Origin of the sequence: Treponema peruense (assembly GCF_016117655.1) — a bacterium.
Lineage (GTDB): Bacteria > Spirochaetota > Spirochaetia > Treponematales > Treponemataceae > Treponema_D > Treponema_D peruense.
Genome location: NZ_CP064936.1, coordinates 228,580 through 286,250 on the forward strand (window position 1 = coordinate 228,580; position 57,671 = coordinate 286,250).

General features: G+C 41.8%; 49 protein-coding genes, 5 tRNA genes and 1 other RNA gene (2 of these 55 only partly in view). 30 read left to right on the forward strand and 25 right to left on the reverse strand.

What is annotated here, in order from left to right; genetic code table 11:
- Positions 1-299: the 3' end of an NADPH-dependent glutamate synthase gene (gene gltA / locus IWA51_RS01120; RefSeq protein ID WP_198442839.1), read on the forward strand. 1,201 nt of this gene lie to the left of the window's left edge; 299 of the gene's 1,500 nt are visible here — the last part of the coding sequence; its start codon lies beyond the left edge, outside the window; it ends in the stop codon at positions 297-299.
- 28 nt (positions 300-327) lie between these two features.
- Here gltA and IWA51_RS01125 read toward each other — a convergent pair whose 3' ends face one another.
- Together IWA51_RS01125 and IWA51_RS01130 are read right to left on the reverse strand one after the other, a co-directional pair.
- Positions 328-1,665: an ATP-grasp domain-containing protein gene (locus IWA51_RS01125; protein WP_198442840.1), complete on the reverse strand. Its 1,338-nt coding sequence runs from the start codon at positions 1,663-1,665 to the stop codon at positions 328-330.
- A 32-nt stretch (positions 1,666-1,697) separates the two neighbouring features.
- A complete protein-coding gene (locus IWA51_RS01130; RefSeq protein ID WP_198442841.1) occupies positions 1,698-2,264 on the reverse strand; it encodes a hypothetical protein in 567 nt (188 codons plus the stop codon).
- Between the two features lie 434 nt (positions 2,265-2,698).
- Between IWA51_RS01130 and asnB the strand changes: the two genes are divergently transcribed.
- The 6 genes from asnB to IWA51_RS01160 all read left to right on the forward strand — a co-directional run bounded on the left by asnB (position 2,699) and on the right by IWA51_RS01160 (position 8,350).
- The gene (gene asnB / locus IWA51_RS01135; protein WP_177528129.1) at positions 2,699-4,438 is read left to right on the forward strand and encodes an asparagine synthase B; all 1,740 of its coding nucleotides are present in this window, start codon (positions 2,699-2,701) and stop codon (positions 4,436-4,438) included.
- 104 nt (positions 4,439-4,542) lie between these two features.
- Entirely contained in the window at positions 4,543-5,304 is a 762-nt protein-coding gene (locus IWA51_RS01140) for a putative ABC transporter permease (RefSeq protein WP_198442842.1), read from the forward strand.
- 97 nt (positions 5,305-5,401) lie between these two features.
- The gene (locus tag IWA51_RS01145) at positions 5,402-6,415 is read left to right on the forward strand and encodes a M23 family metallopeptidase (protein WP_198442843.1); all 1,014 of its coding nucleotides are present in this window, start codon (positions 5,402-5,404) and stop codon (positions 6,413-6,415) included.
- 3 nt (positions 6,416-6,418) lie between these two features.
- On the forward strand, positions 6,419-6,835 hold the full coding sequence (locus tag IWA51_RS01150; protein WP_198442844.1) for a bactofilin family protein: 417 nt from the start codon (positions 6,419-6,421) through the stop codon (positions 6,833-6,835).
- Positions 6,835-7,374, forward strand: a complete 540-nt coding sequence (locus IWA51_RS01155) for a YaaR family protein (RefSeq protein WP_177528133.1) — start codon at positions 6,835-6,837, stop codon at positions 7,372-7,374. The genes IWA51_RS01150 and IWA51_RS01155 overlap by 1 nt, the downstream gene beginning before the upstream one ends.
- Positions 7,375-7,423: 49 nt before the next feature.
- Complete coding sequence (locus IWA51_RS01160; RefSeq protein ID WP_177528134.1) at positions 7,424-8,350, forward strand: PSP1 domain-containing protein; 927 nt, start codon at positions 7,424-7,426, stop codon at positions 8,348-8,350.
- A 42-nt stretch (positions 8,351-8,392) separates the two neighbouring features.
- Here the strand turns inward: IWA51_RS01160 and IWA51_RS01165 are convergent, their stop codons facing one another.
- Positions 8,393-9,316, reverse strand: coding sequence for an RluA family pseudouridine synthase (locus IWA51_RS01165; protein WP_198442845.1), 924 nt, complete (start codon positions 9,314-9,316; stop codon positions 8,393-8,395).
- Between the two features lie 98 nt (positions 9,317-9,414).
- On the opposite strand from IWA51_RS01165, the gene IWA51_RS01170 reads away from it, so the two are divergent.
- The gene (locus IWA51_RS01170) at positions 9,415-10,152 is read left to right on the forward strand and encodes a class I SAM-dependent methyltransferase (RefSeq protein ID WP_198442846.1); all 738 of its coding nucleotides are present in this window, start codon (positions 9,415-9,417) and stop codon (positions 10,150-10,152) included.
- 23 nt (positions 10,153-10,175) lie between these two features.
- On the opposite strand, the gene IWA51_RS01175 is transcribed toward IWA51_RS01170, so the two are convergent.
- The 5 genes from IWA51_RS01175 to IWA51_RS01195 form a co-directional block, all read right to left on the reverse strand.
- Positions 10,176-11,369: an ABC transporter permease gene (locus IWA51_RS01175; protein WP_177528137.1), complete on the reverse strand. Its 1,194-nt coding sequence runs from the start codon at positions 11,367-11,369 to the stop codon at positions 10,176-10,178.
- Positions 11,362-12,039, reverse strand: a complete 678-nt coding sequence (locus IWA51_RS01180; protein ID WP_177528138.1) for an ABC transporter ATP-binding protein — start codon at positions 12,037-12,039, stop codon at positions 11,362-11,364. The genes IWA51_RS01175 and IWA51_RS01180 overlap by 8 nt, the downstream gene beginning before the upstream one ends.
- Positions 12,039-13,031: an efflux RND transporter periplasmic adaptor subunit gene (locus IWA51_RS01185; protein ID WP_198442847.1), complete on the reverse strand. Its 993-nt coding sequence runs from the start codon at positions 13,029-13,031 to the stop codon at positions 12,039-12,041. Before IWA51_RS01185 ends, IWA51_RS01180 begins: the two co-directional genes overlap by 1 nt.
- A gap of 159 nt (positions 13,032-13,190) precedes the next feature.
- Positions 13,191-14,507 (reverse strand): hypothetical protein, encoded by a 1,317-nt coding sequence (locus IWA51_RS01190; protein ID WP_198442848.1) that lies wholly within the window; start codon positions 14,505-14,507, stop codon positions 13,191-13,193.
- A gap of 7 nt (positions 14,508-14,514) precedes the next feature.
- Positions 14,515-14,748: a hypothetical protein gene (locus tag IWA51_RS01195; RefSeq protein ID WP_198442849.1), complete on the reverse strand. Its 234-nt coding sequence runs from the start codon at positions 14,746-14,748 to the stop codon at positions 14,515-14,517.
- Between the two features lie 39 nt (positions 14,749-14,787).
- Between IWA51_RS01195 and IWA51_RS01200 the strand changes: the two genes are divergently transcribed.
- From IWA51_RS01200 to IWA51_RS12880, 5 genes are all read left to right on the forward strand, one after another.
- A complete protein-coding gene (locus IWA51_RS01200) occupies positions 14,788-16,416 on the forward strand; it encodes an N-6 DNA methylase (protein ID WP_177528142.1) in 1,629 nt (542 codons plus the stop codon).
- Positions 16,403-17,893: an RNA-binding domain-containing protein gene (locus IWA51_RS01205; RefSeq protein ID WP_198442850.1), complete on the forward strand. Its 1,491-nt coding sequence runs from the start codon at positions 16,403-16,405 to the stop codon at positions 17,891-17,893. The genes IWA51_RS01200 and IWA51_RS01205 overlap by 14 nt, the downstream gene beginning before the upstream one ends.
- On the forward strand, positions 17,890-19,035 hold the full coding sequence (locus IWA51_RS01210; RefSeq protein WP_198442851.1) for a restriction endonuclease subunit S: 1,146 nt from the start codon (positions 17,890-17,892) through the stop codon (positions 19,033-19,035). The genes IWA51_RS01205 and IWA51_RS01210 overlap by 4 nt, the downstream gene beginning before the upstream one ends.
- Before the next feature lie 11 nt (positions 19,036-19,046).
- Positions 19,047-22,385 (forward strand): type I restriction endonuclease subunit R, encoded by a 3,339-nt coding sequence (locus IWA51_RS01215; RefSeq protein ID WP_198442852.1) that lies wholly within the window; start codon positions 19,047-19,049, stop codon positions 22,383-22,385.
- A gap of 84 nt (positions 22,386-22,469) precedes the next feature.
- On the forward strand, positions 22,470-22,598 hold the full coding sequence (locus IWA51_RS12880; protein WP_268969396.1) for a hypothetical protein: 129 nt from the start codon (positions 22,470-22,472) through the stop codon (positions 22,596-22,598).
- Here IWA51_RS12880 and IWA51_RS01225 read toward each other — a convergent pair.
- Positions 22,583-24,328, reverse strand: coding sequence for an ABC transporter ATP-binding protein (locus IWA51_RS01225; protein WP_198442853.1), 1,746 nt, complete (start codon positions 24,326-24,328; stop codon positions 22,583-22,585). The genes IWA51_RS12880 and IWA51_RS01225 overlap by 16 nt on opposite strands.
- A gap of 225 nt (positions 24,329-24,553) precedes the next feature.
- Between IWA51_RS01225 and IWA51_RS01230 the strand changes: the two genes are divergently transcribed.
- From IWA51_RS01230 to ffs, 7 genes are all read left to right on the forward strand, one after another.
- Positions 24,554-24,691: a hypothetical protein gene (locus tag IWA51_RS01230; RefSeq protein WP_177528147.1), complete on the forward strand. Its 138-nt coding sequence runs from the start codon at positions 24,554-24,556 to the stop codon at positions 24,689-24,691.
- A gap of 159 nt (positions 24,692-24,850) precedes the next feature.
- Positions 24,851-24,935, forward strand: a tRNA-Ser gene (locus IWA51_RS01235).
- A gap of 28 nt (positions 24,936-24,963) precedes the next feature.
- A tRNA-Ser gene (locus IWA51_RS01240) sits at positions 24,964-25,048 on the forward strand.
- Positions 25,049-25,095: 47 nt separating this feature from the next.
- Positions 25,096-25,170, forward strand: a tRNA-Arg gene (locus IWA51_RS01245).
- 34 nt (positions 25,171-25,204) lie between these two features.
- Positions 25,205-25,293: transfer RNA gene (locus tag IWA51_RS01250), tRNA-Ser, on the forward strand.
- Between the two features lie 105 nt (positions 25,294-25,398).
- Positions 25,399-25,484: transfer RNA gene (locus tag IWA51_RS01255), tRNA-Ser, on the forward strand.
- 4 nt (positions 25,485-25,488) lie between these two features.
- Positions 25,489-25,587: signal recognition particle sRNA small type (gene ffs / locus IWA51_RS01260), an RNA gene on the forward strand.
- Between the two features lie 20 nt (positions 25,588-25,607).
- On the opposite strand, the gene IWA51_RS01265 is transcribed toward ffs, so the two are convergent.
- From IWA51_RS01265 to IWA51_RS01325, 13 genes are all read right to left on the reverse strand, one after another.
- Positions 25,608-26,912: a M48 family metallopeptidase gene (locus IWA51_RS01265; protein WP_198442854.1), complete on the reverse strand. Its 1,305-nt coding sequence runs from the start codon at positions 26,910-26,912 to the stop codon at positions 25,608-25,610.
- 2 nt (positions 26,913-26,914) lie between these two features.
- Positions 26,915-28,219: a dihydroorotase gene (locus IWA51_RS01270; RefSeq protein ID WP_198442855.1), complete on the reverse strand. Its 1,305-nt coding sequence runs from the start codon at positions 28,217-28,219 to the stop codon at positions 26,915-26,917.
- Positions 28,219-28,668, reverse strand: a complete 450-nt coding sequence (locus tag IWA51_RS01275) for an aspartate carbamoyltransferase regulatory subunit (protein WP_177528150.1) — start codon at positions 28,666-28,668, stop codon at positions 28,219-28,221. Before IWA51_RS01275 ends, IWA51_RS01270 begins: the two co-directional genes overlap by 1 nt.
- A 16-nt stretch (positions 28,669-28,684) precedes the next feature.
- Entirely contained in the window at positions 28,685-29,608 is a 924-nt protein-coding gene (gene pyrB / locus IWA51_RS01280) for an aspartate carbamoyltransferase (RefSeq protein WP_177528151.1), read from the reverse strand.
- Between the two features lie 67 nt (positions 29,609-29,675).
- Positions 29,676-31,790, reverse strand: coding sequence for a glycoside hydrolase family 95 protein (locus tag IWA51_RS01285; RefSeq protein ID WP_198442856.1), 2,115 nt, complete (start codon positions 31,788-31,790; stop codon positions 29,676-29,678).
- 83 nt (positions 31,791-31,873) lie between these two features.
- Positions 31,874-33,433, reverse strand: coding sequence for a phenylalanine--tRNA ligase subunit alpha (gene pheS, locus IWA51_RS01290; RefSeq protein ID WP_177528153.1), 1,560 nt, complete (start codon positions 33,431-33,433; stop codon positions 31,874-31,876).
- 21 nt (positions 33,434-33,454) lie between these two features.
- Positions 33,455-33,874, reverse strand: a complete 420-nt coding sequence (locus IWA51_RS01295; RefSeq protein WP_177528154.1) for a hypothetical protein — start codon at positions 33,872-33,874, stop codon at positions 33,455-33,457.
- Between the two features lie 19 nt (positions 33,875-33,893).
- On the reverse strand, positions 33,894-34,667 hold the full coding sequence (locus IWA51_RS01300; protein ID WP_198442857.1) for a hypothetical protein: 774 nt from the start codon (positions 34,665-34,667) through the stop codon (positions 33,894-33,896).
- On the reverse strand, positions 34,643-35,269 hold the full coding sequence (locus IWA51_RS01305; RefSeq protein ID WP_198442858.1) for a rhomboid family intramembrane serine protease: 627 nt from the start codon (positions 35,267-35,269) through the stop codon (positions 34,643-34,645). The genes IWA51_RS01300 and IWA51_RS01305 overlap by 25 nt, the downstream gene beginning before the upstream one ends.
- Entirely contained in the window at positions 35,266-36,387 is a 1,122-nt protein-coding gene (dgcA, locus tag IWA51_RS01310; protein WP_198442859.1) for a diguanylate cyclase DgcA, read from the reverse strand. Before dgcA ends, IWA51_RS01305 begins: the two co-directional genes overlap by 4 nt.
- The gene (locus IWA51_RS01315) at positions 36,387-37,964 is read right to left on the reverse strand and encodes a DUF5312 family protein (protein WP_198442860.1); all 1,578 of its coding nucleotides are present in this window, start codon (positions 37,962-37,964) and stop codon (positions 36,387-36,389) included. Before IWA51_RS01315 ends, dgcA begins: the two co-directional genes overlap by 1 nt.
- A 27-nt stretch (positions 37,965-37,991) precedes the next feature.
- The gene (gene dusB / locus IWA51_RS01320) at positions 37,992-39,005 is read right to left on the reverse strand and encodes a tRNA dihydrouridine synthase DusB (protein ID WP_198442861.1); all 1,014 of its coding nucleotides are present in this window, start codon (positions 39,003-39,005) and stop codon (positions 37,992-37,994) included.
- Between the two features lie 12 nt (positions 39,006-39,017).
- Entirely contained in the window at positions 39,018-39,800 is a 783-nt protein-coding gene (locus tag IWA51_RS01325; RefSeq protein ID WP_198442862.1) for a TatD family hydrolase, read from the reverse strand.
- Positions 39,801-40,418: 618 nt separating this feature from the next.
- On the opposite strand from IWA51_RS01325, the gene IWA51_RS01330 reads away from it, so the two are divergent.
- The 3 genes from IWA51_RS01330 to ppdK all read left to right on the forward strand — a co-directional run bounded on the left by IWA51_RS01330 (position 40,419) and on the right by ppdK (position 46,055).
- Positions 40,419-41,204, forward strand: a complete 786-nt coding sequence (locus IWA51_RS01330) for a MetQ/NlpA family ABC transporter substrate-binding protein (RefSeq protein WP_177528161.1) — start codon at positions 40,419-40,421, stop codon at positions 41,202-41,204.
- 184 nt (positions 41,205-41,388) lie between these two features.
- The gene (putP, locus tag IWA51_RS01335; RefSeq protein WP_198442863.1) at positions 41,389-42,957 is read left to right on the forward strand and encodes a sodium/proline symporter PutP; all 1,569 of its coding nucleotides are present in this window, start codon (positions 41,389-41,391) and stop codon (positions 42,955-42,957) included.
- 161 nt (positions 42,958-43,118) lie between these two features.
- Positions 43,119-46,055, forward strand: coding sequence for a pyruvate, phosphate dikinase (ppdK, locus tag IWA51_RS01340; protein WP_198442864.1), 2,937 nt, complete (start codon positions 43,119-43,121; stop codon positions 46,053-46,055).
- 128 nt (positions 46,056-46,183) lie between these two features.
- On the opposite strand, the gene IWA51_RS01345 is transcribed toward ppdK, so the two are convergent.
- From IWA51_RS01345 to glmS, 3 genes are read right to left on the reverse strand one after another with little or no spacing between them, the layout of a single operon-like run.
- A complete protein-coding gene (locus tag IWA51_RS01345; RefSeq protein ID WP_177528164.1) occupies positions 46,184-46,753 on the reverse strand; it encodes an ANTAR domain-containing response regulator in 570 nt (189 codons plus the stop codon).
- Between the two features lie 6 nt (positions 46,754-46,759).
- On the reverse strand, positions 46,760-48,025 hold the full coding sequence (locus IWA51_RS01350; RefSeq protein WP_198442865.1) for a glutamine synthetase family protein: 1,266 nt from the start codon (positions 48,023-48,025) through the stop codon (positions 46,760-46,762).
- Between the two features lie 18 nt (positions 48,026-48,043).
- On the reverse strand, positions 48,044-49,885 hold the full coding sequence (gene glmS / locus IWA51_RS01355; RefSeq protein WP_198442866.1) for a glutamine--fructose-6-phosphate transaminase (isomerizing): 1,842 nt from the start codon (positions 49,883-49,885) through the stop codon (positions 48,044-48,046).
- Between the two features lie 89 nt (positions 49,886-49,974).
- Here glmS and IWA51_RS01360 point away from each other — a divergent pair, with 89 nt between their 5' ends.
- The 7 genes from IWA51_RS01360 to IWA51_RS01390 all read left to right on the forward strand — a co-directional run.
- Positions 49,975-51,246 (forward strand): hypothetical protein, encoded by a 1,272-nt coding sequence (locus IWA51_RS01360; protein ID WP_198442867.1) that lies wholly within the window; start codon positions 49,975-49,977, stop codon positions 51,244-51,246.
- Between the two features lie 168 nt (positions 51,247-51,414).
- The gene (locus IWA51_RS01365; RefSeq protein WP_198442868.1) at positions 51,415-52,275 is read left to right on the forward strand and encodes a flagellin N-terminal helical domain-containing protein; all 861 of its coding nucleotides are present in this window, start codon (positions 51,415-51,417) and stop codon (positions 52,273-52,275) included.
- 152 nt (positions 52,276-52,427) lie between these two features.
- The gene (locus IWA51_RS01370) at positions 52,428-53,135 is read left to right on the forward strand and encodes a tRNA 2-thiocytidine biosynthesis TtcA family protein (RefSeq protein ID WP_198442869.1); all 708 of its coding nucleotides are present in this window, start codon (positions 52,428-52,430) and stop codon (positions 53,133-53,135) included.
- A 174-nt stretch (positions 53,136-53,309) separates the two neighbouring features.
- A complete protein-coding gene (locus IWA51_RS01375) occupies positions 53,310-54,176 on the forward strand; it encodes an aminotransferase class IV (protein ID WP_198442870.1) in 867 nt (288 codons plus the stop codon).
- 11 nt (positions 54,177-54,187) lie between these two features.
- Complete coding sequence (locus IWA51_RS01380; protein ID WP_198442871.1) at positions 54,188-55,243, forward strand: DUF4392 domain-containing protein; 1,056 nt, start codon at positions 54,188-54,190, stop codon at positions 55,241-55,243.
- Entirely contained in the window at positions 55,230-56,906 is a 1,677-nt protein-coding gene (pxpB, locus tag IWA51_RS01385) for a 5-oxoprolinase subunit PxpB (protein WP_198442872.1), read from the forward strand. Before IWA51_RS01380 ends, pxpB begins: the two co-directional genes overlap by 14 nt.
- Positions 56,899-57,671, forward strand: partial view of a putative hydro-lyase gene (locus IWA51_RS01390; RefSeq protein WP_198442873.1) — the 5' portion only. 25 nt of this gene lie beyond the right edge of the window; 773 of the gene's 798 nt are visible here — the first part of the coding sequence; it begins with the start codon at positions 56,899-56,901; its stop codon lies off the right edge, out of view. Before pxpB ends, IWA51_RS01390 begins: the two co-directional genes overlap by 8 nt.

The following is a 57,671-nucleotide window of genomic DNA, read 5'->3' on the forward strand; positions in this document are numbered from 1 at the left end:
GCGAACCTGACGCAAGTGGCCGCCGTAAGCCTGTGGAAATAAAGGGAAGTGAACATGACATTCCGTGTGATGCAGTAATCGTTGCTCTCGGAAACAATTCAAATCCTCTTATTCCAAAGACAACAAGCGAAATAAATGTTGACGCAAAGGGACACATCACTGTAGACGAAAACCAGACTACAAGTATGACAAAGGTTTGGGCCGGCGGAGACATTGTTCTTGGTGCAGCAACGGTAATTCTTGCCATGGGCGAAGGTCGCAAGGCTGCCGCAAGCATTAACGAATATCTGGCAAAATAAGTTGAATAAGCTCTGAAAACTTAGGCGTTCAGGGCTTGATTAAAGAAAGCATTTCTTTTGCTTTTTCATAGAAGACGTCTTCCATTACTTCAGGGAAGGCGTCTTTTATTTTTTCAAGACATTCAGAAAGTTCAACAATAGAATCTGTTCCGCCGGTGACAACTTCACAAAAACCGCATTCCCTCTGTTGTTTTGCCGCATCATTTACGGTCTGGCTTACACTCAAAATTCCGGGAAAGCCGCAAAGCTGAACCAGTGTCTTTTCGTCAAGAATGGGAAACTTAAAGGTAAGAACAAATTTTTTATTCAGTCTGCAGAAAGCGGTATTTTTGTCATACAAAGCAGCCAGAAAATTAAAGCCGTTTGCCGCCGCAACAGATTTTGTCATACCAGAAAGCCGCGGGTTTATTTCTATTATATACCACTTTTTTTGTTCCGGGTTGAATATCAAATCGACCTGCGCTATTCCGTCTATGCAAAGAACATCTGCCAGTCTTTTGAGTTCACGCTTCATGTCTGCGGTACAAAAGCACTCTGCCGTAACCGGGCCCAATTTTACGCTCTGCTTTGGACTTGTAAGGCCGTATTTGTTTACAGAAAACATAAACGGATCCATAACTTCATAGTCGCCGTTTCTTCCGTAAATTTCTGTGCCAAAACTTATGCCTTCTATAAATTCCTGTACAATTTTGTCGCAGCTGCAGTTTTTTGAACAGAGAAAACCCCGCGCCGCTTTGGAACTTTTTACAACTTCCATGCCGTAAGAGCTGAGCCCCGATGTGTCTTTGATTACAACCGGGTAATTCAACTTGTCCAGTTCTGAAAAAATATATTCCCTGTAAGCATTCGTGTGGATTTCTGCTCGCCCGCGTTCTGCAATAAACCGTTCCCTGTGTACAAATATTGAGCGCGGTGTACAGAAATTGTTTGCGGTTAAAAAATCGTGAGTGACGTTTTTGTCAAAGCAAGTGTACTGTGTTTTGGATGTATTGCATATTGTTCTTATTCCGGCCTGTTCAAGATATTCTGCCACAAGAGCGTCCGAAAGTCCAAGCCAGTCAAACGGTGTTACCCAAAAACTTGCCGCTACCGCAGTGTCTGGATTTAAAGAAACGATTCTTTGTGCAAAGGTCCGGGCATCTTCGTTGTCTGCAACAATGTATTTTATTCCGGGGCATTCAATAATGTTTCCGTTTTGGTCAATGTCGGCCAGAAACATTCCGGGGCGCTGTGTGACAACATAAAACTGCGTGCCGGGAAAAGCCGCCATTAGTTCCGACAGAAAGTCGCGCGCAGACGGCTTGTTGAAAAAGTGCATGCGGCCGTCATAAATATTCGTGTTTGTGCTGAAAAAGACGACCGTCATGGTTTGTGTAAATTTATTCTGCAGCTGCTGTATCAAGCTTCTGTTTCTTCTGCTGCAACAGATTCTGCGTCTGTAGGCTCGCTTACTTCTTCAGCAACATCAGCTTCTTCTTCGCTCTGTTCGGGAGCCGCAACTTCTTCTGTGTAGCCCGGAGCCGTCTTTTTGATAAGAATCTGTGCAGCCTTGAGTGCTTCCTGCATAGCCTTAATCATGTCAGTGCTGCCGCTCGCTCCGAGAGTCTTTGTACCGTAGCAGGCGGCGACCGGTTTTAATGTAAGTGCATCAATGAAAGTAACAACCGCCGTAGCTTCCCCCGCCGACTGGATAAATCCGTACTTTACCAGAAGAAGTTCGTTTGTTGCAAATTCTGCAGACGTCATTGTTTCTGCGGAGCCAAGAACATTAAGGCGTGTATTTTCCAGCGCACCAAGAACAATTACGTCCATTGCCGCAGAATAATCTGTCGGGTCTGCAAGAGTTACCATTGTGTAGCCGCTTAGATCTACATCAGAAGCCTTGCTGCTTTTGGGGGCACTGGCACATGAAACCAAAGCAAATGCCGCAACCGCAGCAACCATTGAACAAATAATTTTTTTCATTTAATACACCTCTTCGTTTAGCGGGAAAATATCAACACAGAAACTATAACACATTTTTTACAAAAAATAAATCCGTGCCATCTGATTTTCAGATTTTTTACAGTATCGGTATCTGACCGCCGTTTAAAATTGACAGTTACACTTGGTTGTGGTATATTGAATAAAAGGAAATGCCCGAACATTTGGTCATCTCCACAATTTACGGTAATAAGCCGCCCATAGTGTAGTAGACTAAAGGGCGGCTATTTTTTACTCTTTACTTTTTTAGTTGCAGGGATACTCTTTCCCGCCACCCCCTCAACCGCGTTGACATTTTCTGTTAAATTCTTTATAGTAAATAAAGACGATGACGTCCGTTTGGTAAAACTGTCTGTTTTTTTCAGAAAGGCGGTTGTACCAAACGGACGTCTTTTTTTATATGTAAGGGGTTAAATATGTGTGGATTTGTCGGTGCATTTGATTTGAACAGCGGTTCAGCTCCAATAGACGAAGGACTCAAAGACCAGCTGCGTTCACAGGTTCTTGAGATGTCAAGAAAGATTCGCCATCGTGGTCCGGACTGGAGCGGCGTTTATACAGGAGACAATGCCATTCTTTCACACGAGAGACTTGCAATTGTAGACCCTCTCAGCGGAAAGCAGCCTCTTGTAAGCGACGACGGAAAAATAATTCTTGCCGTTAACGGTGAAATCTACAATCATCAGGAAATAAGACAGAAGTTTGCCGGAAAATACAACTTCAAGACACAGAGTGACTGCGAAGTAATTATTCCGCTTTACAAAGAAAAGGGCGTAAACTTTCTGGAAGATTTAAGCGGAATCTTCGCTTTTGCCCTCTACGACAGCGAAAAAGACGTTTACCTTATAGGCCGTGATGAAATAGGTGTTATTCCGCTTTACCAGGGCTGGGACAAACAGGGCCGCTATTATGTAGCAAGCGAACTTAAGGCACTTGAAGGCCACTGCATGACAATAGAAGAATTCCCCAACGGATGCTACTTTTATTCAAAAGATGAAAAGCCCGTAAAATGGTACCACCGCGACTGGGAAGATTTTGGTGCCGTGGAAAACAAGCCTTGTGCAACTGACGCACAGGGAAATGTAATAAACGCTTCTGTAATTGAAGGTGTAAAAGAAGGACTCGAAACTGCTGTAAAAAAGCAGCTCATGAGCGATGTTCCTTACGGTGTACTTCTTTCAGGCGGACTCGACTCAAGCATTATTGCGGCCATAACACAGAAATTTTCAAAGAAACGCGTAGAAAGCGGTGACAGTCAGGATGCATGGTGGCCGCGCCTGCACAGTTTTGCGGTAGGACTTGAAGGTTCGCCTGATCTTGTTGCAGCAAAAAAAGCCGCAGACTATATCGGAACAGTACACCACGAAGTTCACTTTACAATTCAGGAAGCACTTGATGCCCTGCCTGATGTAATTTACCACATCGAAACTTACGACATTACAACAGTACGTGCAAGTACACCAATGTATCTTCTGGCACGTGTAATCAAATCTATGGGAATAAAGATGGTACTCAGCGGGGAAGGCAGCGATGAGCTTTTTGGAGGTTATCTCTATTTCCATAAGGCCCCGAACGCGCGCGAATTCCACGAAGAACTTGTACGCAAAATGAGCAAACTTCATCTTTATGACTGTCTGCGCGCCAATAAGTCACTGGCTGCCTGGGGTGTAGAAGGCCGTGTACCGTTCCTTGACAAAGACTTTATCGACGTTGCCATGAGACTCAATCCGCTGGACAAAATGAACATTCGCCTTCCCGACGGAAAACAGCGCATGGAAAAATGGATTCTGCGCAAAGCCTTCGAAGATATGCTCCCCGAAAACATCTGCTGGAGACAAAAGGAACAGTTCTCTGACGGCGTAGGCTACAGCTGGATTGACACCCTTAAGGAAATGACTGCACGCAAGGTATCTGACGCAGAGTTTGCACAGAGGGCAAAGCGCTTCCCGGTAAATACTCCTGTAACAAAAGAAGAGTATTACTACCGCGAAATTTACAGCAGATTCTTCCCAAGCGAAAGTGCAGCCCTTACTGTTCCGCATGAAGCAGGAGTTGCCTGTTCAACTGCAAAGGCTCTTGAATGGGACGCAGCCTGGAAAAACATGGACGAACCTTCAGGACGCGCAATTGCCGGTGTTCACGACAAGGCATATTAAGGGCGTCTCTGAATAAGAAACTTTCGGATGCTGAATTTTAACTGTATGTTCAAGAATTTAAACATACAGTGGAATAAAAATCCCCGAAGCGGTATAATACGCACATGCACAATATATATCAGATCTTTATTATAATGGCGTTTTTATTCTTCTTCGGGGCCGTTTTGGGCTGGGTACTTGAACTTGTATTCCGCAGATTCAGCAAAAAGGCAAATCCCGAAGGCCGCTGGCTTAATCCCGGATTTTTGACAGGTCCGTGCCTTCCCATTTACGGGCTTGGTTCCATTGCGCTTTATATACTGAGCATTACAGAAAAATATTTTATAAATGCGCAGAAAGCAGGCGTTCTCTACTATATAATAATGTTTTTTATCATGGCACTTGTAATGACTTTAATTGAATACATTGCCGGAATTATTTTTGTAAAGGGTATGCACATTAAACTCTGGGACTACAGTGATGAACCGGGAAATATTCAGGGTGTTGTATGCCCGAAGTTTACGCTTATCTGGGGCGTTCTTGCCGCTTTATACTACTTCTTTCTTTTTCCTTCATTTGACAAACTGGTGCTCTGGTTTGTAGACCATCCGTGGTTTTCTTTTGTTGTGGGAACCGTATTCGGCTTTTTTATAATAGACTGCGCGTTTTCATTCCATTTGGGTTCGGTTCTGCACAAAAAAGCTGCGGAAATCGACAAAAAAGCTACTGTTGATTTTCAGTTTATGCAGAGAAGGCTTCAGCAGCTTAAGGTTTCAAAATTCTTTACACCGCATGACGACCGCTATCTTACGTCAAAAATACAGAAGTTTGAAGAATTTATTCACAGAACACCCGCTTCTGTTGAAGAGTCTTTAAAAAACAAGTGATTTTTTTACTATTTTATGCCGATTAAGTATCTGGGAAGTCTTTGTTTGACAATACAACCGCTCTTTGGTATACTTAATCAGTTAAGGGAGTAAAATTTTGGCACGCTCACGCAGATATAAAAGACTTGAAAAAAATATTGTTTCACGCATCATGCACTCTCTTTCCGCATTTTTTGGAAAGATTGGACGTTTTTTTGTGCGTGCGTTCAAGATTTTTGACGGAAAGCTTACAATAATGATTGTTCCCCATTCACAGGGAAAAGTTCTGAACATACAGACAAACGTATTTGCCATGATTCTTGGAGTTGTGGTGCTTGCAGGTGTTGCCTGTTCATTTGTCTATTTTAACCACAGAAATGCCGGTTCTGGAGTTGAACTGAGCCGCCTTAGGGAAGAAAACCGCGAAACTCTGGCAAGTCTGGATGAACTTCGTGACGAAAACAACAGTCTTTTGCAGACGGCAAAGCGGTTTCAGTCTTCTTTGAGCCAGTCACTTTCACTTCTTGGAATTAACCAGAGCGGCAGTTCTTCAAAGTCTGCCGGCCGCAACAGTGACCTTTCATCTCTTTTTGACACACAGGACATTGTTTCGGGTTCACTTAAGGAAGCTGCAGATATAAGACAGCTTACCGCTTATCTTGAAAGTGCAGTTCACCCTGTAGAGCAGATTGGAAAAATGCTTGAAAACCAGGGTACGCTTTTTACAGACATTCCCAATGTGTGGCCTGTAAAGAACGGGATAGGCCATATTTCCATGGAATTCGGCCAGAATATTCACCCTATTACAGAGCAGTGGTACATTCACAAAGGACTTGACTTTAGTACATGGAGAAGCGGTGACCCGATTATTGCTACGGCAAACGGTCAGGTTGTTACTGTAGGTTATGACGACAGCTTCGGAAACTACGTTATCATAAAGCATAAGCACGGTATTTATACACGCTATGCACATATGGCAACTGTACGTGTACGCAAGGGACAGACTGTTTCGCAGCGTCAGGTAATCGGAACAATCGGAAACACCGGTATTACAAAAGGTCCGCACCTTCACTACGAAGTTCATATCGGTTCAGACGTTGTTGATCCCGCAAAATACATTAACGTAAAGTAATCCATGGCAGTTTTTAACGACGACATTTCCATTAACAGCATAATTGGCAATGGGTCTTCTATTCGCGGAGACATTAAGATAAACGGTTTTATGCGCATTGACGGCGATCTTGAAGGCAATCTTGAAACGACAGGAAACGTGCTTGTCGGTGAAAATGCCCGCATTGCTGGAAACATCACGGCGCGTTCCATAACAGTCGGCGGTATTATCAAAGGCAATGTCGTTGCTCCCGAACAGGTTCATCTTCTTTCTTCGAGCGTTGTTATAGGCGACATACAGACCAGACGGTTCCAGGCTGATGAAAACGTAATTGTTCACGGACACTGCATTTCTTTGTATGACGAAACTGAATATGAAAGCGCTTCTGCTGAATGGGAAAACATAAAGTCTATTTCACAAAAAGCAATAAAGGTTGACTGATGGAAATTGACGGCCTTGGCCAGAGCCTTTACTTTAATGCAGCGCAACTTGCCGGACAGTCGGCCGTAAAGTCAAACAAAAGTTCCGATTCGCAGAAAACCGCAAAAGCTTCAAAAAAGAAATTTGCTTCAGCTCTGGAACAGTCACGTGCAGAATACGAACTTGTTCAGGATGGGTTCCCTGCAGAAATTGCCACGATGGAAATTGAAGAAGCGGTTGTTTTTTTAAAGGACGAAGCGGATATGGCAGGTGATAAACTCAGGGAAAGCCAGTTGCCCGAAAACTTTGCCGAATACAGAAAAAAAGTTTCACGCTTTTTGCGCTATCTTGCAAAAAACAATTATGAAGTCAAAAAACGCCAGCGCCCCGGTTTTACAAAAAAAGGCAAACCTCTTAATCCGCAGACACAGGTTTTTGTTATTAACCAGAAACTTGACGATCTTGCAAAGTGGATGCTTTCTTCTCACAGGGATACGCTTCACATGCTTGCCAAAATTGACGAGATTCAGGGAATGTTGGTAGACCTTATGGCCTGTTAATTGATAAAATACAAATCGATACTGCAAATATAAATGGAGCTTGAATAAAATGTCTGATATTTTTGAACAGGATATATATGATGATACAGAAGATTTGTCTTCTCTGGAAGATGGATATACTTCTGACGACCGTGGTTCTGAAAATTTTGTCTTTCCAAAAGATTTGTACCGCCTTAAACTGGACTATTCCTGCGAGGGAGTTTATGCAACGGCTCCTGAAGGACTTTCTGTAAAAGCAGGGGAGCGTGTTATTGTTCCCACACGTTACGGAAGTGATCTTGCAGTCAATCTTGGCAGGGCAAACTGTCCTGTAGGAATCAAGCCGTCTGATGTTGTTCAGATTGTGCGTGTGGCCGACCAACATGATTTGGAGCACGCTGCCGAACTTAAGGAACGTGAAAAGCTCGCGTTCAACACATTCAGGGAAAAAGTTGCCTACCACCATCTTGATATGAAGCTTGTTGCCGTACATTTTCTTGTCGGTGAACAAAAGGCTCTTTTCTTTTTTTCAAGCGACAACCGTGTAGACTTTCGCGAGCTTGTAAAGGATTTGGTTTCTGTCTTTAAGATGAGAATTGAATTAAGGCAGATTGGCGTGCGTGATGAAAGCCGCATTACCGGTGGACTTGGTGTCTGCGGAAGACCTTACTGCTGTCATGCAATAAGTGATAAACTTCGTCCTGTAAGCATACGTATGGCGAAGGAACAGAATTTAAGCTTGAATTCCATGAAGATAAGCGGCCAGTGCGGACGCCTGCTTTGCTGCCTGAGTTATGAATATGACTGGTATGCAGAAGCACGCAAAAAACTGCCCAACGAAGGAATAAGACTTTTTTATGACGGAACAAATTTCAGGGTAACCGAAGTAAACCCTATTACTTCAATGGTAAAAATGTCCGGTGAAGACGGCCGCCTTCTGGAAGTAAACGCCAACCGCTTTGTACGCGAAGGCAACCGCTGGAAGATAGGGAATTAAGGCATACTGCATGAACGTCTTGAATAAAGGCGTTCATTTTTTTTAATATTTTTTTCCGAGGGCTTTTCCGCGCGAGATAAAGTCCATGTGGCGCAGATCTTTTTTAGATGCAGAACTTCTTGCGCCTGATGAATAAGAACTTTGTCTTGGAAGTGCAGATTTTGCACGTTTTTCGAGCCAGATTGGTGTCTGCGGATGAGGGTCGCCCTTTTCTATATAAGTCTTCCATTCCTCGGGCTCGGGGACTTCAAACTTCATTTTCTGTTCTGTAACAGGGTGCTTAAAAGCGAGCGTTCTTGCGTGAAGTGCCAGTCTGTGAAAAGGATCTGTCTGCGCACGGTAGTTTTCGTCTCCTGCAAGAGGATAATTTCTTGACGAAAGATGCGCGCGAATCTGGTTTTTCTTTCCTGTATCAAGTGACAGTTCAAAAAGTGTGTGGGTTGTTCCGCGGGTAACAATGCGGTAATGTGTGCGAGCTGCTACGGTAGGAGACTTGTCGTTTGCGTCGTGGGGAACATATCCCATGTGATGGGCATTTTTTGCGAGCGGGTCGTTTATTGTTCCAAAGTCTGCAAGATATTTTTTTTCATCATGCGGATTTTCTGCAACGGCACGATACAGACGTTCTGTAACCATTGTGTGCCAGGTTGCGGTAATTTTTTTCTGCGCGGCTTCGTTGAGTGCAAACATCATAACTCCGCTTGTATCACGGTCAAGACGGTGTACAACGAACGGTTTGTGATGTGCAGTCAAAGTTCCCTTTGAGCGCATTATCTTTTCTATAACTTCTATTGCTGTTCTGGCTTTGCTGCCGGGGTAGGGAACAGACAGCATTCCGCTTGGTTTGTTTATAATAATTATGTCAGCATCTTCGTATAAAATTTCAATGCGTTCGTGACCGTAGTCTGCCTTGTGTTCTCTTTTGTACTGTGTGCTCGGTTTAACGCTGTGAATCGTTTCTTTCATATTTGCCTCGCGTTAACTATACCAAGAAATCGTGCAAAATTCAATTTGAAGAAAAAAAATTTGCAAATTCGCCAAAGTGATTTATAATAGAAAGTATTATGGAATTTGCGAAAAATCTTGTGGAATATTATGACGAACTGTTCTCCGTCACTCATGAACAAAAACAGTTTTTTTCAGAATTATTGACAAATTATTCACGCCCAGCAAAAATTCTTAACGTCGGTTGCGGAACAGGATTTTTTGACCATATGCTCGCGAAAGAAGGAAACGATGTTACAGGAATTGATCCTTCAGCCGAAATTCTTCGTTCAGCAAATTTAAGACGGCGCAATCAGCTTATGTCCATAAGATTTTTTCAGATGTCTTACATTGACATGGCGCGCTTTCTTGGAAAAAAATTCTATGATGTAATTTCTGTTCTTAATGACAAGATTATGTTTGTTCATGACAGAACGCTTATGCGCAAATTTTTTTATGACTGCCACGAACTTCTTGCTCCCGGCGGAAGTCTTGTGCTTGAACTCGTTAACTTTGAACTTTTTCCAAAAAATACACAGGCTTATTTTCCGGTAAGGGAAAGTGTACGTTCAAGATTATTGTCAACAGTTTCTCCTGTAGAAGAAAAGAGCGGCGAACGCAATCTTAACGCAAATGTAGAAACGGGTAACGGACATCTTCTGCCGGTTTATAAAAGTGTGCCAATTTATCCTCTGCTGCCCGACGAAATTGAAAACTTTGCAGAAGAAGCCGGTTTTTCAAGTGCAGAATTTTATGCAGACTTCAGCCGCGCGCAGTTTACTGGAAACGAAAATTCTTTTGTTGTGATTATAAGATAAATTATTTAAACAAAAGTTTTAACTTATTCTCCTGAAAGTGCGACAACAGGATCGAGTTTTGCTGCTTTTGATGCAGGGCTTAATCCAAAGAAAATTCCTACAAAAACAGAAAATACGAATGCAACGATGCAGGACTCTAAGCTGATTATAAAACTTTGCGAGCGAACATATTCTATTACAAAACTTACGATTATTCCAAAAATAATTCCGATGATTCCGCCAAGAAGGGAAATGCTTGCTGACTCTATTAAAAACTGGCGTCTTATTATTGAAGGTTTTGCTCCGAGTGCTTTACGGATCCCTATTTCCTGACGGCGCTCTGTTACTGTTACAATCATTATGTTCATGATTCCTATTCCGCCGACAAGAAGAGAAATTGCGGCTATTGCAGAAAGCATTACACTTATTGATTTTTGAATTGTCTGAATTTGTTCAATCATTGCCTGCATTGACATTACATTTACAGAACCTTCAGTGCCGGTTTTTTTTGTACAGTAAGTTTCTATCTCTTCAAGAAGTTTTGTTGTTCGTGACTTTGATATAGCCTGAACCATGACGGTGGACGCTTTTGGATTGGGCGAGATTTTTTTTTCGTAAAAGCCGCGCGGAATGTAGCAGGACGAAGTTGTATTTTCCATTCCAGAATTCTGTTCCTTTAAAACGCCTGTTACTTCAAAACTGAACCGCACTTTGTTTGTTACAACGAGTACGTATTTTCCCAAAGCATCTCCGTTTGGAAAAAGTGTGGATGCAATGTCACTTCCCAAAATTATTTTCTGCTGTCCCATTACATCGTCGGTTACAGAAAAATAGTCACCGTATTCCAGCTGCATTCCGAAAGTCTGCATGTATCCTGTTTCTACGGCTGTGCATGATGCCGAAGCACTTGTCTGGTCGTAGGAAACTGTTGCAGACAAATTGTTTTCGTACCAGATTTTTTTTATTCCTTCAATTTCACCAAAAAGTTCTTCACGGAATTCTTCGTCAAAATTAATTGTAACTGCACTCCGGTTTCTTCTGAAAAACCCTTTGGTTATACTTACCATGTCCAGTCCTGAAGAACCGAATGTGCCTTCAATTTCCTGCGAGGAACTTTGTCCCATACTCATGATTACAATTACCGACGCAACGCCTATAATTATTCCAAGCAGTGATAAAAAAGTGCGGGTTTTGTTTCTGCGGAAATTTGAAATTGCGTTTAAAAAATCTTCAATCATTTTGAATAAGTCCGTCTAAAATTTTTATGCAGCGGTCGGCACTTTTCCCTATTCCTGGATCGTGTGTTACTATAACAACTGTTGTTCCAGTTTCATTTATTTCGCGGAACATGTGCATTACGGAACGCCCGGTTTCACTGTCCAGTGCTCCTGTTGGTTCGTCGGCAAGTATTATTTTGGGACACGTTACTGTTGCGCGCGCGATGGCAACCCGCTGTTTCTGACCACCGGAAAGTTCGTGCGGTCTGTGGTTCATTCTGTTTTCAAGTCCTACTTTCTTCAATGCTTCGGTGGCTGTCTGCATTCTCTGTGCGCGCGGTATACCGGCGTATCTTAACGGAAGCATTACATTTTCAAGGACGCTCATTGACGGTAAAAGAAAATATTGCTGGAACACGAAGCCTACGGTTTTATTGCGCAGTACTGCAAGTTCATTCTCATTCATTAGAGCAGTTTCTTTCCCGTCAATTTTTACAGTGCCCGAAGACGGCTTGTCAAGGCATCCTATCATGTTCATGCATGTAGATTTTCCTGAACCGGACGGTCCCATTATTGAAACAAATTCTCCCTGTTTAATTTGAAAAGAGACATCCCTTAATGCATAGATTTTTGTATCACCTACAGAATATTCGCGGCGTACATTCTGCATTTCTATAATCACAGCGGCCATTATCTGCCTCCTGGTGGAGGACCATCACGTCTGTTTGTTCCTGAAACTTTGGGAGCCGTCTGTTCAGAAAGAATTTGTCCTTCTGTTAAATTGGCGCTGGTAATTTTTACATATTCTTTTCCGTAAGGTTCCACAGTGATTTTAATTTTTTCATTTGTTCCGTCAAGAATTGCGTAGGCTCCGTTTTTGTCACGGCCGACTGCATTTCTTTCTATAATTAAAAATTCCTGATCGGGACTGATTTTGATTTTTCCGCTGAAAGAAAAATTCGGAAGAACTTCTGCAGGATATTCGTCGATTCTTAAACGCGCTTTTACAATTGTTGCGCCCCTGTCGGTAATTTCACCTATTGCAGGCCATCCTACTACATAACCGTTAACTGTTCCGTCGTAGGAAGGAAAAGTGAATTCCACGGACTGCTGCGTTTTTAATTTTGCAACATCTGTTTCAGGAATTTCTACATCTGCAATAAGATAGCTGGCATCAACCAGAGTTCCGACAGAATCTTTTGCTTCGAGAGAGTCACCTACTGAAACATCAATGTCTGCAATGATTCCGTCGAAAGTCGCAAGAACTTTGCGTTCGGAAATTTTTTGTAAAAGAGAAAGACGCTCTGTCTCTTTAAGGGCAAGTTCTTTTCTTGAACCGCTTATGCGCGTTGTTTCCATTTCGTAGTCATGTTTTGCAAGATTATACTGCTGTGTTGTGTCATCAAGTTGAATTATTGTGTCGCCCTTTTTTACTTTGTCACCCTGTTTTACAAAAACCGCGACGACTGTTCCGTCAGAGAGAGCCTGCAGCGTTTGTTCCTGTGCTGCAGAAACTGTTCCCGAAACACTTATTTCGTTTTTGTAAATTTCTTTTTTTACAATGTATGTTGTCTGCGAAGTTTGCGATGGCGACAATTTGTTTTTTATTGCTGTGATTGAAACTGTTGCTCCAATAAGTATTGCTGAACAAATAATTATGATCGGTATTTTTTTTGATTTCATTTTATATTCCCTCCGATAATTTCTTCGTCGCGCGTAAATTTTAATTTTGTATTATTGTTGTAAATTATCAGATCAATTTGATCCAAAAGACACTGGATGCGGTAATTTTCTTTGTTTACTTCTGCAGTTTTATATTCACTTTCAGAAATTATTCCCTGCTCAAAATGACTTTTTGTATCGGCTTCGAGGTCTGAATAAAGTTTGTATGTTTCTGAATTTTTTTTGCCGGCTCCAAAGTATGTCTTCAAGTTCGCTGTTCTGTGAAATAATTGATGTAATGTAATTGTTTCGTGCAGATTCAACGGCTATTTTTTCCTGGTCTTCGGAAATTACTTTTTGCCGGTCTGTAATTTTTTTTGTGCGGAATTTATTCGGGTTAAGACCAAGTGAAAATTTGTATGATGGATTTGCCGCATCGTCTGTTGGAAAATAAATTCCTGCGCCAAGAGTGAGTGCCGTTTCGTTCAGTGTGAGTGCAGCCGTTGCATCGATTGTGTCTGATTTTGTATCTGTAATATCATTTGCAAAAGTGTAACCTGCGCCGGCTTTTAACGTAAGACTTTGATCTGCTTTGCGCTTTAAACTGTTTATGTTCAGATTCCAGAGGGCGGTTTCTGTTTCTGTAAATGTATTTTTGTCAAAGGCTCCTGCTTTTACCGGCTGTACTTCAGGAATTTCTTTTGGAAGAAAATCTGCCGCATCTGTTATTGAAAGGCCGCATTTTAAAGCAAAGATTCTTGTATTGTGTTCAAGTTCGTGGCGGTAAGATTCTATTTTGTGTTCATCAGAAAGAAGTTCCAGTTTTGCAAGCCTATATTTTGATGAAACTGAACTGTATCCCTGAGCTTTTATTTTTTCAAATTCAATTGTATCTTCATATAAATCTTTTTGCGCAGTTACGATGTCGGCTTTTGTTTTGTAAAGACTGCGCAGTTCTTCGTAAAATTCTTTTTCGGCAGTAAGGAATCCATTTTGAAGGGCGCGTTTTGCTTCGAGTACCTTGCGCTCAGATTCCATGAGTTTTATTTTTCTTTCAAGCCTTGCGCCTGAAAATATATTTGCTTCAAGTAAAATCTCTGTTGAATCTGCATTCATTTCGTTGTTGCTGAATTCAATTGATGACGAAAATGAAAGATTAAGGTTTGAGGCTTGCGGTACTGTAAGTGATGCCTGTGGTTTTGAAGAAAAAACAATTGTTCCGTAACCGTTGTTGTCTGTGCCCGAAGAATTCGCCGTAGAAATTGTTATGCTTCCTGTAGAAAGGGAGACAGCGATTCCGTTTTCTATTAGAGAAGATTTATTTTCCAGCTCCTGATTCTGAACTTCCGAAGACAACTTGAGCAGTGTGAGATTTGTGCGCAGGTAACCGGAAAGAAGTTCTTCTACGGTTTTTGTGTTCTGTGCAAATGATGCAGAAGTAATTATTGTGTTTAGTATAAGAGCTGTAAATAAATTTTCCCATACTGAGTGTTTCATGAGAAAATTATATATCTATTTGACTTAATTCAGAATTAATAAAACGATAATTTTTTGTTCTGTAAGAAGATATAACGCTATATTCATGAATTGCAGGTGCCCTGCAGACAGGCACAACAGAAAGTTTAAAAACAAATGCTGTTAAAAGTCCGACAGGAACACCGATTGCCCAAGTTCCGATTAAGTCAATTATCATTATTAAAAAAGTTTCAAATTTGTGATATAATGGATTTAATGGCATATTAATGTTTTAAAACATATCGTTGGAGATTTATAAAAAATGGCAAAAACTAAAACAGAAAAACCACTTAATATAGATGACATTCTTTTTAAATGTCGTGATATTCTTCGTAATGCAAAAAACTCTGGTTCATTCTTTGAAAAGCGCGATATGATGCTCACTCTTATTTTTCTTCGCTTTATCGGAGAAAAGTTTGATGACGGAATTGAAAATCTTAAGAAGGATCTTATTGCTCGTGGTATGGATATTAATGATCCGAATGTAAAAGCTGCTTTTATTGATGATCCGACTTTTACAGATGGAACTTTCTATCTTCCTGAAGAATCCCGCTGGAGCACAATTATCAATACTTCTGCCAGCGGTTTGAACGTTGCTCTTGATACGGCTCTTCGAAGTCTTTCCAATTCAAGTGAACAACTTAAAGGTTGTTTTGTTGAAGGAACTTTTACTGCAAGAAATCTTGCTCCAAACGACATAAAGCAGATTATTGATGAAGTAACAAAAATTACTCACAAACAGTTTGGAACTCAGCGTGATCTTATCGGTTATGTTTATGAATACTTTCTTAAAGAATTTGCCGTAAATGCTACAAAAGAAGACGGAGAATTCTATACTCCTCATGACGTTGTAGAACTTATTGCAAGTTTTATTCAGCCGTTTGACGGAACTTTATACGATCCTTGCTGTGGTTCCGGCGGTATGTTTGTTCAGTCTGCAGCACTTATTGAAGCAAAAAAAGGCGACATCAGCCGTATCAATGTTTACGGACAGGAAAAAGAACCTGCAACTTATCGTCTTGCAAAAATGAATCTTGCTTTGCGTGGTATCAGCCACAACCTTGGCGAAGAAGCGGAAAATACTTTTCGTCTGGATCTTCATAAGGGAATTTCATTTGACTACATTATGGCAAATCCGCCGTTCAATCTTAAAAACTGGTTTGATGCAGATACAATGAAAACAAATGACAGCCGTTGGGCCAGTTATGCTCTTCCTCCAGAAAGCAATGCAAACTATGCATGGGTTCTTCATATGTTAAGTCATCTTAAGCCAAAGAAGGGTGTTGCCGGTTTTTTACTTGCAAACGGTGCTTTGGGTGATGCAGATGGAACAGCTCCGGTTATCCGCCAAAAGCTTATTGAAAACGATAAAGTTGAAGCAATCATTATTCTTCCAAGAGAACTGTTCATTACAACTGATATAAGTGTTTCTTTTTGGATTCTGAACGAAAACAAAGAGGGTGGAAAATACCAGGACAGAATTCTCCGTAATCGCAAGAATGAAATTCTTTTTATGGATTTACGCAGTTGGACAGGTGATGAATGGAATAACGGTGTAAAAAACATGCAGAAAAAAAAGTATGCTCTTACAAGTGAACAAATTTCAAAAGCTGCAGAAATCTACCACAAATGGCAGGAAGTTGGAACTGACGGCTTAAATTACGCACAGCCTGAACTTTACAAAAGTGTTGGACTTGAAACTCTTAAAGCAAACAATTACTCACTTGTTCCAAGTCGTTACATTGAATTTGTAGACCGTGACAGTAACATTGATTACGATGCAACCCTCAAAGAAACAAGCAAAACGGTAAGTGAACTTTTGAAGGCTCATGAAAACAATACAAGTAAAATCAAAGCTGCATTTGAAGGACTTGGATATGAATGCAAGTAAGAAAGAAAGTCTGGATAGAATAAGACAGATTGGAGAAACTGTTTCTGTAGAATTTAAACGCTGTGGTGGAAATATTGAGCATGATGTTTATGAAACTGTCTGCTCGTTTTCAAATAGGTTTGGGGGAGATATTTATCTTGGTATTCTGGATGACGGAACTGTAAACGGTGTTCCAGAAAAAACTGCGTCGTCGATGGTAAAAAATATCATTACAGTTTTGGCAAATCCGAATCTCTTTTCGCCAACTTTAACCCTTGACCCGGAAATTATAACTTACGAAAAGAAGACATTAATTCATATTCATGTGCCTGTTTCTGGTGAAGTAATAAGTTTTAAGAAAGTTATTTACAATCGTGTAAATGATTCTGATGTAAAAGTTACATCAACGACAGATATTGCCCAAATGTATATTCGCAAACAGGAAATATTTACAGAGCGAAAAGTTTATCCTTATGTTCATTTTGATGATTTACGATTGGATTTACTTCCTCTTGTAAGGACTATGGCGAAAAATAATTCTTCTGGAGTTCATCCGTGGGAAAAGATGACTGATGCGGAACTTCTTAAAAGCGCCGGGCTGTATACAGAAGATAGGGTTACGGGCGAAAAAGGATTTAATCTTGCCGCGGTTATGCTTCTTGGAAAAGATGACGTTATTCGTGATGTGGCACCAGCTTATTCTACGGATGCTTTACTCAGGAAAGTGAATGTTGACCGTTATGACGACAGACTTATTGTTGATACGAATTTGATTGAAAGTTATGACCGTCTTTTCGAATTTGCAGTGAAACATCTTTCTGATAAATTTTATCTTGAAGATGGAAAAGTAAGACTTTCGTTAAGAAATATTATTGCCCGAGAAATGATTGTTAATACTTTGATGCACAGAGAATTTATAAGTGCGTATCAGGCAAAATTCGTAATCGAAAAAGACAGAATGTATGTAGAAAATGCCAACCGTGCAAGAAAAGATGGGCTTATTACACCGGAAAATTTTGAGCCTTATGCAAAAAATCCGTTGATTGCTTCATTTTTTAGAAATATTGGTTATTCCGATAAGCTTGGTTCTGGTGTGAGAAAACTATTTAATTATTCTTACAAATATTCCGGTGCTGATCCTGAATTTATGGAAGGGGATATTTTTAGAATAACAGTACCTCTTAATGATGATTTCTCGTGGGATGCACAGAATAATGTTCGGACAAGTGAAAGTGCAGAAAATCCGACTATAAATCCGACTATAAATCCGACTTTAAATCCGACTTTAAATCCGACTTTAAAGGATTTGGATAGATTAATAATTCAAAAAATCAAAGAAAATCCGAGTGTGACATATTCTGAATTAAGCGAAGTTTTGGGAAAAAACAGAGATACAATCGCCGAACATTTAAGGTTTTTGCAGGAAAAAGAATTTGTTGAGCGTATTGGCTCTAAAAAGAACGGAATCTGGCAATTAATAGAAGGTAAAACTCGATGAGAACACATAAGATTGAACATGCACCAATGGTAAGACTTGGGGATTTGATAGAACTTTGTGATGAGCGTAATAGCGAAGGTAAATACGGAATTGATGATGTTCGCGGAATTAGTATTGAAAAAAAATTGATTTTTACAAAAGCTGATATGAATGGCGTTTCCTTAAATCCATATAAAGTAATGCAGCCTAATGATTTTTGTTATGTAACTGTAACTTCAAGAAATGGTGGAAAAATTTCTCTTGCAATGAATGATACTGATTCAACATTTATTCTTTCCTCGTCATACATTATTTTTCGTTCAAAAGATGAAAACATACTTTTACCAGAGTATTTGTATTTACTTTTAAGCAGAACTGAATTTGACAGATATTCACGTTTTAATTCCTGGGGAAGTGCTCGTGAAACTTTTGACTGGTCGGAAATGTGCCGAGTTCAAATCCCGCTTCCGTCAATTGAAACACAAAAAGAACTTGTGGCGGTTTATAACGGACTCAAAGAACTCGCAGAAGAAAACGAAAAACTCTTAAAACCTCTGGAAGAAAGCTGCCAGGCATTTATTGTGGACTGCAAGAAAAAGTATCCGTCCAAAGAATTAGGAAATTATATAGAAGAATGTGACGAACGAAATGAATCTGGAAAATATACATTGGACGATGTTCGTGGAATTAGCAATTTAAAAGAACTGATTGAAACAAAAGCAGATATGAATGGAGTTTCTTTAACTTCATATAAATTATTAAAACCAAAAGAGTTTTCTTATGTTTCCGTAACTTCAAGAAATGGAGATAAGATTTCTATAGCTATAAATAATACAGAACAGACCTTTATTGTTTCTTCCTCTTACATAAATTTTAAAGTATATAAAAATGATGAATTGCTACCTGAGTTTTTGTTTACTTTGTTGAATCGTGATTCTTTCAATTTATATTCTCGATTTAATTCCTGGGGAAGTGCTCGTGAAACTTTTGACTGGTCGGAAATGTGCCGAGTTCAAATCCCCGTTCCACCGCTCGAAATTCAGCAAAAAATCGTAGACCTCTATAACTGCTACGAAGAATGTAAACGCATTTCAACTACAGCTCGTGAAAAAATAAAAAACTTGTGCCCTGCATTAGTGCAGAAAGCAGCACATTCAGAGTAGAGGTAACCTTTATGCCAAAGTTAAAACAATATAATGGAAGATTTTGTGAATATGATTTTGAAAATATCTTCATTCAGTATCTTGAAGATGCAGGGTGGACTTACCAGGCTGGGGATGATGTTGCCCGTTCAAAACTGGATGAAACACTTATTCTTGATGATTTAAAATCATTCCTCAAAAACACAAATCCCGATTTAGCAGAAGACGATATAAATCAGATAACTGACTCTATGCGACTTATCGGCGGTCAGTCTCAGTTTGAAACTTTGCACAAAGCCTATAACTTTTTTGTTGACGGAATGCAGTACACTCCTTTAGATGGAATTGCCAGGACTATCAACTTTATTGATTTTGAAAAACCAGAAAAAAATATTTTCAAAGTTGTTAATCAGTTCACGGTTGAATATGTAAATAATAACGAAAAGAAAAATCGCCGTCCAGATATTTTGCTTTATGTTAATGGTTTTCCACTTTGTATTATTGAACTAAAAAATCCTGCAGACGACAAAGCTACAATTCACGATGCTTTTGAACAGATTACAGTCCGCTACTGGCGTGATATTCCTCATCTTTTGCATTATTGTCCTCTTGCATGCATTAGTGACGGAGTGAAAACAAGACTTGGAACTGTAAAAACTCCGTATGAGCATTTTTATACATGGCGCCGAATTAATGACAATGAGTCGATTGCAGATTCTTCTTTAGATGAATTTGAATGCTTGGTTTATGGTGTTTATGCTCCGGATCGGTTCCTTGAAATTTTCAGAGATTATGTATACTTCCAGGATAAGATTTTTGATTCAAATGAAGTTGAAATTGTATGCCGTTATCCGCAATTTTTTGCAACAAGACTTTTACGAGAAAGTATAAAAAAATCTGTAGTTGAACATACTGGAAAAGGTGGTACATATTTTGGTGCTACCGGTTGTGGAAAAACTTACACAATGGCTTTTCTTGCCCGTCAGCTTTCTCTCAGATGTCAGAAAGAACTTGGTTCTCCAACAATTTTAATGATAGTTGACCGTGATGATCTTCAAAAACAGGGAATCAAATTATTTGGAAAATCAAAAGAGTTTTTGAGTCTTGGTGAAGTAAAAGTTGTAAAGACTCGCAAAGAACTTCGCAATGAATTAAAAACCCGAGAATCTGGTGGATTCTACATCACTACAATCCAGAAGTTCTGTGACAGGAAAGATGACCCGATTGGCGAAATAAATACACGCAGCAACATTATCTGTTTTAGTGATGAAGCTCATCGTACTCAGCTTGAAAATGCAAAACAGATTAAGTTTACAAAAGATGCTGACCAGAACATGAAAGCGTTGATTTCAAAACCGTATGCAAAAGTTTTGAGAGAAGCACTTCCAAATGCAACTTTTGTTGGTTTTACAGGAACTCCGATTGATGAAACTTATCAGACTTTTGGTGAAGAAATTGACCGCTATACAATGGATCAGGCTGTAGCCGACGGACTTACAGTTCCAATTAAATATCATCCTCGAATTGCAAAAGTTCTGGCAGACCCTGCAACTGTTGCAAAAATTGAAGCCTATTACAAAAAATGCGCAGACGACGGTGCCACTGCCGAAGACATAAAGGCAAGTAAAGAAGCTATGAGTTCCATGGAAGTTATTCTTGGAGAAAAGGGGAGACTTTCAAAACTCGCCATTGATATTCATGATGACTTTACCAGCCGATGTGAAAAAGATCCGGAACGTGTTCAGAAAGCAATGATTGTTTGTGCAAACAGGAAAATTGCCTATGATCTTTTGTGTCAGTTCAAAGAAAAGTATCCCGAATGGTTTGTTGAAAAAAAGCACCCGGACGGAATGATTGTAAAACCAGAGGTCTTTTCTGAACTTGAAGAAATGCCGTGTATCGCTATGGTTGCCAGTGTTGGGGCCAATGACAAAGAAGATATGTACAACTATCTTGGTGGCGTAAAGAACGATGAACGCAGCGATAAACTGGACGCAGCTTTTAAACAGCCAGAGTCAAATCTTCGTCTTGTTATCGTTGTTGATATGTGGATTACTGGTTTTAGCGTAGATACTTTGACTTATATGTATAATGACAAGCCTCTTCAAAAACATGGTCTTATTCAGACTATCAGCCGAGTAAACAGAAAATATCCTGGCAAAAATTTTGGTCTTATCATTGACTATATTGGTATCCGCGACAATATGCTTGAAGCTATGAAAGTTTATGGTGGTGGAAGCGGAGGTGGTGGGCCTTCTGGAGATGATATCGAACAGGCAACAGAAATCTTCCGTGAATATTTAGAAATTGTAAAATTACTTTTCAGGGAATTTGACTTAGAACCATTCATTGATCCGCATACAACAGATATTCAGCGTTATAAACTTTTGAACCTTGCTGCAGAATATGTTTATAAATCGACAGAAGAATTAAATCTTGAAAATAAAGGAACAAAAGCTGCCAAAAAAGTTTCTTTTAAAACATATTTCTTGAATACTGTAAAACGTCTTAGAGCAGCATATGATATCTGTCAGCCATCAGGAGAACTTTCAGACGAAGAATCTGCTTTAGCCCAAAGTTTTATGGCAATTGCGGGATTTGTCCGAAAAATGAGTGGATCAACTGATTTGGACACAGATTCAATGAATAAGTATGTTTCTACGATGGTTGAAGAAGCTCTTAAGTACAGTAATGTTGAAAGTATTCTTCAGGAAGGAGATCAGATAGATATCCTTGGTCCAGAATTTCTTGATCGGTTGGCTGATATAAAAATGCCGGCCACTCGCCTTGAAGTTCTTATGAAACTTCTTCGCAAGAAGATTACTGAATACGGAAAAGTAAATAAAGCTTCAGCAAAAAAATACAAAGAAATGCTGGATGAAACAATTGCCCTATATCATGACAGAAGAAAACAGTTGTCAGCCAAAGAAGCTGGTGATACACAGGATATTACTGCAGATCAGATTATAAAAAATGCAACAATCCAGGCAGAAAACATTCTTAAAGAATTGAACGAAGATAAAGAGCGTTTTAGAAAACTTGGGCTTACATTTGAAGAAATGGCATTCTACGATATTTTGATAAAAATGCGTGATGAAAAGGACTTTGAATACGGTGAAGATGTTTTTGATGCTGATGCAGGCATAATGGTAAACAAAAAAATCCAAAAACTTGCAAAAAAGATAAAGGAACTTATTGATCTTAAATCCAGTTTTACAGACTGGTTGAATAACATTAATGTTCGTAATCAACTTAAATCCGATATTAAGTTTTGTTTGTTTGATAACGGATATCCACCAATTTATTCACAGGAAGTGTTCAATCAGGTAATGGATCAGGTAGAAAACTATAAAACATTTGAGGAAGAATAAAAAGATATTTTTATTGCCGGATTTGACGACAATCTTCTTTCAAAACAGACAAATCCCGCACTTACTACAGTTGCACAAAATTACATGGAACGCGCCAAACTTTCTGTAGAACTTCTGGAAAAGATGCAGCGTAAAGAAGAAGTTTTTCATGAATACAGTCTTGAACTGGAATTGATTTCACACGGAACAACTTCATCTTATAACGGAGCATAAAGTTTTGCATAGGCGCCGTTTTTTGCAAGTAATTCTGCGTGTGTTCCTGTTTCTAGAATTTCTTTTTCGCCTACAACGGCTATGCAGTCTGCGTTTTGAATTGTAGAAAGCCTGTGTGCAATAATCAAAGTTGTTCTTCCTTTTGAAAGTGCATCGAATGAATGCTGGATTTTTATTTCTGTTGCTGTATCAAGTGCGCTTGTTGCTTCGTCCAGAATCAGTATAGGAGGATTTTTCAAAAAACATCTTGCAATCGAAACACGCTGCTTCTGTCCGCCAGAAAGTTTTATTCCGCGTTCACCTACAATTGTGTCATAACCGTTCGGCATTTTTAAAATGTCTTCGTGAATTTCTGCTTTTTTTGCTGCTGCAATTATTTCTTCATCAGTTGCGCCGATTTTTCCGTAAGAGATATTTTCTTTGATTGTTCCTGCAAATAAAAATACATCCTGCTGGACAACACCTATTTGTTTACGCAAAGATTTAAGTGTAATGAGTTTTGTATCAATTCCGTCGAGCAGAATTTTTCCTTCAGTAATATCATAAAAACGCGGAAGCAGATTACAGATTGTAGATTTTCCGCCACCAGAAAGTCCCACGAGCGCAAACTTCTGTCCCGAATGAATATCAAGATTTATATTTTTTAAAACTTCAATTCCGTCTGTATACGAAAAACTTACATTTTCAAATTTAATGTTTCCGCGCGAAAAAGAAATTTCTTTTGCACCTTGTGATTCTTTAATTGAAGTGTCAACTTTCATAATTTCAAGAAAGCGTTTAAAGCCTGCCATTCCGGTTGTAAACTGTTCAACAAAAAAAGTAAGCCGCCTTATCGGAGAAGAAAAAGCCTGAATAAAAAGATTTGCAGCCACCAGATCAGAAATAAGCATTTTCCCATTCATAATAAAAAAGCCGCCAAGAACCAAAACCAAAAGGCTCAAAAGATTCATAAAAAATTCTACATTGGAATGAAAGTTTGACATATTTTTATAAAATATTTTTTTTGCATTCAGAAAATTTTTGTTTTCATTTTCAAAACGCTTTTTTTCGTATTCTTCATTTGTAAAAACTTTTGTAACACGAATGCCCGAAATGCTAGATTCAAGATTTGCGTTAATTTCAGAAGTTGTTTCTTTTACATTTTTGGAAGATTCAGAAAGTTTTTTGCGCGATAAAATCGTAACTAAAATTGTAAGCGGAACAAAAATAAAAACTATAACTGCAAGTTCAACGCGGATTTTTAAAAGTAAAACAAATGAACCGATTAAAGTTAAAATTGAAATCAAAAAATCTTCAGGACCGTGGTGCGCAAGTTCTGTAATTTCAAAAAGATCAGTTGTCGCGCGGCTCATTAGTTTTCCTGTTCTGTTTTTGTCATAAAAAGAAAAACTCTGTTCTTCAAGATGAGAAAAAACATCACGGCGCATATCAGTTTCGACAAGCACTCCAAAATAATGTCCCCAGTAATTTACAAACCAGGTGAATAATTTTCTTAGCAAAAAAGTTGCAAAAATCGCCAGGCAGAAAACTGCAAAGAATTTAAAGTTCTGATTCGGAATAATCGAGTCAATTGCATATTTTGTTACAACAGGAAAAGAAATATCAATCAGCGCAATCAGCGTGGCACAAATCATATCAAGTACAAAATATTTTAAATGCGGCCTGTAATAAGAAAAAAATATTTTTAACGGATTTGAATTATAAAAAGAAGAATCTTTTTTTGTTGTCATAATGCTGTCATTATAGAAGAAAAATTAAATTATTAAAAGAAGTAAAAAGAAAATAAAAAGTGGCTGTTTTTGGTGTAAAATTATGCTGTTTTTATGCGATGCAATTCTTTTGGAGGAAATATGAAAAAGAGAAAAACAGCTTTTTGTTAAGCTCGTGAATTTATTGTAACTGTATTTTTTATTCCGGCTTCGATTTTTGCCGGATGTCAGAAAGACAATACAATTGTGGTTTTTTATACAAATGATGTGCACTATGCAATCGAAGAAAATACCGGTTATGCTGGACTTGCAGAATACAAGGATTTACTTCTTGAAAAAACACCTTATGTTACGCTCGTTGGACTGTTCAGGGTGATCTTGTAGGAACCATTTTACAGGGCGAATACATATAAGAATTCATTATATGAACAGGTGCCTCGTTCTAAACTCAATTATTTTAAAAAAAATAAAAAAAACTACATACAAAGCTTTTCTTCTATTGACATATTATTGTCTTTTATTATATAATCTGAATACATTCATGGAGCGATGTCTGAGTGGTCGAAAGTACCTGTCTTGAAAACAGGCGTGTCGAAAGATACCGGGGGTTCGAATCCCTCTCGCTCCGTACCTAAAACAAAAGTATTTAGGAATTTGGAGGCGTGGTAGAGCGGTAATACAACGGTTTGCTAAACCGTCGGTTCCTAAAGGGCCGGGCAGGTTCAACCCCTGTCGCCTCCGCTACTAGAACAAGGCTTTCTTGCTTTAGCGGCAGAATCTTGTTTTATGAGACTATAGCTCAGCTGGATTAGAGCATCACCCTGCGGAGGTGAGGGTCGCACGTTCGAATCGTGTTAGTCTCGATAAGTTTTACAGGTTTTTGAATTTCGATTGTTTGGAAAGATGCGAGAGCGGTCGAATCGGGCGGTCTCGAAAACCGTTAAACTCTTTTAAGGGTTTCGGGGGTTCGAATCCCCCTCTTTCCGCTCATTATTTCCTTCTTGCACAATTGCCGTACATTGACTAGTTTTCTTTTTTAGCGTTAGATTCTTTGTAGGGATTTCTTAATTCAAAAAGTCCTGTATTTTTTTGGAAAGATGTCCGAGTGGTTTAAGGTACACCCTTGGAAGGGGTGCGTACCCAAAAGGTACCGGGGGTTCGAATCCCCCTCTTTCCGTTGAGCCCAGATGCGCTGCACGCAACTGTTAGAAAACCCCGCCAGATCCGGAAGGAAGCAACGGTATCTTTCGTGTTGCGGTGCCGGTGATTATCTGGGCTCTTTTTATTTGCCTGGAACACTTCAGTTTTTGGATTCTGCCTTTTCTTCTGCAGCTTCTACTGCACGTATTCTTTCCAAAAGCGGCGGATGGCTGTAATTGAACATGCAGTAAATTCTGGGCGGCGTAAGTTCCGTAAGATTTTCCTTATTCAGTTTAATAAGAGCCTCTGCGAGTGGTTTGCCGCTGTGACAAATCTTTGCAGAAAATGCGTCTGCTTCAAATTCATCGCGCCGGCTGAATGCATTTGCAACAAGCGACTGCAGTTTAGAAAATCCGCCCAGACTCAGGCTCAGCAGGAAAAATCCCACAATCTGAATATAAGAGCCAACGCTGCCGTTGCTGTCTGTTGCCGGTTCAAAACCAAAGCCTGTGTAAAGACAGGTTTTGCGTACAATAATGCTTGCTGCAAACAAAACGGCATATACAAGCGGAATAGAAACACACATTCTTTTTATAATGTGCCTGTGCTTGTAGTGTCCCAGTTCGTGTGCAAGAACAGCTTCAATCTGCGGGGCTGTAAGCTGTTCAACGAGAGTGTCGTAAAGAACAATGCGCTTCGTTTTTCCAAAGCCGGTAAAATATGCGTTGCTGTGCCTGCTTCTTTTTGATGCGTCCATAATAAAAACGCCGCTGGTTCTGAATCCATTCTGTTCAAAAAGTTTTTCAATTCTTTGTTTGAGTTCTGCGTCTTCGAGGGGCGTAAACTTATTGAACAAAGGTGCAATCCACACGGGGTAAACAAAACTCATACCCAGCGAAAGTACAACAAAAATTGTTCCCAAAAGAAACCACCACCAGCTGCCGGCATGGGAAAGAAGTGCACATGCAGCACACAAAAGCGGGACCGAAACAATCAGATTAACGGCAAGCGATTTAATCCGGTCACAAATCCACATTTTAAAGCTCATGTTGCTGAATCCGAATTTTTTTTCTATGCTGAATTCATCAGCGAGTTCAAACGGGAGTTCCAGTAAATCAGACGGAATGGAAGAAAGAAACACAAATGCAATTGCCGTAAGATAAATATTGTTCGTTGCAGACCAGAAAAAATTGAACAGCTGAACGTAAAAACCGCAGAATACCAGAACAAAGTCCAAAATCAGCATGAGAACTGCACGCGGAATCCACATGAAATATTTTGCATTTTCATAGCTGCATGTTTTTTTAAGAGTTGCCTCGTCAATAAGTCCTTTTATTTCTGCCGGAACTTTTGTACCATTTTTTTTGCGCGACGAATAATCGGTAAATTCAAGAAACTGATTCAGCGCAAAGTCAAAAACTGTTCCTGCGGTAAAGAGAATTACAAAAATGTTGGTAAAGTCCATTTCTATTCCTGGTAAACTATTTTTCCGTGAAGGAAAGTGGCTGAGATTGTTCCTGTAAGTTTTTTTCCTTCAAGCGGAGTATATTTTCCTTTGCTGGCAAATTCTTCACCGCGGACTGTCCACTGCCTGTCGGGATCTACCAGAACAAGACTTGCGTCGAACCCTTCTTGCAGAAGTCCCCTGTTTTTTATTCCAAGAATTTCTGCGGGCTTTGCCGACATAAGTTCGGACAGTTTTTTAAGTTTCATTCCGTTTTGTTTTACAAGAACCGTATTGCAGACTGCAAATGAAGTTTCAAGCCCGCTGAATCCTGGACTGCCTGCTGCCTTGTCTTCACTGGTGTGAGGCGCGTGGTCAGTAGAAATTACGTCCGCGGTTCCGTCTAAAAGAGCTTTAACCAGCGCTTTTCTGTCTGATTCACTTCTTAAAGGCGGGTTTACGATATGAAAAATATTTGTCTTGTTTTCTGAAAGCCCAAGATGATGCGGCGTGATTTCGCATGTTACTTTTATTCCTTCTTTTTTTGCGCGGTGTACGGCTTCAATGCATTTTGCAGTACTTACGTGGCACAAGTGAAGGCGGCAGCCTGACTGTTCTGCAAGACGTATGTTTCTGAACGTAGCGCAGTCTTCGGCAAGCTGCAGAATTTCATCTGCCTGTTTAAGAAGTTTTACTGCACGTCCTTTGTCTGCGGATGCCTGTTCAAGCGCTTCTTTTCTTAACGGACGGGCCGCCGCTGCAAGTGAAGGATCTTCGCAGTGACATGCAACAATGAGCTTCTTTTTTGCAGCGGTGCACATTGCGCGGAACATTATGTCTGAGTCTGCAACTTCTTTTCCATCTTCTGTAATAACCGGAACCGATTTTGCATTCAGTTCTTCGAGATGGGAAATGGTTTTTCCGTCGAAGTCTTTTGTTATGCTTACACTCTGAATCACATCTGCAAAACCAAGATCTGCGGCTTTTTTGTCGTTTGCAAGTGCGGCTTCCTGTGAAGAAATAACTGGATTTGTATTGGGCATAAGAACAAGAAGTCCGTATCCTCCGGCTGCAGCTGCTTTTGAACCTGTTTCAATGTCTTCTTTCTGCGTAAGTCCCGGGTCTCTGAAGTGCGCGTGCATATCTATAAAAGACGGCATGAGCGTAAGGCCGCGTGCGTTAAAAGACGAAACTTTGGGATCTTTAAGAAGCATTTGTACATTTGTCTTTGAAGGAAAACCGGCAATTTTGTTTTTTTCTATCAGAACCGCCGAATTTTTTATATCAATATTTTTGTCGACCAGACGCGCATTGTAAATAAGAAGCATTATTCTTCTCCGACCATTCCTATTGTTCCAGATTTATAAAGTGCATCGCAGTAGACGCATCTGTATTCCTGTTTCTCGCGGTTTACTAGGTGGAATTCCTGCGGAACATAATGTTCTGTCATTGTAATGCAGCGCGGATTTTTGCATTCAATAACGCCTTCAATCTTGTCGGGAAGTGACATTTTTATTTTGCGCACAATCTTTGAATCCTGAATGACGTTTACAGTAATATTTGCATCGATATAACCGAGTACGCTGTAATCTATGTTGATTATGTTGTCTATTTTGATCATATCTTTGCGTTCGCTTTTCTTTGAAGCCGCATTCATAATAAGTGCAGTAGAAAAGTTTGCCTTGTCGAGGCCCAGCCACTTAAAAACTTTCCAGCCTGTTCCTGCCTGAATGTGATCAATAACAAGTCCGTTTTTTATTTCTGCAATGTTAATCATATTATACCCCGTAGAATCAGAGACATCCTGTCAGTTTTGCCATGAGAGCCATGCGTGCAAACATTCCGTATTTTACCTGCTTAAAGTAAGCTGCGCGCGGGTCATCGTCTACTTCAGGAGCAATTTCATTTACACGCGGAAGAGGATGCAGAACAATCATGTCCTGTTTTGCAAGCTTCATTTTGTCGCGGTCAAGAATATAACTGTCCTTAAGGCGGATATAGTCCTGTTCGTTAAAGAACCTCTCTTTCTGAACACGCGTCATGTAAAGAATGTCCAAATCGCCGATAACGTCTTCGAGGCGTTCGGCTGTTGTGTATTCTATTCCTGCAGGTTTAAGAATGTCTTCTGTTATATATTCAGGAACTTTAAGTTCTTCCGGGCTTATGAATACAAACTTGTTGTTTCTGTAGCGGCTCATTGCCTTTGCCAGCGAATGAACTGTGCGTCCAAACTTAAGGTCACCGCAGAAACCGATTGTGTGGTTTTCAAGGCCGCCTTGAAGCGCGCGGATTGTAAGAAGGTCGGTAAGAGTCTGTGTAGGGTGATAGTGTCCGCCATCGCCTGCATTTATTACAGGAACTGTGCTGTATTTTGAAGCTAGAAGTGCGGCTCCTTCTTTTGGAGAACGCATTGCAATTACGTCAACATACGAACTTACAACACGTATTGTGTCTGCAAGGGTTTCGCCCTTTGACGAAGAAGTGTAGCTTGCATCTGCAAAGCCTTCCACTGTCCCGCCAAGATGAAGCATTGCGGCCTCAAAAGAAAGCCTTGTTCTGGTGCTAGGCTCAAAAAAAAGTGTCGCAAGAATTTTCCCGCGACACACGTCTTGAAAAGAAACAGGATCTACAATAATCTGTTCGGCAAGTGAACAAATTTCTTCGATTTCATTAATACTCAGATCGCCGGGCTCTATAAGATGCCGTCCTTTTAACATTCTGGTCCCCCTTATGGCAGATTTTTTCTATTTTATCATAAAGGGGAATAATTATACAAGGGTCATCTTAAACCGCAGCTAGAGTACTGGGCAGTACGTTTAGAATATCGAGCGCGCCGTCCATGAGCTGTGAATTGTATTTTTTTCCACAGTAGCAGACGGTAATGTCTTTTATAAACTCGGTGCCGTTCTTTGTGTACAAGCGTGCAGTTTCGATTACGCCGTTTTTCCAGCTTATGTCTGCCCGCATGTTTCCCTTAAGATGCGCGCCCTTGAGCGAGCCCGAATTCCATCCTTTCGGAACAGCAGAAAGCAAATCAATAAGAACGCGTCCTTCGCAGAAAGTGCTGTCAATTATTCCTGCAGTCATCTGCGAAAGATCAGAAATATTGTTTCCAAGAAGAGCCGCAGGTTTTTCAAAAGCAGCCTTCGGCGCGCTGTCATCACCAAGAGTGTCGGCAAACTTCAGGCGGTCAAGTAGCGAGCGGAATTTAACAACGTTACTGTTATTTTCGGGAATTTTAAGTGCCTCTGCGGCTTTAAGGGCAGCATTTGCAAGGGCAGCAATTGTCTTTGTATCGGACAGTGTCTGTTCGCAAACAAAAAAATCTTTTTCATCAGTAAATGAAGGCAGAAGTGTAAGTTTTTTTCCTTCATCAACCGGAATAAGATAGTCTGCAAAAAAGTTACATGCTTCTTTAAGAAGATACCAGTTTTTCTTAAGGAACTTTGTATCGAGCGTATATTCAAAATGCTCCTGAACAGGAATTGCGGCAAAAGCGGCACCCAGGTTTTTGTAGGCATCACCGAGTATTGAACCGCACGGAACAGTGTCGCCCCAGATGTCTGTCTGTGAATGGGCAGCGTATCCTTCAGAAGAATACATCTTTGAAGCCGTTTTCTTTCCGTTAAGATAAATCTTTTTGCAAAGGTCAAAAATTACCTTGTCGGCTGTTCCCAAACCGCAAACGTCTGTAACAAGAGGAATTTTTTCTTCAAGGGAATACCTTTTTTTCTCGTAAGAATTCTGTGAGTCAAACCAAAGTCCCGAAGAAAAGGCCGGCAGTGTTCCGGGAGCACGCACGCTTGAAATCATTGCGTAACGGCAGAAGTTCCAGTAAAGTTCGCAAAGAGAAGCCTTTTCTGAACCGCCTGCAATAAGTTCTTCTGTGGAATTGCGCTCTGCTTCTTTTTCTTCGCTTTCATCTTTTGAAAGGGAAAGGTAAATGTCTTTGTACCATTCAGAATATTCTGCAATATGCTGTGAGCGAAGGCTTTCGTATGAAGCTCCCGAAGCAAAACAGATGTTTTTCAAAGCCCGGTCAGCACACCACGACGCCATTGCAGAAGGAGTTCTGTATATGTTTCCGCCTTTTTTCTGGTAGTGGCTGTTTCTGTAGGCTGTCTGCACGTCTACGTAAAGTGTAACTTCATCTGCACTTTCTATAACAAGATTGTCACCGCGTACCGTCGTGGTTCCGCCTGAAGAAGAGGCCATAAGCACTGCTGCAAACGGAATTCCCGCTGTATTCTGCATTACGATTGTGTCTTCTGCGAGGGAATATTTTTTTGAACATACATCGCGCTCGAATCTTGCCCTTAAGTAAATGCTTTTTGGTGTAGTCGCCGTGATTCTTACGATCAGAACGTCGGCTTCTGCCGGAATAAAAACTTCCCTTGAATAAGAAATTGTTGCCCCGTCCTGTCCTGCGGAAAAGTCTGCTGTACTGGGGCGCGGTGATTTTGTCGTAAAGGATGTAGTCTGAATTGCTGTTTCAAGGTCTAGTTCGCGTCTGTAAACTGAACAGTTGTCAAAAACATTTTTGCGTTCAGAGCTGGGACCTGTAAGACCGCTGTGTTCACCGTCGTAAAAGTCAAGGTGCAGTTCTCCGGCGCTTTCATAAGAAGCCTGTGTCTGCGGAAGTCCTGTAAATGTTTCAAATACAAGTTCCTGCGCTTCCTGAACGCGGCCAAGATTGAGCATTTCGCGAATTTCCTTTAGTGAAACTGCTGCACTTTCATTGTTTCTGTCAGTGTAGGTGCGTGACCAGACAGACTCTTCATTAAGCTGTATTATTTCGTGACCCGTACGGCCGTAAACCATTGCACCGAGTCTTCCGTTTCCTACCGGAATTGCTTCATTCCAGTTTTCTGCTGCTTTTTTATACCAGATTTTGTTCATGTTTATTCCTGTTGGCGTTAAAAAAAACGGCGGCTCATCAAAGAAGAATTCCTGCGAGCCGCCGTACCAGTTTTATAAAAATTCTAGAATTTTGCTTTTCTAAGGCGAACTTTTTCTATATCTTCGCAGAACAGTTCGCGCAGATCGTTAAGTCCCAGCGCCATAAGGGCCATGCGGTCAATTCCGATTCCCCAGGCAAGAACAGGAACGTCAATTCCCATTGCTTTTGTTACTTCGGGTCTGAAGATTCCGCTTCCTCCTAGTTCAAACCAGCCCAGTTTTGGATGCTTGATGTGAACTTCTATGGAAGGTTCTGTAAACGGGAAGTAACCTGGAACATATTTTACTTCTGTAGCGCCTGCAATTTCTACTGCAAACATGCGCAAAAAGCCCAGAAGTGTCTTTAAGTTAACGTCATTTCCAAGAACAATGCCTTCTGTCTGGTAAAAGTCACTCAGGTGGGTTGCATCTACCTTGTCATAGCGGAAGCATCTTGCAATACCAAAGTATTTTCCCGGAATTTCTGCGTTGTGAAGCTGGTGTGCAGAAAGAACTGTTCCCTGGCTTCTCATAATAAGTCTGCGTGTAAACTCAGTGTCAAAATTGTAGTTCCAGCCGCGACTTCCTGTATTTCCGCCGTTTCTGTGAACAGCAGCAACATTTGAAAGATAAGGTTCTTCTATTGACTTTGCATGTGTCGGGTTCTTGAGCCGGTAAACATCGTGAATATCGCGTGCAGCATGGAACTGCGGCATAAACAGTGCATCACCGTTCCAGAATTCAGTCTCTACAAGCGGACCGTCAAATTCCTGAAAGCCAAGTGAACAAAGTTTGTCCTTAACGCTTTCAAGAAACTGAACATAAGGATTTGTGCGTCCGGGAATAATTCTTGCCGGCGGAATCGTGATGTTGTATCCGCGGAATGTTCCCTTTTTCCATTCGCCCGAAGCAAGCATTGCAGGTGTAATCTCACCGATTTCGTTTCCGGTAATTCCTGCTTTTTTAAGTGCTTCTGCTACTTCTTTGGAAGCTTCTGTAAGTTTGTATGTAACTGTTTCGCGCTCAATTGTTTTGAACGGAGTTTCGCTTATTCCGCGCTTTTTTGTAAGCCCGCCCATAACTTCGAGCTCTGCTGCAGTAAGGTTTGCTGCGTCAAGCTGTGCGTTGTCAGATGCGGCCGCCTTTTCTACAAGGGCTTTTGAAACGGCAATTCTTTCGGGAAGAGGCTTTCCTGTATATTCGGCCATCTTGTCTGCGTTCATGGCGGCAATACCGTCTTTACTGAGCGCTCCGAATGCCGAACCTACGTCTTTGTTTTCTATGCCGAGTCCTGCTGCAATTTCGGGAAGGCGTTTTGGTCCGTTTTCCTTAAGATAGGAAACAATTCTTTCTTCTGCAAAACCTTCCTTTGCAACTTTGCGACCAAAGTCGGTAAGTTCAAAGTAAGTGTGGGGCGTTCTTGAAGTTTCTGCAAGAAGCTGTTTACCCGAAAGCCAGCTGAAAGCCTGATTAGCATGGCCTTCCTTGTAGTTGAGCTCTGACTGAAGGCGAGTAGAAGTAAGTTCGTCGCCTGTCGTATAATGAAGAAGCACCTTTGTTTCAAGAGGGTGCAGATTTTTTATTGTATTGTTAATGTCTGTCAATTTAAATTTACCAACTCAAGATTAGCGGGTGAAAACAACATAAGAAACGTATGTAGCCATTCTGACGTTGCGGTCATCCTTGAAATATTTTGTCTTGTCCTTTCCTTTGTATGAATAATGCTTAAATTTGTTTTCTTTTGCAAAATTTTCATAAACGGCCATTGCTGTATTCATGGCTTCACCCTGGTCATAGCTGGCGGCCATGCATGTATAATAGAAACGTACTTCTCCTGTAAGGGGAGTGTATTCAAGTTCAAGGTTTACAGACTTTGTCTTTGGATGAAGGTCTGCGTACTTGTCTTCAATCTTAATAACCTGAGTAGCTCTTTCTTCGGCTGTCTGGGCATTAAGGGCCTCTATAGTCGGGTCTGCTGTAGTAGTCTGTGCAAACATTGCGGTTCCGAGAGCCGCAGCAACAAACAGTGCAAATATTTTTTTCATATAGCCTCCGTTTTGAATACTAGAAAAAAGAATATGGAACTATTTTATCAGTTTCCATAAAAAAATCAAGGTCAACGGTATACTGGCCTTCCTTAATATAGATTCGCGGCTCGTTTATAAGAAGAACTCTGCCGGTAATTTCCTTGGGTTTGTTTTTTATATATGTGCGCCAGTGTTCTCTTACGGCAAGTTTTATTGCTTCACCGCAGGCAGCTTTTATTCCTTCAAAGCCGTCTTCTACAGGAGCTTTTCCCACACCGTGAATCTTCGGGTGAACAATTGATGTCCAGCGGTTGTAATTCTGCTTCTGGGCTTCAGTTCTGTCGCAGTAAGCCCACACAACGAGTCTGTCTTCCAGAGCTTTTGGGCTGTGGTAGCTTATTTTATTCAGTTTGAAATCAAATTCTTGAACTTCCCAAAAGTCCCAGTATTCGCTTACATGCCGCAGTTTGTCAGACGGGGTGTATTCAAAGTTCCAGCCCCAGATCATGCCCGACAGTAAAAAAGGTGCAATCTGTTTTGTGCGATTTATTGCAAAGCCAAAGATTTTGTCAAAGTCAGAACGTTCGCCGTCTTTTTCAGAAGTTTCTGCTGTTTTTGAAGGTATTTTTTCTTCTTCAGGCGGAACGGCGCTCTCGTCACCAAACAGCCCCGGAATGGGGTCAAGGTCTGCCCAAATCTGAATCCTCAACTGGTCCAGCTGGGATGGAAGTTCTGTTCCGAAAGCGGCGGCTCCCAGAAAGAGAAGCGCAAGAATGAATGTTTTTTTTAACGGCGGTATGCGTCTTTCCATATTTTTATCGGTTTTATTCCCATTCTTGCACGAAGGTACAGCCACGCCAGCGCAAAACCTGCAAGATGTGTAAGGTGAGCAACGTTTCCGCCGCCGAAAATCTGGCTGAATATTTCTATAACAGCATAAACGGCTACAAGAACAGGCGCCGGTACAGGAAAAATTCCCCAGATGCTTATTATGCTGCGTGGGAAAATAACGGCAAAGGCAAGTAAAAGTGCATAAATTGCGCCGCTTGCGCCCATAAGCAGAATGTTGTATCCGAGAACAGAATAAAGTGCAACAGAAATAAGTCCGTCCAGTATTCCGCAGAAAAGATAAAAAAGAAGGAATTCTTTTGAACCTATTGCGCGTTCCACTTCATGACCAAAGCAGAACAGAGCCAGCATGTTGAAAATAAAATGCGACCAGCCTGAATGAACAAACATGTATGTAAGCGGCTGCCAGTAAAAGTGCATTTTCATTCCCATAACAGACATTGACAGGTACAGCACCGAATGCGGAAAAATCCTGAGTGCCATAAAAAAGACCGCGTTGATTGCAAAAAGAACGAGTGTGGCATTGAAGTACGTATACTTGAACGGCTTTCTGAGTACGTTCATTTGGCTTCCTCTGATTCCGAATTTGTTCCGGGGGCGGCACATGTTACGCGGTTGCGGCCGTTTCTTTTTGAAAGATAAAGCGCGCGGTCTGCCTGGTCAACAAGAACTTTTGCCGAAGTAACGGGATTTGTTTCTGCAGAAAAAATTGAAATTCCGCCCGAGATAGTAACCTGCATGTGCTGTCCCTGGTAGTAAAAGTCATTCTTTTCTATATTCTTGCGGATTCTTTCTGCTACGGCTATTGCTTCGGAACGGTTTGCATTGTAGAGCATAACGGTAAATTCTTCGCCGCCGTAGCGTGAAGCCATGTCTTCACCCCTTATGCTGGATTTGATGATTTTTGCAACTGTCATCAGAACGTAGTCTCCGCAGGCATGTCCATACGTGTCGTTGAATTTTTTGAAGAAATCAATGTCAAACATTACCACACTCAGCGGAATATCTTCTGAAAAAGCCTTGTCCAGTTTGTCTGTAAGAACGTTAAAGAAATAATACTTGAGTTTGAGTTTTGTCATCATGTCGGTAGATGACTGTTCAATAAGAGACGCGTTGTTTACGGCAACAGAAGCCAGTGATGCGATTGTAGAAATTTCATTTTTCTCATAGTCGGTGAATTTTCCGCTGTCATTGTCAAACACAATGCGTTCACCAAGAACAAGAATTCCGTTTACGCGGTTTTTTAGAATAAGCGGAACAACCAGTGACGGTTTTAATGATGAAAGAATATGAAGCGATCCGTCATCGGGAAGGTCTTCAAGAAGTGACTCTATAGAAAATACTTTTGTTCCGCTGCCAAGCTTTTCGATAAGGGCGCAGTTCACGGGAATTGTGTATTCAACTGCAGGGTCAATTTCAAGACCGCTGTAATTGTTTGAAAGTTTGTACATTGTACTGTCAATGCTTTCAAAAATAAAGATTCCGGCTCCGGTGACACGCATCTGCGCCATTGCTATATAAACGATTGACTCTATCAAAGCCGGCAGTTCCAGAGTGGTGCAGAGTGACTTTGATATTTCAAGCATCTGCTGAAGATCGTAAATATGCCTTTCATACAGTGCGATTGTTTCATCAGTGTTCATTGGAGGTGTGCTGCTGTTTTGGGGTTCTTCAGAATTCATTATTTTTTTTCAATGCTCCCGATTATAACATAATTTTTCATTATATCAAGAAAAATTTTCCATTGGTCTGTCTGGGCTTCCATTGTCTCAAAGTTGTCACGGTTTCTGGATGACATGGTCAGAACTTTAAGATTGGCGATTTCATCGGACGAAGGTTTTTTGCTTTCGAGTTCTATATCCTGAATAATTTTATAAAGATGGTGGAATGAATTTACTTCGGACTGAATAATGCTTTTTGCCTGTGCATTGATTTTTTCTATCATTGTGCGGAGTGTTGTTGCAAAGGAACTGTCTTTGTGGCTGTCATGGATAAGACTTGAAATATTCACTTCGTCATATTCGTTTCCACGGGTAAACATTTTTTCAAAAGCCGCAATGCGTTCTGAAGTTTCGTTGCAGGTAAACACTATAGAAGAAAAATCTGTTTTGTAGTTGGGGTTGTTGAAAAAACCTTCTATAACTATATCGTTAAGAAGCGCTTTTGTGTGGTCTTCGTAAAAAATTTTGTCAAAAGTTTTGAGAATCTGCATCGGAAGAACCCAGGTAAACGAAAAGGGCGTGCTGTGAAGAAGCTGGCTGTTAAGGTCGTTGCTGTAACCCGACACATTTACCATAGGAGTGTCACCGAACAGTGTGCGCATTTCGCTGCTTATTGTTGCATCCTGAATATCTGTTTTAAGGCGGGACTCATCTACCCTGAACCGTTCTTCAAGGTAGTCGGCATATTTCTGGCGTGAGTTTCCGTTGTAGGTTGCCTTAACCGGAATAAATTCAGTGTCTGACTTTGCAATGCGTATAAGTGCAATAAGAATATCTTTTGTAAAGACGTGTTTCAAAAGCCCCTGGATTTTCTTGAGGTTTTCCTGGAGTGAAAGGGTCTGTTTTTCTGTAATATTGCCGCGGTTTCTGAGATTTAAAAGTGCCACAAGCGCATGGTATACTGAATTTGAAATATCCATGTCTGCAACAACATAATAAAGGTCCAGAAGCGAAGTTTCCATAAGGTCAGGAAGCACAGGCTGGAACAAAGGCTTGTATCCGTCTGCTCCGCTGAACCCCGGGTCAAATAGTCTCAGTGCCGTCATGTAACTGTAGCGGCAGATGTCATTGAGCTGTTTTATTCTGTTGAGTACACCGTCTATTCTTATGAATTCTGGAGTGTTCAACTGCCTTACTATGGATTCAAGTTTTTTGTGTTCGCTGTCAAAGTAGCGCGAAAGTGATTTTGCTTCGAGGGCAGCGGCTTTTCTGTTTTCATAGGAAAGGCTTTCTATCTCTTTCTGGGTATCGTAGTCAAATCCTGTAAGAAGAAGCTGCTCTTCGTAGATTCTGTTGTGTTCCATTTCGTCGGAACACAGTGTTTCTGCAAGAATATTCTGAACAGGTTTTGTGTTGATGAACATTATGCGCAGAGCTTCTGCAAAATTTTCCAGAATCAGTCCGTTTTTGTAAAGCTTTGGTGCCATAACTTTCAAATCATTTTCGATTTTGCGTATGGCCATGCGTTTCTTTACGTCCGGGGCTGAGGATTTGAAAACTGACTGAAAAAAATCGGAGATTCTGCTCAGAATCGACATACAGTTATTTTATTGAGAATTCAGTGTTTATACAAGGTACGGAGCAAAAATGCGCTTGTAGTCCTGAACAGTGGATGCTGCAACAACCTGAGTTCTGAGTCTTGCACCGCCGGGAATTCCACCGCTGTATGCACAGAATTTTTTTCTCATCTGCGTGCAGGCAATGCGCTCGCCCTTTTCTTCTGCATTGATTTCAAGTTCTCTGAAGCCTGCAGTAAGTCTTTCTTTTACCGTCTCTTTGTCATAGCGGCCTTCGGTAAGGTACTGTATTGTTCTTTTGAAGAGAAACGGGTCTCCCATGGCACCGCGCGCAAACATTACGCCGTCAACACCGGTCTGTTCAAACATACGCAGTGCAGTTTCGGGACTGTGTGCATCGCCGCTGCCGAATACAGGAATGCGGCCGTTTACAAACTCAACAAGCTGTCGTTGTATGTCCCAGTCAGCGTTTCCGGCATAACCCTGAGCGCGTGTTCTTGCGTGGATTGTAATTGCGTCGGCACCGGCTTCAAGGGCTGCAGCAGCGGCTTCTTTCCATGTAATTGAATTTGAATCCCAGCCGCTTCTGATTTTTATCGTAACAGGAACCAAGCCGCGTTCAGGGTGGGCCGCAGTGTATTCAAGCGATGCTTTTTTTACAGAAGATACAATTGCGTACAGCCGCTCGGGTTCGCGTGTAAGCATACTGCCGGCTCCTGTTTTTGTAATTTTTGGAACAGGACAGCCGCCGTTTATGTCTATGCAGTCGCAGTCTGTTTTTTCAAGCACCATAACTGCGGCGCGTTCCATGACATCGGCATTGCCTCCGAAAATCTGGACAGCATATACTTTTTCTGACGGTGAGCGCTCCATAAGTTCTTCTGTCTTGAGGGAACCGCGGGTAAGCGCTTCTGCAGAAACCATCTCTGTCGTGCACATTGCAGCGCCGCATTCAACACAAAGCGAACGGAACGCCCTGTCACTGTAGCCTGCAATAGGCGCAAGAAAGAGATTGCCGTCAAGTTCAACATTACCAATCTTAACCGAATGATAAAAAACCATTTTACAAACCGATTATTCCGGGAGATTAAAAATCTTGCAGCTGTTGGTCCAGAGCTGTTTTGCCAGTGCTTCCTGATCCATTTCGAGAATTTCCGAAAGAAACTTTGCCGTTGATGTAAGGTAAGCCGGCATAGTGCGTTTTTTGTCACGGAATTCAGCGGGAATCATAAACGGACTTTCTGTTTCTATAAGAATTCTGTCGAGCGGAACATTAAGAACCGTTTCGTGCAGGTTGCGTGCGTTGCGGTAAGTCAGGTTTCCGGCGAAAGAGAAGTATACGTTCATTCCGGCGTCGAGACATTTTTTTGCATAGTCGGCATCTTCGCTGTAACAGTGAAAGATTGCGCCCTTCTCGGGAAGTCTGTCCTGAAGAATTTCAAAAATATCTTTTCCGGCGTCCCTGTTGTGAATAATAACCGGCAGTTCAAATTTCTGTGCGAGTTCAAGCTGTGTTATAAAAAGTTCAATCTGGCTGCGCTTGTCACCGTACTGTTTGTAATAGTCCAGTCCGGTTTCTCCAATGGCGACAACGTTGGGAAGTTTTGCACTTTCTTCTATTGTATGAATCCAGTCAGCACCGGGAGATGTCACTTCTGACGGGGCAACTCCTACGGCATGATAAATTTCCTTTTTTGAAGAGAGAATTTTGTATTCCTTTTTGAAGTCGTGAAGGCTGTTGTTAATGCTGACTATGCGTGTTACTCCTGCCTGTTTTGCCTGCTGAATAACACGAAACTGTTCAATAGGGTCGTCATAGATCAACCCTATGTGGGCGTGAGTATCAAAAAACTGCATGGCTTTTCTTCCTTAAAATAATGATAGGGAGACTGAGAGTATGTCTCAATTACATTTTTACTTTGATTTGCTACTATTAAGAATAACATAGGAATGTAAATCCGTCAAGTTTCTACCCGACATGTGTAGTGTACTAACTTCAATAGCGGTGCCTGTACACGGGAATTTCGACAGCGTTTTGAAATTAATTTTAAAATATGTTGAAGGCATTTCTAAAAAAAAACAATAAACCTGCTTTTTATAGATTGACAAAGTCTGCGCATGTCAGTATAAGTATAAACATACTATTCCAGTAGGTTATAGGAGAATAGATAACAATCCCGCCGAAATGCCGTCGGTCTTGTTATCTAAAGTTTGCGTTGCAAACTTTTATATTGGACTGCGTTTTTCACTTTGTTGCAAAACGCAATAAAAATCTTTTCGACTGTTGAAACAGTCTTCAAATATTTTTATAGGAGGAGTATAAAAAATCTGCCGAAATGTCGTCAGCTTTTTTAACTCAAAGTTTGCGTTGCAAACTTTCCTTTATTGGACTGCGTTTTTCACTTTGTTGCAAAACGCAATAAAAATCTTTTCGACTGTTGAAACAGTCTTCAAATATTTTTATAGGAGAAAAATATGAAAAAAATTATTGCTTTTGTTGCAGCGGCAGCAGTTTCGGCCGCAGTTTTTGCCCAGAACGGAAAGGCTCTTAAAATCGGAGCAACACCTGTTCCACATGCAGAAATGCTCAATCTTGTCAAGGATGATCTTGCAGCACAGGGTGTAGACATTAACGTAATCGAAATGACAGACTACGTTATTCTTAACGACGCACTCGAAAGTGGTGAACTGGATGCAAACTTTGACCAGCACATTCCTTACATGGAATCAACAAACAAGGAAAAGGGATACCATCTTGTTAATGCCGGCGGAATTCACATTGAACCGATTGCACTTTATTCAAAGAAAGTTTCAAAGCTCGAAGATCTCAAGAAAAAGGCAAGAATTGCAATTCCGAATGATCCGACAAACGGCGGACGTGCACTTCTTCTTCTTCAGTCTGCAGGACTCATTACTCTGCGTGAAGGTTCAGGAATCACCGCTACAACACTTGATATCGTAAAGAATCCGCGCAAGATTAAGATTACAGAAATTGATGCAGCTTCGCTTCCTCTTACACTTAAGGATGTAGATGCAGCAGTAATCAACGGAAACTACGCGATTCCGGCTGGACTGAGCGCTGCAAAGGACGGACTCTTTATAGAAGGAAAAGACTCTCCTTATGTAAACATCATCGCTGTCAAGGCAGGAAACGAAAAGGACCCGCGTGTTGTTGCTCTTGTAAAGGCACTTCAGAGCGAAAAGATCCGTGAGTACATCCAGAAGAACTTCCCTAATGGAGAAGTTGTAAGCGCATTCTGAAATAAACTTTATTCAGGTAAAAATATAAAACGGCTGTCCGAAAGATTTTGGTTATGAAGACACAGAATCTTAAGGGCAGCCTTTTTTTTATTCAGTTTTTTGCAACGGCTTCTTTTGTTGAGGTTGTAAGGAACGTACATTTTTTGTAAGATATAACATCTTTAAATTATGGCAGGTAGTTATTATGACTGCAACTCTTTTTGCCCTTTTGGCGGCTTTTGTCCTTTATCTGGGACTTATGGTCTTGGTTGGACTCTGTTCAGCAAAGGGAAACAACAGTGCCTCTGATTTTTTTCTCGGAGGACGTAAGGTAGGTCCGTGGGTTACGGCCTTGAGTGCTGAAGCTTCTGATTCTTCGGCATGGCTTTTGATGGGACTTCCGGGGCTCTGCTATTTGGGCGGTTTCAAGGAAACGTTCTGGACAGCAATCGGTCTTATCGTAGGAACATATCTTGCGTGGCTTTTTATTGCAAAACCTTTGCGCAAATGTTCAATTGCTTTCGGTGATTCAATAACTATTCCTGAATTTTTCACAAACAGATTCAAGGACAAGTCACATGTTCTTTCAGTAATTTCTGTAATTTTCATTGTTGTGTTCTTTACAATTTATACTGCTTCGGGATTTGTTGCCTGTGCAAAACTGTTCGGCTCTGTGTTCGGACTCAACTGGAACATCAGTCTTTTTATAGGATTTATAATTATTCTTTCCTATACAATCATGGGCGGTTACCGTGCAGTCTGTACAACGGACTTTATTCAGGGTGCGCTCATTTTTGTTGCATTCGTAATATCTTCTGTAATTACCATAATTTCCCTCGGCGGAATCGGAAATGCTGTAGACCAGGTCCGGGACTTTAGTTCAAGGGCTATGAGCGGCGAGTTCGGCAAGAATATGCTTGTTACATTTACTGCAAACAAAACATTCAGTCCCATGTCTGCAGTTTCTGCTTTTGCCTGGTGTCTTGGTTACTTCGGAATGCCGCATATAATCGTACGCTTTATGGGAATACGTTCCAACAAGGAAATAAAAACTGCACGCCGCGTCGGAATTACATGGATGATAATTTCCTACATCGGTACTTTTATAATCGGAACTTTGGGAACTGCTTATCTTCTTAACAAAGGAATTCTTCTTGGAGCAAATCCATCGGAAATATCACTTGAAGGAATAAAAGTACTCGGCAGCAGTGAAACTGTATTCAGTGAGTCAATGATAAGAATGTATCCTGCTTTCATTGCGGGAATTTTCCTCTGTGCAATTCTTGCGGCTGCAATGTCAACAGCAGACAGCCAGCTTCTTTCTGCTTCATCTGCAATCGGACAGGACATCTTCAAAGGACTTATCAAAAAAGATGCATCAGAAAAAACAGTTCTTAACGTAAGCCGTATTTCTGTATTTGCGGTTGCCGTTGTCGGACTTCTGCTTGCACGCAATCCAAACAGTTCAATCTTTGGTCTTGTAAGTTATGCATGGGCCGGCTTTGGCGGAACATTCGGTCCCCTTGTACTTCTTGCACTTTACTGGAAGGGAACAACAGCAAAGGGTGCAATAGCAGGACTTATCACAGGTGGAATTACAGTTATTGCATGGCACAATATTCCGGCTTCGGTAAATCCGATTTTCGGGCTGTATGAAATTCTTCCTGCATTTATTATCTGTATGTTGGTTACTGTTGTTGTATCTCTTCTTGACAAAAACAAGGATCCCGAGATGCTCGCAGAATTTGATGCCTACAAAAAAATGGAAGACTGATACTTATACACAGTTGTGGAACAGTTGTGCATAACTTGTTGAAAACGTGCGCATTCTTGTTGAAAAACATGTTGAAAAATAAGTGCACAACATTAATAATCGTTGACGTTAAAATAAATTAGCGGTATACTGAATTTTACTTACGTATACGGAGGACATTAATGGCTAAGACCAAATATGTTTATTTCTTTGGTGACGGTGACGCAGAAGGCGATGAATCAATGCGCGCCGAACTTGGTGGAAAAGGTGCAAACCTTGCTCAGATGGCAAAGGCTCCGCTGAGTCTTCCTGTTCCATCAGGATTTACAATTTCTACAGATGTTTGTGATTACTATTACAAGCACGAAAAGAACTATCCAGAAACACTTAATGCAGATGTTGACAAGTATCTTTCAAAGCTTGAAAGATCAATGAAGAAGAAGCTTGGTGACGAAAAGGATCCTCTTCTTGTTTCAGTACGTTCCGGTGCAGCTATTTCTATGCCTGGAATGATGGACACAATTCTTAACCTTGGACTTAACGACAAGTCAGTTCTTGGTCTTGCAGAAAAGACAAACAACCCGAGATTTGCTTGGGATGCATACCGCCGCTTTATCCAGATGTTCGGCGATGTAGCAATGGGCGTTCCCCACGAAAAGTTTGAGGAAGCCATTTCTGAAGTAAAGGCCGCAAAGGGAATTACTCAGGATACAGAGATGGACACTTCTGACCTTCAGACACTGGTCGGAAAATACAAGGCAATTTACAAGGCAGCTGTTGGAGAAGACTTCCCGCAGGATCCAAAAAAGCAGATGTGGGCAGCTATCAACGCTGTATTCGGTTCTTGGATGAACCCGCGCGCTATCAAGTACCGCGAACTCAATAACATTAAAGAAGGTGCTCTTAAGGGAACAGCTGTTACTGTTATGGCTATGGTTTTCGGAAACAAGGGAAACACTTCAGGAACAGGTGTATGTTTCAGCCGCGATCCTTCTACCGGAGAAAACGTATTCATGGGAGAATACCTTATGAATGCTCAGGGAGAAGACGTTGTTGCCGGTATTCGCACACCTGAAAAACTCTCACAGCTTGATGAAGAAAATCCTGCTATTTACAAGCAGCTCTGCAAGATTCGTGACAGACTCGAAAAGCACTATCACGACATGCAGGATATGGAATTCACCGTTGAGGAAGGAAAGCTCTTTATGCTCCAGTGCCGCAACGGAAAACGCACAGGTGCCGCAGCTGTTAAGATGGCTGTAGACATGGTTGCAGAAAAGCTCATCACAAAGGAACAGGCTCTTCTTCGCGTAGAGCCAAGCCAGCTTGACCAGCTTCTTCACCCTGAACTTGACAAGAAGGCAGAAAAGGCAGCAGAAGTTCTTGCAGAAGGACTTAACGCTTCTCCTGGAGCCGGACAGGGACAGATTGTATTCACAGCTGCAGAAGCAGAAGAATGGAAAGAAGAAGGAAAGCAGGTTATTCTTGTTCGCAAGGAAACATCTCCTGAAGATATCGCCGGAATGGTAGCAGCAAAGGGTATTCTTACTTCTACTGGTGGACGTACATCACACGCTGCTGTTGTAGCACGCGGAATGGGAACACCTTGTGTTTGCGGATGCGAAGCAGTTACTTTCCCAAGCGAAGACACAGTACAGATTGGTGCAAAGACATTCAAAAAGGGTGACAATATCACAATCGACGGATCAACCGGTAGAGTTTATGCAGGACTTCTTCCTGTAAACGAAGCCAAACTTTCTGACGAGCTTGATACACTTCTTTCTTGGGCAGACGAGATTCGCGAAAAGTCAGTACGCACAACAGCTTCTGGAAAGAAGGTGCGCGGATTTGATGTTCTTGCCAACGCTGATCAGCCTGGTGAAGCACAGAAAGCATTCGACTTTGGTGCAAAGGGAATTGGTCTTTGCCGCACAGAGCACATGTTCTTTGACCCGGCAAAACTTCCTTCATTCCGCAACATGATTCTTGCAGACAATACAGACGAGCGCAAGAAGGCACTTGCAAAGATTCTTCCTCTTCAGGAGAAGGATTTCTACGGAATCATCGAAGCAATGAACGGTAACCCTGTTACTATCCGTCTTCTTGACCCGCCACTCAACGAGTTCGTACCACAGCCAGCTGCAAAGGCAGAGATTGAAGCTCTCGCACGCCAGATTGGAATGGATGTCAACGAACTTACTCTTAAGATCAACGCTCTTCAGGAACACAACCCGATGCTCGGACACCGCGGATGCCGTCTCGCAATCACATATCCTGAGATTTACGAGATGCAGGTTGAAGCAATCGCTTTGGCTACAGCTGCATGCGAGAAGAAGGGAATTGCACACGATGTTCGCATCATGATTCCTAACGTTGTCACATTCAAAGAAGTTCAGCAGATTCGTGCTCAGGCCGAGGCTGTTATTGCCAAGGTTAACGAAGAAAAGGGTACAGACCTTTCATTCGAAATCGGAACAATGGTTGAATTCCCGAGAGCAGCTCTTTCTGCAAACAAGCTTGCTGAATATGCAGACTTCTTCAGCTTCGGAACAAACGACCTTACACAGACATCATTCGGATTCAGCCGCGATGACTATGGTAAGTTCATTAACTCTTACCTCAAGCAGCAGGTTCTTGACGAAGATCCATTCAACGTACTCGATGAGGACGGTCCTGGAGCTCTCATGGAAATTGCAGAAGAGAAGGGTCGCTCTGTAAAGTCTGATCTTCACCTTGGAATCTGCGGTGAGCACGGTGGAAACCCTGCTTCTATCGCACTCTGCTACAAGATTGGTCTTAACTACGTTTCTTGCTCTACATTCCGCGTACCTGCTGCCCGCCTTGCCGGTGCTCAGGCTGTAATTAACGCTAACAATGCTGCAAAGGCTGCTACAGTAAAGAAGGCTCCTGCAAAGAAGACTACTACTGCCAAAAAAGCAACTACAGCAAAGAAAGCTGCAACTGCAAAGAAGGAAGTAAAGGCCAGAAAGCCTGTTGCAAAGAAGACAACTGCTACTGCAAAGAAAACAACAGCCAAGAAGGCTACTGCAAAAAAGGCAACAGCAGCAAAGAAAACTACTGCAAAAAAGACTCCCGGAAGAAAACCGGCAAAGAAATAATTGGTGAAAACCAGTTGAATCTTGAATAAGAAAAGGCTGTCCGAAAGGGCAGCCTTTTTTTGTCTGTTAATAAAAATAAGTGAATCTCCAGAAAGAGTGAATTTTAGGGATTTCTGTAAGTAAAAAAATCAGTGTTCGTAGGTGCGCAGAATGTTTTCTGCTGTGGTAAGACGTGTCTGGCGCAAGTCCATGCTCTGTTTTTCTATATAGCGCTGAGCCTGGGGTTCTGTCATCTTTAGTACTTGGATGAGAATAAGTTTGGCTCTGTCTACAATGCGTATTTCTTCTATTTTTTTCTGGAGTTTTTGGTTTTCATTTTCCAGATTCATAACACGCTTGCGGCTTGCCGTAAGTAATTTTACTGACTGGTAGAAAAACTCAGAGCTGATTGGTTTTGGCAGTGCAAAAACTCCGTAGTCTTCTACTTCTGCCCCTATTTCCAGAACATTCTGCTGGTCAATAATGAGTATTATTCCGGCTGAAGATTTTTCTGCCGCAGTCATGGAAAGATCATCTCCCATTTCGTCGGGAAGCGGTGTGTCAATTATAATCAGGTCAAAGTCAAGTTCGTTAATATAACGGCGGGCCTGAGCTCCGTTCTGCGTGGTTATAATCCTGTTGAAGGTTTCGGTCCGCAGAAGATCAGAAATTATGCCCATCGTCGTATTTGTGTTACTGACGATTAAAACATTTTCCATCTTTTGTTAAAATTCTCCGAATAAAGGATCGTTTTCCTGAGTTTTGACAGAAACAAATGAATTGAGGGCACATTCAGGAATATAACGGCGCACAAATGTACTTGAAGAAGCCAGAATGAGTGCTTCATCGAGTGAAAGCGGCAGAGATTCAAGCCCTGTTATGTCTGTGGCTGAAGCTTTGAAGAGATCTACGTCTTTTGGCGGGCAGAGTTCAAGCTTTTGTTCTATGCCTTCGAGTCCGGCTGCAATGATGAGAGCAAGAGCTGTGTACTGGTTGCAGGAAGGATCGGGCGAGCGCAGTTCTATTCTGACAGAGTCTCCGCTTGCTGCAGGAACGCGTATAAGCTGACTTCTGTTTTGTGAAGACCAGCTTACGTAACGCGGTGCTTCGAAGGAACCAAGTCTTTTGTAGGACTGGCGCATGGGGTTAAGGAAAGCCGTAATTTCGCGAATCCGCTTTAGTATACCCGCCATAAAGGCTTTTGACTCGGGTGAATCTTTTTCAAAAATATTGTCGCCGTTTTTGATGAGCGAAATATTTATGTGAAGACCGCTTCCAGCTTCGTTGTCGAGTGGCTTTGGCATGAATGTTGCAAAAAGACCTGATTTTGAGGCAATTGTTTTTACTGTTGTTTTGAATGTTGCAAAGTTGTCGGCAGCTTTTATTGCAGTGTTGTGCTTGAAGTCAATTTCGTTCTGGCCAGGCCCTGACTCGTGGTGACTTGTAAGCGGTTCAATTCCCATCTGCTCAAGGTTAAGTATAATATCGCGGCGTATGTTTTCGCCTTTGTCCAGCGGGGCAAGGTCGCAGTATCCGGCGGTATCATGCGGAATGTTTGTAGGGTGACCGCTTTCGTCCAGATTAAAGAGATAAAACTCGCATTCTGTTCCGATATTTACGTTAAAGCCCAGCTTTTCTGCTTTTTCTACAACGCGCTGCAGAATAAGGCGGCTGTCTCCTTCAAAAGGTGTTCCGTCGGGGTAGAGAATATCGCAGTAAAGTCTTGCCACGCGTCCGTGCTGGGGTCTCCAGGGCAGAACAGAAAGAGTTGTGGGATCAGGAACCAGAAAAAAATCGCTCTTTTCTATATTAAGCAGCCCCCGTACAGAACTTCCGTCAAAGGAAACACCTTCTTCAAATGCTTTCTGGAGAAGTGACGGCTGTATGGTAAGGCTTTTGAGCGAACCAAAAATATCTGTAAAGAACAGTTTTATGAACTTAACGTCGTTTTCGGCAACGTACTGAAGTACTTCGTTTTTCTTGTAATCCATTTGTAACCCCTGTTTAACTTATTCTACCGTAACTGATTTTGCCAGATTTCTTGGTTTGTCAGGATCTGTTCCTCGGTGAATTGCGCAATAGTAGGCAAAAAGCTGTGCCGGTATTATAGAAAGCATTGAAGCAAATGCACTTTCTGTATGCGGAATGCTTACAATTTCATCTGCTGCCTGTGCAAAAGCTCCGTCTTTGTCCTGTGTAATGACAAAAGTTGTGGCTCCGCGTGTTCTTACTTCTACAATGTTGCTGGCAATTTTTTCGTAAAGTTTCGGATCGGTGGCTATGGCAACAACAAGCGTATTTTTGTCTACCAGGGCAATCGGTCCATGCTTTAATTCTCCTGCGGCAAAGGCCTCGCTGTGCATGTAGCTTACTTCCTTGAGTTTAAGAGCACATTCAAGGCTTGTTGCGCTGTCGAACTGTCTTCCTATAAAGAATACTTTTTCTTTGTTGAAGTTTTTTGACACGAATTTCTGGATTCCGGTTTTGTCATCAAGAATTTCCTGTACTTTTGACGGAATCTGTTCAAGCTCTGAAAGAAGGCGGGTATATTCAGCCCGGGAAAACTTCTCGCGCAGGAATGCACACTTTAAGGCAAGAAGATAAAGGCACATGAGTTGTGTGGTATATGCTTTTGTTGACGCAACTGCAATTTCGGGACCGGCCCATGTGTAAATTACGTCGTTTGCTTCGCGGCTTACTGTTGAACCTACGCAGTTTGTTATTGCAATTACGTGGATTCCAGCTTCTTTGGCAAGTCTCATGGCGGCCAGTGTGTCTGCAGTTTCTCCTGACTGGCTTATTACGATAAAGATGTCATCTTTGTCCAGAATTGGGTTCATGTAGCGGAACTCACTTGCGACAGTTACTACAACCGGAATGCGTGCAAACTTTTCAAATGCATACGCCGCCACTACTCCGGCATGGTACGCTGTTCCGCAGGCTGTAATTACGATTCTTTTTGCGTTTTTGAAATGTTCTGCAACGGTAAGCTCGTCAAAGTTTATGTCTACAGGCTTTTTGTTTTCGTAAACAAGACGCGGGCGCATTGTGTCTGTAAGTGCTTTGGGCTGTTCGTGGATTTCTTTGAGCATGAAGTGCGCATAGCCGTTCTTTTCTGCAGAAGAAAGATCCCAGTCTACGTGGTAAGGCTGTTTTATTACTTTGTTTCCGTCTTCGTCAAAAAGATCAACGTGGTCGCTGTATAAAACCGCAATTTCTTTCTGGTCAAGGAAATAAACGTCGCGTGTGTATTCAAGTACTGCCGGAACATCGCTTGCAATAAAGTTTTCACCTTTGCCGAGTCCTACAATAAGCGGGCTTTCCTTTCTTGCGGCAATGAGTCTGTCGGGATAATCGCTGCATATAACGCCGAGTGCGTAACTTCCTTCAAGACGGTGGGTTGCTTCTATAACTGAATGGAAAATATCACCGTCCATTTCGTAATAGTAGTTTATAAGGTGTGCAATAACTTCTGTATCTGTTTCACTGCGGAATACAACTCCTTCTCCCTGAAGCCAGGCTTTGAGTTTGGCATAGTTTTCGATAATTCCGTTGTGAACGACTGCAATTGTTCCGCTGAGGTTTGTGTGCGGGTGTGCATTTACGTCGCTTGGTTCACCGTGGGTTGCCCATCTTGTGTGTCCTATTCCGAGTGAGCCGTTTATAACTTCTTTTGAAATGCGTTCTTCAAGAGCCTTAAGTGCGCCCTTTACTTTGCGTACAACAATGTCTTCTCCGTCAAAAACGGCGATTCCAGCACTGTCGTAACCTCTGTATTCCAGTTTTTTAAGGGCATTAATCAAAACAGGTGTGGCTTTTTTGCTTCCGATATAACCTACAATTCCGCACATATAAAACTCCGGTAAATGTCAAAAAATCTATCTTCCAATAATAGCATGAGTTATTGAAGATTTCAATGCAATTATGCTAGAGTAAAAGTATGAGAATAAGAAAAAGTTTTGTCATTGCAGGTATTTCGGCAGTCTTCGTGATTTTTATTGCGGCTCTGGTAATTATTGCCAATTTTGACAGTTTGCGGCATAAAACACAGGTCGCATTTTACGGACTGAATGAAGTTCAGGTTAAGGCATTTGAGGCAGAATTGGCTTCTGTTACTGACAAAAACGGTAAGATTGTACATTACGCGTTTACTGTTCTGGATGACAAGTTGCCGCTTGCCGAACAGCTTTCTTCCAGAACTGATCTTCTTGTTTCTGCAGCGGGAGCTTCCCTTGATGAAGCTGTTGCCTCTGTTCCCGCTAAAAAGATGGATTCGTATGCACTGGAACAAACGGTGCTTTCGGGAATGTATTCGTCGGTGGCGGCTTTTTCTATGCGGAATGATAAGGGACGGGTTTTGGCACTGCCGCTTTTGGTTGACCCGGTAGAGATCCTGCTTAATGCACAGACGCTTTCCAAAATCGGAACAAGAAAAATTTCTTCTATTAAAGTGCTTGATGATTTTGCGGAAAAATCGCGCGGAACAGTTTATTTTCCTGTAGTTTTCGCCGGTGCAGATGCCCGCAGTTTTGTTGACATGACAGGTGCTCTTGCAGAGTCGCTTTCTGGAAGCGGGGCTTTTGATGCGGCTGTTAAAATGGTACGTTCCGCAAAGCCGCAGTCTGCAGAGAATTTAGTTAAGGATTTGTGTGCCGGCGAAAATGCTCCTTTTAACAAAGCTGCCACTCTTCTTTCTGAATGGACGCGTGGCAGAATAATTATGAGCGATGTCTATAATCTTGAAGACAAGGGTTTGCCTGCCTTGATGCGTGAAAATATGTGCGCTGTGGTTTTTACGGACCTTTCTTCGCACCGCCAGTTTGAATTTGAGGCTCTGAGGCACTTTGTTTCTGTTCCGGATGCCTCGGGTGAAACACTGCCGTTTGTTCCGTCGGAGAACCCGCTGGTTGCAAGAAGGCTTAGTGCCGGTGTTATCTGCGCGGTTCCGCTGTCGAAGGAAAAAGGCACGGGCTATGCGGTAAACCATATTGTAAGCAGCAGTGCACAGGAGTCACTCAGCCGCGCGACGGGACTTGGCCCTGTTCTTGCAGATTGCGGTGTTCCCGACAGGCAGGCAGATGATGCGCGCTTTTGGATAGCAGCGTCTGATGTTCCTTTTGTTCCTTTTTCGCGCGCAGCTTTTACTGACGGCAAATCTTTGGATGATTTTGCTACTGCCCTTAAAAATTATATCAGGAACGGACAGTTTTAGGCGGCGTTTTGGATATTTTTTTGCTGATTTTTCGAAAATTCTTTTGAATTTTTCTAAAGTCAAAAAAACATTCTCCGAAATTTAAGGTATAGGGTGGTAAAACCCGAGGGGCGGCAGCCAGATCTGGTTTGCCGGTAACTCATAATACCTTGTTACAGGAGATACAATATGGTTATCAATCACAACATGAGCGCAATGTTCGCTCAGCGTTCAGAAGGAATTACTGAACTGAACAACCAGAAGAACATGGAAAAACTTTCTTCCGGTATGAAGATTAACCGTGCCGGCGATGACGCTTCAGGTCTTGCAGTATCAGAAAAGATGCGCAGCCAGATCCGTGGTCTTAATCAGGCTTCTACAAACGCCAAGAACGGAATCTCTTTCATCCAGACAACTGAAGGTTACCTTCAGGAAACAGAAGACATCGTTCAGCGCATCCGCGAACTTGCTGTTCAGTCAAGCAACGGTATTTACACTGACGAAGACCGCATGCAGATTCAGGTTGAGGTTTCTTCACTTATCGCTGAAGTAGACCGCATTGCTTCTACAGCTCAGTTCAACGGAATGAATATGCTTACCGGACGTTTTGCACGCCCGACAGGTGAGAACAGCGTAACTGCTTCTATGTGGCTTCACATTGGTGCCAACATGGACCAGCGTACACAGGTTTACATCGGAACAATGAGTGCTTCTGCTCTTGGACTGCGCAATGTTGGAAACGAAGAGATTATGTCTCTTGAGTCACCTGATCAGGCTAACCGCGCTATTGGTACTCTTGATGAAGCTATCAAGAAGATCAACAAGCAGCGTGCAGACCTTGGTGCTTACCAGAACCGCCTTGAGAAGACAGTTGTTGGTCTTGATGTTGGTGCAGAAAACCTTCAGGCTTCTGAGAGCCGCATTCGTGATACAGACATGGCTAAGGAAATGGTTGACTTTACAAAGAACCAGGTTCTTACTCAGGCTGGAACAGCTATGCTCGCTCAGGCAAACCAGTCTTCACAGAACGTACTTTCACTTCTTCAGTAGTAGTATGTCTGATAGTCGGCTGTTCAAAAAGTTTTGGACAGCCTGCGAATACCGCCGTTGTTTTTTGGGAACACGGCGGTTTTTTTTATTTTAAATCAACTGAAATAAAAGCCGTAGTTGCGCGCGATTTTTGTATGTGGTAGTATTCGCTTATGCCACAGCCGTTTTTATTCAATCTTATAGACAAAGCAGTTTTTGATTACAATCTTATTCAGAACGGGGACCGGATTCTTGTTGGTGCTTCCGGCGGGAAAGATTCTACGGCGCTTATTGAATATTTTGCAAACAGAAAAAAAAGACCTGGATCTGATTTTGAATTTACAGCGCTTAATGTAAGTACGGAATTCGGAGGCGCCCTTCCTGAAAATATTGCTGCTCTCTTTGCTGAATGGAATGTTCCACTTGAGACTGTTAATGTTGATGTTCAGGGACGACTCAAACCCGGAAGAAAAATGAGCTGTTACTGGTGTTCCACGCAGCGCCGCACTGAACTGATTGATTATGCGCTAAAAAATAATTTCAATAAAATTGCACTGGGCCACCATATGGATGACATTCTTGAAACGCTTCTTATGAATATGCTGGACAAGTCTGAACTTGGCACAATGCCGCCGCGCCTTAAGTACAAAAATTATCCGCTCGAAATAATCCGTCCGCTGTGCTATGCCTGCGAAGAAACTATTGTTTTACACGCAGAAAGTGAGGGTTACAAATGCTGGACGTGTACATGCAATTTTCAGGATAACAGCGCAAGAAAAGATGCTCGCAGAAGACTTGAACTTTTGACGGACGGTGACAGAAAAAAGAAAGAGCATCTGTTCAACTCGTTAAAAAAAATTGAGCCGGAATATCTTCCCTGAACAAAAGCGCAGGTTGTAAAATTCGGCACAAGTCAATAAAAAATAATTGACTAAATCAACATTAAAAACTAGTCTGTTTTGAAAGGACAATGCTGTCGTATCCGTCGGGCAGCAGTGTCTGGATATGACAACATAAAAGCCCTGTAACTTATGGCAATGCCTGCGGAGGTTTTTATGAAGAATGTTGGATATTACAATGGCGAGATGGGACTTATGGAAGAAATGAAAGTTCCCATGCTTGACCGCGCACTTTATTTTGGCGACGGAGTTTATGATGCGACTTATGCCGCAAACCGCAAAATTTTTGAAACAGATTTCCATATAGACAGATTTTACAACAGTCTCAAAGCCGTAAAAATTCCGTTTAAACTTTCTAAACCTGAACTTATTGCTGAACTTCAGAAATGTATTGACGCAATGGACAGTGACGGAATTGTGTTCGTTTACTGGCAGGCAACGAGAGGTACGGCTCCGCGCAATCATGTGTTCCCGGACTGCGAACCGAATCTTCTTATTTATGTAGTTGAATCTTCTCTTACCGATCTTACAAAAACAATCAAACTTATAAGTGTGGAAGATACGCGCTTTTTGCACTGCAATATCAAAACGCTGAATCTTCTTCCGAGTGTTATGGCGGCAGAACAGGCAAAGGAAGCGGGCTGCAATGAAGTTGTATTCCACCGCGGAAACCGTGTTACTGAATGTGCACACAGCAATATCAATATAATCAAAAACGGAACTTTTATTACTCCTCCGCTGGACAATCTTATTCTTCCCGGAACAACGCGCCGCCACTATCTTGAAATATGCAAAAGAATCGGTGTGCCTTACTGCGAGAGAACATTTACACTTGATGAAGTTTTTGATGCCGACGAAATTGTTGTTACAAGTGCCGGAACTCTTGGTGTGCGTGTATGCGAAATTGACCAGAAAAAAGTCGGCTGTAAAGATGAAAAAACTTTGCGCAAACTTCAGAAAGCTGCGGTCGAAGATTTTATTTCAGAAACGGGATTTGTTCCGTCTTTTTATGACAAACTTTAAGCAGGTGGAATATGAACGCGCGTGAACTGTCAAAATATAATGTAGGAGAAAATCTGGACCAGCTCATGAACCTGGACCCGCGCGGTTACGGTGTGTGCCGTATTTTATACCCCGCGGCAAGAAAGGCAATGGGGTCGAGTCTTTGTATGAAAACTGCAGAAGCCTTGCACGCAATTCTTTCTCAGGACAAAAGGCTAAAGAGTGAAAAAGCACCTGTCTATATTATGACAGGCTTTGTGCTTAAGGAACACGAGTGTCCTGAAACTGACGGAATTACAGGCGCGCTTCTTCTGGCGAGAGCTCTTGTTGTGGCATACGGCGTTACGCCCGTGTTTGTTATTCCAAAAAAATGCGTTCCTGCGGTAACAGCCGCTGCGCCGCATCTTGGTCTTCACGCATATTCCGATGTGAAAAAAGCAGAGTCTGTTTCGCTTTCACTTGCGTACATAACTATTTCTGAAGATGCACAGAAAGCAGCCGCAGAAACAGAAGCTATTCTTAAGATGCCAAAACCTGCGGCGCTGTTTTGTACAGAGAGTGCCGGTGCGAATGCGAAGGGCGTTTACCATAATGCAGTAGGTGCTGACATTACATCTCTTGAGGCAAAGTCAGATGGTTTGTTTAACGCACTTAAAAAAGCGGGTGTTCCGGTTTTTGCTGTAGGAGATCTTGGCAATGAAATGGGAATGGGATTGATTAAGCGCCATGTAGAAAAATATATTCCCAACGGAAAAGAAATAATTGCCGCAACAAGTGCAGATTATCTTGTAACAGCGACGGTTTCTGACTGGGGCGTTTATGCGGTAATTGCAGCTCTTGCCTACCTTAACGGGAAAATAGAAATAATGCATGACGAACAGATGGAAGAAGCCGTATTGAGGGCGTGCTGCCTTAGCGGAATGGTTGATATGACCGGTTCACTTCTTCCTGCAATTGACGGATTTTCTGTAGATATAGAAAAACAGATTGTAGCGTTAATGCGTTCCACTGTGGAATATGCAATCGCTTATCCGCAGAACAAATGGTTTGACGGAGTTTTGGAAAAAGGTTTTTATGGAAAATGTTGAATTCAATTTTGACGGAACAGACTATGCCATAGTAAAATTCGGGAACAGTATTTCACCGCAAATAAATGAGCGTGTGCGTTCTGTCTGTGAATATCTTGAATCACTTTCTCTAAAAAAGAATCTGTCCGGCGCGATTGTCGAATGGGTTCCGACTTACTGTACTGTCTGCGTTTATTATAATCCGCTAAAAATTAGTCTTGCAAAAATAAAAAAAATACTTTATGAGTCTGTAAAATTCAACGGTGCAACAAAAGGGAAATCCGGAACACTTCATGAAATTCCTGTCTGCTACGAAGATGAATTTTCCCCTGACATGAAAAATGTCTGCGCACATTCTGGCCTTTCAAAAGAAGAAGTCGTTGCGGCACACACGTCCCCGGTTTATACCGTTTATATGCTGGGTTTTCTTCCGGGCTTTGCCTATCTTGGCGGAATGGATGAACGGCTTGAAACACCGCGTCTTGAAGTTCCCCGCGTAAAAATTCCTGCAGGAAGTGTTGCCATCGGAGGAAGACAGACCGGCGTTTACCCTGTGGACAGTCCCGGGGGCTGGCAGATTATTGGACGCACAAATGTAAAGCCTTACGATGTGTCAGGAAAGCAGAAAATTCTTTTCAGGGCCGGTGACAAAATTAAATTCCGTGCGGTAACAAAAGATGAATTTGCTTTGCTTGAAAAACAAAGTGCCGGTGAAAATTCCTGCGGCGGTGAATGTGTAAAGGAAAGGTATGTTGCAACTTCGGGAATAAAAATTCTTTCTGCCGGAGCCGGAACATTTATAGAAACTTCAGGTGCGAGGGGGCTTCAGAAAGACGGGTTCAACTGCGGCGGAGTAATGGACGAAAATGCAATGATTCTTGCAAACATTATTGCAGGCAATATTCCAAAAGCGGCGGTTCTTGAGTCGACTCTTCTTGGACCGTCAGTTGAATTCAACGGAGAGTGCGATTTCTGCATTACCGGTGCCGACCAGAATGCCACTCTCGACGGAACAGCAGTACCGCTTTACACGAAAGTACATGCCGGGGCCGGAAGTATTCTTGCGCTTAGTGCCGCTGTCTCCGGCTTGCGTACATACATTGCTTTTGCGGGAGGAATCATTGCCCCTTCTGTAAATAAAAATTTTGGCGGTATAAAAATAAAATCCGGAGACTGTTTTGCAATAGGGAACTTTTTTGCGCCTAAAGAAATTTCTGTTCGCAGCATTCCGGCCGTGTCTGCTAAGTGCAGTGCGCGCGCGGGAGTGGTGGACGTACATGTTGTTAAGGGTGCTCAGTTTGCATCTTTTGAAGGGGACTGCGCGCGCGCTTTCTTAAACGCCGTTTACACTGTAATGCCCGCCTCCAACAGGATGGGCTGTCGCCTGGACGGAGAGCATATCCAGTGTCGCGGCGGTACAGACATTATTTCTGATGCAATTCCGTGGGGTTCCGTGCAGATTGCTTCGGCCGGGCTTCCCATAGTGATGCTTAGTGACAGGCAGACGACGGGCGGTTATGCAAAGATTGCGACAGTCATTCCGTCTGATCTGCATTTGTTTGCGCAGTTTGTTCCGGGTACAAAAATAAGGTTTGTTCTTGTTTCCAGAAAACATGCGCTTTCACTTCTTAAAAAAACAAACAGGCTTCTTTTGAAAAAATATTCGGAGGTTCACTATGTCTGAAAAAAATATTTATGCTGACTGCCTGCCCGGTGAGGTTCGCGCTCTTATACGTGAAGGAAAAATTACCTGCCAGACTTCGGGAATGTGTTCCGGGTTTGCGCAGGCAAATCTTTGTGTTCTTCCAAAAAAGTATGCGTATGATTTTCTTTTGTTTACGCAGCGTAATCCAAAGTCCTGTCCTGTTCTTGAAGTAAGTGATGAAGGTTCACGCACGCTGCATTCCATTGCCCGCGGTGCAGACATTGCAACTGATATTCCCAAGTACCGCATCTGGAAAAACGGTGTTCTTGACGGCGAGTATACGGACGTTTCTTCTTTCTGGCGTGATGATCTTGTGAGCTTTCTTATAGGCTGCAGTTTTTCTTTTGAGTTTGAACTTATTGCTGCGGGAATTGATGTGCGCAATATTTCTCTCGGCTGCAACGTTCCGATGTATCTTACAAATATTGACACTGTTCCCGCCGGAATCTTCGGCGGAAAAATGGTTGTGAGCATGAGGCCCATTCCCTATGACCAGATTGTGCGTGCAGTTACAGTGTCTGGTTCAATGCCGCGTGTTCACGGCACGCCCATCCATATAGGGGATCCTTCTGTTATTGGAATTAAGGATTTGTCTCATCCCGACTTTGGCGATGCCGTTCCGGTTAAGGAAGGAGAAGTTCCTGTTTTCTGGTGCTGCGGTGTTACTCCGCAAAGTGTTGTGATGAATTCCAAACCTGATTTTTGTATTACACATTCGCCCGGACATATGTTTATTACCGATGT

Coding starts and splice junctions, on each gene's coding strand:
- IWA51_RS01125 (WP_198442840.1), bottom strand. CDS start 1,665: ATGACGGTCGTCTTTTTCAGCACAAACACGAATATTTATGACGGCCGC.
- IWA51_RS01130 (WP_198442841.1), bottom strand. CDS start 2,264: ATGAAAAAAATTATTTGTTCAATGGTTGCTGCGGTTGCGGCATTTGCT.
- asnB (WP_177528129.1), top strand. CDS start 2,699: ATGTGTGGATTTGTCGGTGCATTTGATTTGAACAGCGGTTCAGCTCCA.
- IWA51_RS01140 (WP_198442842.1), top strand. CDS start 4,543: ATGCACAATATATATCAGATCTTTATTATAATGGCGTTTTTATTCTTC.
- IWA51_RS01150 (WP_198442844.1), top strand. CDS start 6,419: ATGGCAGTTTTTAACGACGACATTTCCATTAACAGCATAATTGGCAAT.
- IWA51_RS01155 (WP_177528133.1), top strand. CDS start 6,835: ATGGAAATTGACGGCCTTGGCCAGAGCCTTTACTTTAATGCAGCGCAA.
- IWA51_RS01160 (WP_177528134.1), top strand. CDS start 7,424: ATGTCTGATATTTTTGAACAGGATATATATGATGATACAGAAGATTTG.
- IWA51_RS01165 (WP_198442845.1), bottom strand. CDS start 9,316: ATGAAAGAAACGATTCACAGCGTTAAACCGAGCACACAGTACAAAAGA.
- IWA51_RS01170 (WP_198442846.1), top strand. CDS start 9,415: ATGGAATTTGCGAAAAATCTTGTGGAATATTATGACGAACTGTTCTCC.
- IWA51_RS01175 (WP_177528137.1), bottom strand. CDS start 11,369: ATGATTGAAGATTTTTTAAACGCAATTTCAAATTTCCGCAGAAACAAA.
- IWA51_RS01180 (WP_177528138.1), bottom strand. CDS start 12,039: ATGGCCGCTGTGATTATAGAAATGCAGAATGTACGCCGCGAATATTCT.
- IWA51_RS01185 (WP_198442847.1), bottom strand. CDS start 13,031: ATGAAATCAAAAAAAATACCGATCATAATTATTTGTTCAGCAATACTT.
- IWA51_RS01190 (WP_198442848.1), bottom strand. CDS start 14,507: ATGAAACACTCAGTATGGGAAAATTTATTTACAGCTCTTATACTAAAC.
- IWA51_RS01195 (WP_198442849.1), bottom strand. CDS start 14,748: ATGCCATTAAATCCATTATATCACAAATTTGAAACTTTTTTAATAATG.
- IWA51_RS01200 (WP_177528142.1), top strand. CDS start 14,788: ATGGCAAAAACTAAAACAGAAAAACCACTTAATATAGATGACATTCTT.
- IWA51_RS01205 (WP_198442850.1), top strand. CDS start 16,403: ATGAATGCAAGTAAGAAAGAAAGTCTGGATAGAATAAGACAGATTGGA.
- IWA51_RS01210 (WP_198442851.1), top strand. CDS start 17,890: ATGAGAACACATAAGATTGAACATGCACCAATGGTAAGACTTGGGGAT.
- IWA51_RS01215 (WP_198442852.1), top strand. CDS start 19,047: ATGCCAAAGTTAAAACAATATAATGGAAGATTTTGTGAATATGATTTT.
- IWA51_RS12880 (WP_268969396.1), top strand. CDS start 22,470: ATGGAACGCGCCAAACTTTCTGTAGAACTTCTGGAAAAGATGCAGCGT.
- IWA51_RS01225 (WP_198442853.1), bottom strand. CDS start 24,328: ATGACAACAAAAAAAGATTCTTCTTTTTATAATTCAAATCCGTTAAAA.
- IWA51_RS01265 (WP_198442854.1), bottom strand. CDS start 26,912: ATGGACTTTACCAACATTTTTGTAATTCTCTTTACCGCAGGAACAGTT.
- IWA51_RS01270 (WP_198442855.1), bottom strand. CDS start 28,219: ATGCTTCTTATTTACAATGCGCGTCTGGTCGACAAAAATATTGATATA.
- IWA51_RS01275 (WP_177528150.1), bottom strand. CDS start 28,668: ATGATTAACATTGCAGAAATAAAAAACGGACTTGTTATTGATCACATT.
- pyrB (WP_177528151.1), bottom strand. CDS start 29,608: ATGTTAAAAGGACGGCATCTTATAGAGCCCGGCGATCTGAGTATTAAT.
- IWA51_RS01285 (WP_198442856.1), bottom strand. CDS start 31,790: ATGAACAAAATCTGGTATAAAAAAGCAGCAGAAAACTGGAATGAAGCA.
- IWA51_RS01295 (WP_177528154.1), bottom strand. CDS start 33,874: ATGAAAAAAATATTTGCACTGTTTGTTGCTGCGGCTCTCGGAACCGCA.
- IWA51_RS01300 (WP_198442857.1), bottom strand. CDS start 34,667: ATGGAAAGACGCATACCGCCGTTAAAAAAAACATTCATTCTTGCGCTT.
- IWA51_RS01305 (WP_198442858.1), bottom strand. CDS start 35,269: ATGAACGTACTCAGAAAGCCGTTCAAGTATACGTACTTCAATGCCACA.
- dgcA (WP_198442859.1), bottom strand. CDS start 36,387: ATGAATTCTGAAGAACCCCAAAACAGCAGCACACCTCCAATGAACACT.
- IWA51_RS01315 (WP_198442860.1), bottom strand. CDS start 37,964: ATGTCGATTCTGAGCAGAATCTCCGATTTTTTTCAGTCAGTTTTCAAA.
- dusB (WP_198442861.1), bottom strand. CDS start 39,005: ATGGTTTTTTATCATTCGGTTAAGATTGGTAATGTTGAACTTGACGGC.
- IWA51_RS01325 (WP_198442862.1), bottom strand. CDS start 39,800: ATGCAGTTTTTTGATACTCACGCCCACATAGGGTTGATCTATGACGAC.
- IWA51_RS01330 (WP_177528161.1), top strand. CDS start 40,419: ATGAAAAAAATTATTGCTTTTGTTGCAGCGGCAGCAGTTTCGGCCGCA.
- putP (WP_198442863.1), top strand. CDS start 41,389: ATGACTGCAACTCTTTTTGCCCTTTTGGCGGCTTTTGTCCTTTATCTG.
- ppdK (WP_198442864.1), top strand. CDS start 43,119: ATGGCTAAGACCAAATATGTTTATTTCTTTGGTGACGGTGACGCAGAA.
- IWA51_RS01345 (WP_177528164.1), bottom strand. CDS start 46,753: ATGGAAAATGTTTTAATCGTCAGTAACACAAATACGACGATGGGCATA.
- IWA51_RS01350 (WP_198442865.1), bottom strand. CDS start 48,025: ATGGATTACAAGAAAAACGAAGTACTTCAGTACGTTGCCGAAAACGAC.
- glmS (WP_198442866.1), bottom strand. CDS start 49,885: ATGTGCGGAATTGTAGGTTATATCGGAAGCAAAAAAGCCACACCTGTT.
- IWA51_RS01360 (WP_198442867.1), top strand. CDS start 49,975: ATGAGAATAAGAAAAAGTTTTGTCATTGCAGGTATTTCGGCAGTCTTC.
- IWA51_RS01365 (WP_198442868.1), top strand. CDS start 51,415: ATGGTTATCAATCACAACATGAGCGCAATGTTCGCTCAGCGTTCAGAA.
- IWA51_RS01370 (WP_198442869.1), top strand. CDS start 52,428: ATGCCACAGCCGTTTTTATTCAATCTTATAGACAAAGCAGTTTTTGAT.
- IWA51_RS01375 (WP_198442870.1), top strand. CDS start 53,310: ATGAAGAATGTTGGATATTACAATGGCGAGATGGGACTTATGGAAGAA.
- IWA51_RS01380 (WP_198442871.1), top strand. CDS start 54,188: ATGAACGCGCGTGAACTGTCAAAATATAATGTAGGAGAAAATCTGGAC.
- pxpB (WP_198442872.1), top strand. CDS start 55,230: ATGGAAAATGTTGAATTCAATTTTGACGGAACAGACTATGCCATAGTA.